The organism is Scandinavium sp. M-37 (genome assembly GCF_043558715.1).
Taxonomy (GTDB): Bacteria; Pseudomonadota; Gammaproteobacteria; order Enterobacterales; family Enterobacteriaceae; genus Scandinavium; species Scandinavium vulneris_A.
Window position 1 is genome coordinate 1 of record NZ_JBIGIN010000024.1, and the last position, 56,292, is coordinate 56,292.

The 56,292-nt window shown below is 53.6% G+C and carries 54 protein-coding genes and 2 tRNA genes (1 of these 56 only partly in view); 35 read left to right on the forward strand and 21 right to left on the reverse strand.

The window, feature by feature from the left end; genetic code table 11:
• Positions 1–141: 141 nt before the first annotated feature.
• Positions 142–1,560, reverse strand: a complete 1,419-nt coding sequence (locus ACG0Z5_RS16585) for a glutamate synthase small subunit (RefSeq protein ID WP_319627423.1) — start codon at positions 1,558–1,560, stop codon at positions 142–144.
• A 9-nt stretch (positions 1,561–1,569) separates the two neighbouring features.
• Positions 1,570–6,030 (reverse strand): glutamate synthase large subunit, encoded by a 4,461-nt coding sequence (gene gltB / locus ACG0Z5_RS16590; RefSeq protein ID WP_394449399.1) that lies wholly within the window; start codon positions 6,028–6,030, stop codon positions 1,570–1,572.
• A gap of 671 nt (positions 6,031–6,701) precedes the next feature.
• Between gltB and ACG0Z5_RS16595 the strand changes: the two genes are divergently transcribed.
• The 4 genes from ACG0Z5_RS16595 (at position 6,702) to mtgA (ending at position 11,667) form a co-directional block, all read left to right on the forward strand.
• Positions 6,702–7,631, forward strand: coding sequence for a TIGR01212 family radical SAM protein (locus tag ACG0Z5_RS16595; protein ID WP_394449401.1), 930 nt, complete (start codon positions 6,702–6,704; stop codon positions 7,629–7,631).
• 90 nt (positions 7,632–7,721) lie between these two features.
• Positions 7,722–10,052, forward strand: coding sequence for an aerobic respiration two-component sensor histidine kinase ArcB (gene arcB, locus ACG0Z5_RS16600; protein ID WP_394449404.1), 2,331 nt, complete (start codon positions 7,722–7,724; stop codon positions 10,050–10,052).
• Between the two features lie 239 nt (positions 10,053–10,291).
• Positions 10,292–10,945 carry an isoprenoid biosynthesis glyoxalase ElbB gene (elbB, locus tag ACG0Z5_RS16605; protein ID WP_394449406.1) on the forward strand — a complete coding sequence of 218 codons (654 nt, stop codon included), beginning with the start codon at positions 10,292–10,294 and terminating at the stop codon, positions 10,943–10,945.
• Positions 10,942–11,667 carry a monofunctional biosynthetic peptidoglycan transglycosylase gene (gene mtgA / locus ACG0Z5_RS16610; RefSeq protein WP_394449407.1) on the forward strand — a complete coding sequence of 242 codons (726 nt, stop codon included), beginning with the start codon at positions 10,942–10,944 and terminating at the stop codon, positions 11,665–11,667. The genes elbB and mtgA overlap by 4 nt, the downstream gene beginning before the upstream one ends.
• A 40-nt stretch (positions 11,668–11,707) precedes the next feature.
• Here the strand turns inward: mtgA and npr are convergent, their stop codons facing one another.
• Genes npr through ACG0Z5_RS16665 form a run of 11 tightly spaced genes read right to left on the reverse strand, consistent with a single transcriptional unit; the run spans position 11,708 to position 19,607 of the window.
• Positions 11,708–11,980 (reverse strand): PTS phosphocarrier protein NPr, encoded by a 273-nt coding sequence (gene npr, locus ACG0Z5_RS16615; RefSeq protein ID WP_319627417.1) that lies wholly within the window; start codon positions 11,978–11,980, stop codon positions 11,708–11,710.
• A complete protein-coding gene (gene rapZ, locus ACG0Z5_RS16620) occupies positions 11,977–12,831 on the reverse strand; it encodes an RNase adapter RapZ (RefSeq protein WP_312625375.1) in 855 nt (284 codons plus the stop codon). The genes npr and rapZ overlap by 4 nt, the downstream gene beginning before the upstream one ends.
• Positions 12,832–12,864: 33 nt before the next feature.
• Positions 12,865–13,356 (reverse strand): PTS IIA-like nitrogen regulatory protein PtsN, encoded by a 492-nt coding sequence (gene ptsN / locus ACG0Z5_RS16625; RefSeq protein WP_394449410.1) that lies wholly within the window; start codon positions 13,354–13,356, stop codon positions 12,865–12,867.
• Between the two features lie 57 nt (positions 13,357–13,413).
• Entirely contained in the window at positions 13,414–13,701 is a 288-nt protein-coding gene (hpf, locus tag ACG0Z5_RS16630; RefSeq protein ID WP_097164179.1) for a ribosome hibernation promoting factor, read from the reverse strand.
• 22 nt (positions 13,702–13,723) lie between these two features.
• A complete protein-coding gene (gene rpoN, locus ACG0Z5_RS16635; protein WP_394449413.1) occupies positions 13,724–15,166 on the reverse strand; it encodes an RNA polymerase factor sigma-54 in 1,443 nt (480 codons plus the stop codon).
• A gap of 48 nt (positions 15,167–15,214) precedes the next feature.
• Positions 15,215–15,940 carry an LPS export ABC transporter ATP-binding protein gene (gene lptB / locus ACG0Z5_RS16640; RefSeq protein WP_319627413.1) on the reverse strand — a complete coding sequence of 242 codons (726 nt, stop codon included), beginning with the start codon at positions 15,938–15,940 and terminating at the stop codon, positions 15,215–15,217.
• A 6-nt stretch (positions 15,941–15,946) separates the two neighbouring features.
• On the reverse strand, positions 15,947–16,507 hold the full coding sequence (lptA, locus tag ACG0Z5_RS16645) for a lipopolysaccharide ABC transporter substrate-binding protein LptA (RefSeq protein ID WP_319627412.1): 561 nt from the start codon (positions 16,505–16,507) through the stop codon (positions 15,947–15,949).
• Positions 16,488–17,051 carry an LPS export ABC transporter periplasmic protein LptC gene (lptC, locus tag ACG0Z5_RS16650; RefSeq protein WP_319627411.1) on the reverse strand — a complete coding sequence of 188 codons (564 nt, stop codon included), beginning with the start codon at positions 17,049–17,051 and terminating at the stop codon, positions 16,488–16,490. The genes lptA and lptC overlap by 20 nt, the downstream gene beginning before the upstream one ends.
• Positions 17,048–17,614, reverse strand: a complete 567-nt coding sequence (kdsC, locus tag ACG0Z5_RS16655; RefSeq protein WP_394449418.1) for a 3-deoxy-manno-octulosonate-8-phosphatase KdsC — start codon at positions 17,612–17,614, stop codon at positions 17,048–17,050. The genes lptC and kdsC overlap by 4 nt, the downstream gene beginning before the upstream one ends.
• A 14-nt stretch (positions 17,615–17,628) precedes the next feature.
• On the reverse strand, positions 17,629–18,615 hold the full coding sequence (gene kdsD, locus ACG0Z5_RS16660; protein WP_319627409.1) for an arabinose-5-phosphate isomerase KdsD: 987 nt from the start codon (positions 18,613–18,615) through the stop codon (positions 17,629–17,631).
• A gap of 14 nt (positions 18,616–18,629) precedes the next feature.
• The gene (locus ACG0Z5_RS16665) at positions 18,630–19,607 is read right to left on the reverse strand and encodes a calcium/sodium antiporter (RefSeq protein WP_394449423.1); all 978 of its coding nucleotides are present in this window, start codon (positions 19,605–19,607) and stop codon (positions 18,630–18,632) included.
• Positions 19,608–19,817: 210 nt separating this feature from the next.
• On the opposite strand from ACG0Z5_RS16665, the gene mlaF reads away from it, so the two are divergent.
• The 7 genes from mlaF to murA all read left to right on the forward strand — a co-directional run bounded on the left by mlaF (position 19,818) and on the right by murA (position 24,610).
• The gene (gene mlaF, locus ACG0Z5_RS16670; RefSeq protein WP_394449426.1) at positions 19,818–20,630 is read left to right on the forward strand and encodes a phospholipid ABC transporter ATP-binding protein MlaF; all 813 of its coding nucleotides are present in this window, start codon (positions 19,818–19,820) and stop codon (positions 20,628–20,630) included.
• A 7-nt stretch (positions 20,631–20,637) separates the two neighbouring features.
• Positions 20,638–21,420: a lipid asymmetry maintenance ABC transporter permease subunit MlaE gene (gene mlaE / locus ACG0Z5_RS16675; RefSeq protein ID WP_394449429.1), complete on the forward strand. Its 783-nt coding sequence runs from the start codon at positions 20,638–20,640 to the stop codon at positions 21,418–21,420.
• A 4-nt stretch (positions 21,421–21,424) separates the two neighbouring features.
• Positions 21,425–21,976, forward strand: a complete 552-nt coding sequence (mlaD, locus tag ACG0Z5_RS16680; protein WP_394449432.1) for an outer membrane lipid asymmetry maintenance protein MlaD — start codon at positions 21,425–21,427, stop codon at positions 21,974–21,976.
• 18 nt (positions 21,977–21,994) lie between these two features.
• The gene (gene mlaC, locus ACG0Z5_RS16685; protein WP_394449435.1) at positions 21,995–22,630 is read left to right on the forward strand and encodes a phospholipid-binding protein MlaC; all 636 of its coding nucleotides are present in this window, start codon (positions 21,995–21,997) and stop codon (positions 22,628–22,630) included.
• Positions 22,630–22,920 carry a lipid asymmetry maintenance protein MlaB gene (gene mlaB / locus ACG0Z5_RS16690; RefSeq protein WP_394449438.1) on the forward strand — a complete coding sequence of 97 codons (291 nt, stop codon included), beginning with the start codon at positions 22,630–22,632 and terminating at the stop codon, positions 22,918–22,920. Before mlaC ends, mlaB begins: the two co-directional genes overlap by 1 nt.
• A gap of 124 nt (positions 22,921–23,044) precedes the next feature.
• The gene (gene ibaG, locus ACG0Z5_RS16695; RefSeq protein WP_319627402.1) at positions 23,045–23,299 is read left to right on the forward strand and encodes a BolA family iron metabolism protein IbaG; all 255 of its coding nucleotides are present in this window, start codon (positions 23,045–23,047) and stop codon (positions 23,297–23,299) included.
• Between the two features lie 51 nt (positions 23,300–23,350).
• Positions 23,351–24,610, forward strand: coding sequence for a UDP-N-acetylglucosamine 1-carboxyvinyltransferase (gene murA, locus ACG0Z5_RS16700; RefSeq protein ID WP_394449442.1), 1,260 nt, complete (start codon positions 23,351–23,353; stop codon positions 24,608–24,610).
• Between the two features lie 57 nt (positions 24,611–24,667).
• Here murA and sfsB read toward each other — a convergent pair whose 3' ends face one another.
• Positions 24,668–24,937: a DNA-binding transcriptional regulator SfsB gene (gene sfsB / locus ACG0Z5_RS16705; protein ID WP_319627400.1), complete on the reverse strand. Its 270-nt coding sequence runs from the start codon at positions 24,935–24,937 to the stop codon at positions 24,668–24,670.
• 186 nt (positions 24,938–25,123) lie between these two features.
• The gene (ispB, locus tag ACG0Z5_RS16710; RefSeq protein ID WP_319627399.1) at positions 25,124–26,095 is read right to left on the reverse strand and encodes an octaprenyl diphosphate synthase; all 972 of its coding nucleotides are present in this window, start codon (positions 26,093–26,095) and stop codon (positions 25,124–25,126) included.
• Positions 26,096–26,352: 257 nt separating this feature from the next.
• Here ispB and rplU point away from each other — a divergent pair, with 257 nt between their 5' ends.
• The 4 genes from rplU to cgtA all read left to right on the forward strand — a co-directional run bounded on the left by rplU (position 26,353) and on the right by cgtA (position 29,190).
• Entirely contained in the window at positions 26,353–26,664 is a 312-nt protein-coding gene (rplU, locus tag ACG0Z5_RS16715) for a 50S ribosomal protein L21 (RefSeq protein WP_106994824.1), read from the forward strand.
• Positions 26,665–26,683: 19 nt separating this feature from the next.
• Positions 26,684–26,941 carry a 50S ribosomal protein L27 gene (gene rpmA, locus ACG0Z5_RS16720; RefSeq protein WP_007673187.1) on the forward strand — a complete coding sequence of 86 codons (258 nt, stop codon included), beginning with the start codon at positions 26,684–26,686 and terminating at the stop codon, positions 26,939–26,941.
• 94 nt (positions 26,942–27,035) lie between these two features.
• Positions 27,036–28,001, forward strand: a complete 966-nt coding sequence (locus ACG0Z5_RS16725; RefSeq protein ID WP_394449449.1) for a DMT family transporter — start codon at positions 27,036–27,038, stop codon at positions 27,999–28,001.
• 16 nt (positions 28,002–28,017) lie between these two features.
• Positions 28,018–29,190: an Obg family GTPase CgtA gene (cgtA, locus tag ACG0Z5_RS16730; RefSeq protein ID WP_319627397.1), complete on the forward strand. Its 1,173-nt coding sequence runs from the start codon at positions 28,018–28,020 to the stop codon at positions 29,188–29,190.
• A gap of 49 nt (positions 29,191–29,239) precedes the next feature.
• On the opposite strand, the gene dacB is transcribed toward cgtA, so the two are convergent.
• The gene (gene dacB, locus ACG0Z5_RS16735) at positions 29,240–30,673 is read right to left on the reverse strand and encodes a serine-type D-Ala-D-Ala carboxypeptidase (RefSeq protein WP_394449454.1); all 1,434 of its coding nucleotides are present in this window, start codon (positions 30,671–30,673) and stop codon (positions 29,240–29,242) included.
• 248 nt (positions 30,674–30,921) lie between these two features.
• Here dacB and greA point away from each other — a divergent pair, with 248 nt between their 5' ends.
• Positions 30,922–31,398, forward strand: coding sequence for a transcription elongation factor GreA (gene greA, locus ACG0Z5_RS16740; RefSeq protein ID WP_394449457.1), 477 nt, complete (start codon positions 30,922–30,924; stop codon positions 31,396–31,398).
• 139 nt (positions 31,399–31,537) lie between these two features.
• Here greA and yhbY read toward each other — a convergent pair whose 3' ends face one another.
• Positions 31,538–31,831 (reverse strand): ribosome assembly RNA-binding protein YhbY, encoded by a 294-nt coding sequence (gene yhbY / locus ACG0Z5_RS16745; RefSeq protein WP_330983971.1) that lies wholly within the window; start codon positions 31,829–31,831, stop codon positions 31,538–31,540.
• A gap of 125 nt (positions 31,832–31,956) precedes the next feature.
• Between yhbY and rlmE the strand changes: the two genes are divergently transcribed.
• From rlmE to ACG0Z5_RS16780, 7 genes are all read left to right on the forward strand, one after another.
• The gene (gene rlmE / locus ACG0Z5_RS16750) at positions 31,957–32,586 is read left to right on the forward strand and encodes a 23S rRNA (uridine(2552)-2'-O)-methyltransferase RlmE (RefSeq protein WP_319627394.1); all 630 of its coding nucleotides are present in this window, start codon (positions 31,957–31,959) and stop codon (positions 32,584–32,586) included.
• A gap of 114 nt (positions 32,587–32,700) precedes the next feature.
• The gene (gene ftsH / locus ACG0Z5_RS16755; RefSeq protein ID WP_319627393.1) at positions 32,701–34,635 is read left to right on the forward strand and encodes an ATP-dependent zinc metalloprotease FtsH; all 1,935 of its coding nucleotides are present in this window, start codon (positions 32,701–32,703) and stop codon (positions 34,633–34,635) included.
• A gap of 101 nt (positions 34,636–34,736) precedes the next feature.
• Positions 34,737–35,585, forward strand: a complete 849-nt coding sequence (folP, locus tag ACG0Z5_RS16760; RefSeq protein ID WP_394449462.1) for a dihydropteroate synthase — start codon at positions 34,737–34,739, stop codon at positions 35,583–35,585.
• A complete protein-coding gene (glmM, locus tag ACG0Z5_RS16765; RefSeq protein WP_319627391.1) occupies positions 35,578–36,915 on the forward strand; it encodes a phosphoglucosamine mutase in 1,338 nt (445 codons plus the stop codon). Before folP ends, glmM begins: the two co-directional genes overlap by 8 nt.
• Before the next feature lie 228 nt (positions 36,916–37,143).
• Positions 37,144–37,473: a preprotein translocase subunit SecG gene (gene secG, locus ACG0Z5_RS16770; protein ID WP_394449466.1), complete on the forward strand. Its 330-nt coding sequence runs from the start codon at positions 37,144–37,146 to the stop codon at positions 37,471–37,473.
• Positions 37,474–37,482: 9 nt separating this feature from the next.
• Positions 37,483–37,569 (forward strand) — tRNA-Leu (locus ACG0Z5_RS16775).
• A 162-nt stretch (positions 37,570–37,731) separates the two neighbouring features.
• Positions 37,732–38,130 (forward strand): hypothetical protein, encoded by a 399-nt coding sequence (locus ACG0Z5_RS16780; RefSeq protein WP_394449469.1) that lies wholly within the window; start codon positions 37,732–37,734, stop codon positions 38,128–38,130.
• Between the two features lie 49 nt (positions 38,131–38,179).
• Here ACG0Z5_RS16780 and ACG0Z5_RS16785 read toward each other — a convergent pair whose 3' ends face one another.
• The 4 genes from ACG0Z5_RS16785 to argG all read right to left on the reverse strand — a co-directional run bounded on the left by ACG0Z5_RS16785 (position 38,180) and on the right by argG (position 42,234).
• Positions 38,180–38,725 carry a YfaZ family outer membrane protein gene (locus ACG0Z5_RS16785; RefSeq protein WP_394449526.1) on the reverse strand — a complete coding sequence of 182 codons (546 nt, stop codon included), beginning with the start codon at positions 38,723–38,725 and terminating at the stop codon, positions 38,180–38,182.
• 86 nt (positions 38,726–38,811) lie between these two features.
• Complete coding sequence (gene ompA / locus ACG0Z5_RS16790; protein ID WP_394449472.1) at positions 38,812–39,849, reverse strand: porin OmpA; 1,038 nt, start codon at positions 39,847–39,849, stop codon at positions 38,812–38,814.
• 218 nt (positions 39,850–40,067) lie between these two features.
• Complete coding sequence (locus ACG0Z5_RS16795) at positions 40,068–40,697, reverse strand: winged helix-turn-helix transcriptional regulator (protein ID WP_394449475.1); 630 nt, start codon at positions 40,695–40,697, stop codon at positions 40,068–40,070.
• 190 nt (positions 40,698–40,887) lie between these two features.
• Positions 40,888–42,234 carry an argininosuccinate synthase gene (gene argG, locus ACG0Z5_RS16800; RefSeq protein ID WP_394449478.1) on the reverse strand — a complete coding sequence of 449 codons (1,347 nt, stop codon included), beginning with the start codon at positions 42,232–42,234 and terminating at the stop codon, positions 40,888–40,890.
• Between the two features lie 333 nt (positions 42,235–42,567).
• Here argG and ACG0Z5_RS16805 point away from each other — a divergent pair.
• The 12 genes from ACG0Z5_RS16805 to mtr all read left to right on the forward strand — a co-directional run.
• A tRNA-Met gene (locus ACG0Z5_RS16805) sits at positions 42,568–42,644 on the forward strand.
• A 198-nt stretch (positions 42,645–42,842) separates the two neighbouring features.
• Complete coding sequence (gene rimP / locus ACG0Z5_RS16810; protein WP_319627384.1) at positions 42,843–43,295, forward strand: ribosome maturation factor RimP; 453 nt, start codon at positions 42,843–42,845, stop codon at positions 43,293–43,295.
• Positions 43,296–43,322: 27 nt separating this feature from the next.
• Positions 43,323–44,810 (forward strand): transcription termination factor NusA, encoded by a 1,488-nt coding sequence (gene nusA, locus ACG0Z5_RS16815; protein ID WP_319627383.1) that lies wholly within the window; start codon positions 43,323–43,325, stop codon positions 44,808–44,810.
• 24 nt (positions 44,811–44,834) lie between these two features.
• The gene (infB, locus tag ACG0Z5_RS16820; RefSeq protein WP_394449483.1) at positions 44,835–47,522 is read left to right on the forward strand and encodes a translation initiation factor IF-2; all 2,688 of its coding nucleotides are present in this window, start codon (positions 44,835–44,837) and stop codon (positions 47,520–47,522) included.
• Positions 47,523–47,648: 126 nt separating this feature from the next.
• Positions 47,649–48,050 carry a 30S ribosome-binding factor RbfA gene (gene rbfA, locus ACG0Z5_RS16825; RefSeq protein ID WP_319627381.1) on the forward strand — a complete coding sequence of 134 codons (402 nt, stop codon included), beginning with the start codon at positions 47,649–47,651 and terminating at the stop codon, positions 48,048–48,050.
• The gene (gene truB, locus ACG0Z5_RS16830) at positions 48,050–48,994 is read left to right on the forward strand and encodes a tRNA pseudouridine(55) synthase TruB (RefSeq protein WP_394449486.1); all 945 of its coding nucleotides are present in this window, start codon (positions 48,050–48,052) and stop codon (positions 48,992–48,994) included. The genes rbfA and truB overlap by 1 nt, the downstream gene beginning before the upstream one ends.
• A gap of 146 nt (positions 48,995–49,140) precedes the next feature.
• Positions 49,141–49,410, forward strand: a complete 270-nt coding sequence (gene rpsO / locus ACG0Z5_RS16835; RefSeq protein ID WP_394449489.1) for a 30S ribosomal protein S15 — start codon at positions 49,141–49,143, stop codon at positions 49,408–49,410.
• A 247-nt stretch (positions 49,411–49,657) separates the two neighbouring features.
• On the forward strand, positions 49,658–51,793 hold the full coding sequence (gene pnp, locus ACG0Z5_RS16840) for a polyribonucleotide nucleotidyltransferase (protein WP_319627379.1): 2,136 nt from the start codon (positions 49,658–49,660) through the stop codon (positions 51,791–51,793).
• 107 nt (positions 51,794–51,900) lie between these two features.
• Complete coding sequence (gene nlpI, locus ACG0Z5_RS16845) at positions 51,901–52,785, forward strand: lipoprotein NlpI (protein ID WP_394449494.1); 885 nt, start codon at positions 51,901–51,903, stop codon at positions 52,783–52,785.
• 106 nt (positions 52,786–52,891) lie between these two features.
• Positions 52,892–52,969 carry a protein YrbN gene (yrbN, locus tag ACG0Z5_RS16850; protein WP_110510645.1) on the forward strand — a complete coding sequence of 26 codons (78 nt, stop codon included), beginning with the start codon at positions 52,892–52,894 and terminating at the stop codon, positions 52,967–52,969.
• On the forward strand, positions 52,962–54,917 hold the full coding sequence (locus ACG0Z5_RS16855; protein ID WP_394449496.1) for a DEAD/DEAH family ATP-dependent RNA helicase: 1,956 nt from the start codon (positions 52,962–52,964) through the stop codon (positions 54,915–54,917). The genes yrbN and ACG0Z5_RS16855 overlap by 8 nt, the downstream gene beginning before the upstream one ends.
• A gap of 154 nt (positions 54,918–55,071) precedes the next feature.
• Positions 55,072–56,292 carry the 5' portion of a tryptophan permease gene (gene mtr / locus ACG0Z5_RS16860; protein WP_394449498.1) on the forward strand. 24 nt of this gene lie beyond the right edge of the window, so the window shows 1,221 of its 1,245 coding nt (coding positions 1–1,221); its start codon is at positions 55,072–55,074; the stop codon falls past the right edge of the window.

Here is a 56,292-nt window from a genome sequence, read left to right on the forward strand (position 1 = left end):
AATGGCATACGGATACCGGGATAACGACTACTTTTTTATGAAGATAAAAGCAGCGTTCCCCGGTAAGGCGCGATGAACCATAAAAAAGCCCGGATGATTGATCACTCCGGGCTTTTTCTCATCTGCCATTCACACGGCGGATTACACTTCCAGGTAGTTCATAATGCCGTCTGCCGCTTTACGACCTTCGGCAATCGCGGTGACCACCAGATCGGAGCCACGCACGATGTCGCCCCCGGCGAAGATTTTCGGGTTACTGGTCTGGAAGGCGTTTTCGCTGCCTTCCGGAGCGATAACGCGGCCCTGAGAATCCAGCTCAACGCTGTGCTTAGCCAGCCATTCCATGCTGTGTGGACGGAAACCGAACGCCATCACCACCGCATCGGCAGGCACCACATGCTCGGAACCGGCCACGATTTCTGCCCGACGACGGCCTTTGGCATCCGGCGCCCCCATTTCGGTGCGTGCCATTTTCACGCCGCAGACTTTACCGTTGGCATTCACTTCCACGCCCAGTGGCTGCACGTTGAACTGAAATTCCACGCCTTCTTCACGCGCATTTTTCACTTCGCGGCGTGAACCCGGCATGTTCTCTTCGTCACGACGATAGGCACAGGTGACGTGTGTCGCGCCCTGACGAATCGAGGTCCGCACGCAGTCCATCGCGGTATCACCCCCGCCGAGAACCACCACGCGTTTACCTTCCATATTCACATACGGTTCTTCGGTCGTTTCGCCGTAGCCCATCATCTGTTTGGTATTGGCAATCAGGAACGGTAGCGCGTCAAACACGCCATTCGCATCCTCATTTTCCAGGCCACCACGCATCGACTGATAGGTGCCGACGCCGAGGAATACCGCATCGTACTCGCTCAGCAGGTCATCAATTTGCACATCGCGACCCACTTCGACGTTGAGTTTGAACTCAATGCCCATGTCGGTGAAGATTTCACGACGGCGGGTCATGACTTCTTTTTCAAGCTTGAATGCCGGGATCCCGAAGGTCAGCAGGCCGCCGATTTCAGGATGACGGTCAAAGACCACCGCTTTCACGCCGTTACGGGTCAGCACATCGGCACAGGCGAGGCCCGCCGGGCCCGCGCCGATAATCGCCACGCGCTTACCGGTTTGCTTCACGCCGGTCATGTCCGGACGCCAGCCCATTTCGAAGGCTTTATCGTTGATATAGCGCTCGATATTGCCGATGGTCACCGCGCCAAACTCGTCGTTCAGCGTACAGGAACCTTCGCACAGACGGTCCTGAGGGCAGACGCGGCCGCACACTTCCGGCAGGGTGTTGGTCTGGTGCGACAGTTCAGCCGCTTCAAAAATCCGCCCTTCATTGGCAAGCTTCAGCCAGTTCGGAATGTAGTTGTGTACCGGACACTTCCACTCACAGTACGGGTTGCCGCAGGACAGGCAGCGATCTGCCTGTGCTTTGGCCTGGCCTTCAGAGAAGGTCTCGTAGATCTCAACAAACTCAATTTTACGGATCTTCAGCGGTTTCTTCGGCGGATCAACGCGCTGCAGGTCGATAAACTGGTAAACATTCTGACTCATCGATTTTCCTTACTGCGCCTGCACGCGCAATTCAGCGGCGCTACGACTACGGTGACCCAACAGTGCTTTGACATCGCTGGACTTCGGTTTAACCAGGGCAAATTTCGCCGAGAACGCTGGCCAGTTGGCGAGGATTTCTTCGCCGCGCTGGGAGCCGGTCAACTGAACGTGTTCGGTGATAAGGCCACGCAGATGCTCTTCGTGGATAGCCAAAGAATCGACCTCCAGTACTTCCACCAGTTCTGGGTTCACGCGTTTGCGGAAATCACCGTCTTCATCCAGCACGTAGGCGAAGCCGCCGGTCATGCCTGCGCCAAAGTTAACCCCGGTTTTACCGAGCACACAAACGATGCCGCCGGTCATGTATTCACAGCCGTTATCGCCAATGCCTTCCACCACGGTGATTGCCCCGGAGTTACGCACGCCGAAACGTTCACCCGCGCGACCTGCGGCGTACAGACGACCCCCGGTCGCGCCGTACAGGCAGGTGTTGCCGATGATGCTGGCTTCGTGACTGCGGAACGCAGAACCGACCGGAGGACGGATGGCCAGCAAACCGCCAGCCATGCCTTTGCCGACGTAGTCGTTGGCATCGCCGGTCAGGTGCAGCTCCACGCCGCCCGCGTTCCATACACCAAAGCTCTGACCTGCGGTGCCGCTGAAGTGCGCTTTAATCGGGTCTGAAGCCAGGCCCTGATCGCCGTGCGTCTGGGCGATGTAGCCCGACAGCGACGCGCCCACGGAACGGTCAGTGTTGCGAATATCAAACCAGAACGTTTTGCTCTGCTTGTCATCGACATAGGCTTTCGCCTGCTGTAACAGCTGTGCGTTCAGCACCCCGTTATCAAACGGCGGGTTGGTCTCGGTGCAGTACAGCGCTTTGCCCGGATGCGGCTCAGCGGTTTCCAGCAGTTTCGACAGGTTCAACTTCTGCTGCTTGGCGGTGAAGCCGTCCAGCTCTTTGAGCAGGTCGGTGCGGCCAATCAGGTCGACCAGACGTTTCACGCCCAGCTCCGCCATCAGCTCGCGCACTTCACGGGCGATAAACTCAAAGTAGTTGGTTACTTTGAACGGCAGGCCGTGGTAGTGATTCTTACGCAGCTTTTCGTCCTGCGTCGCCACGCCCGTTGCGCAGTTGTTCAGGTGGCAAATACGCAGGTATTTACAGCCCAGTGCCACCATCGGACCGGTGCCGAAGCCAAAGCTTTCCGCACCCAGAATTGCGGCCTTGATGATGTCGAGTCCGGTTTTCAGACCGCCATCAACCTGCAGACGAATTTTGTGACGCAGACCGTTGGCAACCAGCGCCTGCTGGGTTTCCACCAGGCCAAGTTCCCAAGGACAACCCGCATACTTCACCGAGGAGAGTGGGCTTGCGCCAGTGCCGCCGTCATAACCGGCAATCGTAATCAGGTCTGCATAGGCTTTTGCGACGCCGGTTGCGATGGTGCCCACACCCGGTTCGGAAACCAGCTTCACGGAGATCATCGCTTTCGGGTTGACCTGTTTCAGGTCGAAAATCAGCTGCGCCAAATCCTCGATAGAGTAAATATCGTGGTGCGGCGGCGGCGAAATCAGGGTCACACCCGGTACGGAATAACGCAGTTTGGCGATGTACGGCGTGACTTTATCACCTGGTAACTGACCGCCTTCACCCGGCTTCGCGCCCTGAGCTACTTTAATCTGAATCACATCGGCGTTAACCAGATACGCAGGCGTGACGCCAAAACGACCGGAAGCAACCTGCTTGATGCGTGACACTTTATTGGTGCCGTAGCGCGCAGGATCTTCCCCGCCTTCGCCGGAGTTCGAGTTCCCGCCGATGCTGTTCATCGCTTCGGCCAGCGCCTCGTGGGCTTCCGGACTTAGCGCGCCGATAGACATCGCGGCGGTATCAAAGCGTTTGAACAGTTCGGTGGCCGGTTCAACCTCGTTGATGCTGATGGCGTCAGTGCCAGGATTTACCGCCAGCAGGTCACGCAGGGTGGCTGCCGGGCGTTCGTTGACCAACTTCGCATACTGCTGATAATCGCTGTATTCGCCGCTCTGTACCGCCTGTTGTAGGGTGCGAACCACGTCCGGGTTGTAGGCGTGGTATTCGCCGCCGTGAACGTATTTCAGCAGACCACCCTGATCGAGAGGCTTACGCGCCAGCCAGGCTCGTTTGGAGAGGTTGAGCAGATCCTGCTGGAAATCATCAAACCCGGCCCCGCCGATACGGCTGACCACGCCCTGGAAGCACAGGCCGGACACGTCATCGTGCAGGCCGACGGCTTCAAACAGCTTCGAGCAGCGGTAAGAGGCAATGGTTGAGATGCCCATTTTGGACATGATTTTGTACAAGCCTTTGTTGATGCCGTTTCGGTAGTTCAGCATCACGTGGCGATAATCTTTTTCGATAGCCTTGCTGTCGACCAGTTTTGCCAGGGTTTCATAGGCGAGGTACGGGTAAATGGCCGTCGCGCCGAAGCCGAGCAGCACCGCAAAGTGATGCGGGTCGCGGGCGCTGGCGGTCTCAACGATGATGTTGGCATCGCAGCGCAGGCTCTTATCGACCAGACGCGTCTGGATAGCACCCACCGCCATCGGGGCCGGAACGGGCAGACGATTTTTGGCGATGTTACGGTCAGACAGCACCAGCAGCACCGTGCCGTTACGCACCATTTGCTCTGCTTTATCGCACAGCGCGTTAACGGTCTCTTCAAGCGTCGTTTCGGTCACGTCGAAGGTGATGTCGAGTGTGTCCGCGCGGTAGTGATCTTCTTTTAGCGTGGTCAGCTGTTTGAAATCGGAGTACAGCAGAATCGGTGATTTGAAGCTCAGGCGGTGCGCCTGGCCTTCTGCTTCACAGAAGACGTTCATTTCACGCCCGATGCTGGTGGCGAGCGACATCACGTGCGCTTCGCGCAGCGGATCGATTGGCGGGTTGGTCACCTGCGCAAACTGCTGGCGGAAATAGTCATAAATGATGCGCGGCTGGCTGGAGAGCACGGCAAACGGGGTATCGTCACCCATTGAGCCAACGGCTTCCTGGCCGTTTTCGCCCAGCACGCGGATCACGGAATCCAGCTCTTCTGCGCTGTAGTTAAACTGTTTCTGATAGCTGGCGAGCATATCGTCGTCCAGCTCGCGGCTGCCCACTTCTTCGTCCGGTAAATCTTCAAACGGCACCAGGCGGCGAACGTTTTTCTCCATCCACTCTTTGTACGGATGACGGATTTTCAGGTCGTGGTCGGTTTCTGCTGAGTGAAGAATACGGCCCGCGCGGGTGTCGATAACCATCAGCTCGCCAGGGCCGACGCGGCCTTTTTCGACCACTTCGTCCGGCTGGTAATCCCAGATCCCGACTTCAGAGGCGCAGGTGATCAGCTTGTCTTTGGTGATAACGTAGCGCGCCGGGCGCAGACCGTTACGGTCGAGGTTACAGGCGGCGTAGCGTCCATCGGACATCACGATGCCTGCCGGACCGTCCCACGGCTCCATGTGCATGGAGTTAAAGTCGAAGAATGCGCGCAGGTCCGGGTCCATATCCGGGTTGTTCTGCCAGGCTGGCGGCACCAGCAAGCGCATAGCACGCACGATATCCATCCCGCCTGCCAGCAGCAGTTCGAGCATGTTATCCATCGAGCTTGAGTCAGAGCCAGTTTCGTTCACGAACGGGGCGGCATCATGCAGGTCGGGGATCAGCGGAGTCTGGAACTTATAGGTACGCGCCCGTGCCCATTGGCGGTTACCGGTGATGGTGTTGATCTCGCCGTTGTGCGCCAGATAGCGGAACGGCTGGGCCAGCGGCCAACGCGGCACGGTGTTGGTGGAAAAGCGCTGGTGGAACAGACAAATGGCCGATTCCAGGCGCAGGTCCGCGAGGTCCAGGTAGAAGCGCGGCAAATCCGCCGGCATACACAGACCTTTATAGATATTGATTAGATTCGACAGGCTACAAACGTAGAAATCTTTGTCTTCCTGCAAACGCTTTTCGATACGGCGACGGGCGATAAACAGGCGACGTTCCATATCACGCGGACGCCAGCCAGCCGGGGCGTTAACAAAAATTTGTTCGATACGTGGCAGCGAGGAGAGGGCGATTTCACCGAGGACCCCTTCGTTGGTTGGCACATCGCGCCAGCCGACAATCGACAGGGTTTCACGCTGAAGTTCTTCTTCAACGACACGACGCGAAGCCGCAGCGAGCTCCGCGTCTTTATTCAGGAACAGCATTCCGACGGCGTAGTTTTTGGCTAAACGCCAGCCGCGCTCTTCGGCCACCAGGCGGAAGAAACGATCCGGTTTTTGCAGCAACAGGCCGCAGCCGTCGCCAGTTTTACCGTCAGCAAGGATCGCACCACGGTGCTGCATGCGGGCCAGTGCGTGAATAGCAGTACGCACTACCTTGTGGCTAGGTTCGCCTTCTATGTGGGCGATCAGGCCGAAACCACAGTTATCTCTCTCAAGAGATTTATCGTACAACATATCAGTGAACCTCCCCAGGCTCTACGGAGACCCCTATCTGACCGTTGCGCGCAGGCGCAGAAAGAGCAAGGCGGCGGGGCACAGGCCTCGCATTCGCCCTCTCAAAATCCTTTCGCATCGGTAAACAAGTATTGCGGACTTGCTTCAGAGGGAATCTCAATTACTGCATAAATATGATGAGCAGAAGGCTCATCGAGAAAGCTTCCAGCGGATCCTCAAGTTATCGGGAATCCTTACACAGGTCAAATGGCAATCTTATTTATACAAAAATGTGCTATAGGTGAGTTAATTTACTGATATATAACAGTTTGTGCCTGTTTTTATCCTGCATTTCGACCCACCGATACGGCTACTGAATGTGATCTCTCTCACTATATGAAAGCGTTATAATGGCGGATCTGTGCTGAATGGCTTTTTTATCGCAGAATTATATTCTGCCGTACAGCGCTAATCCCCATGATGACACTGTTTTTCATCTGCTACGGCAATAGTGAAAAATCAGGGGTCAACATAAGGAAAAGTAATCACCATTAGGGTGAATGAAATTGCAGTTATCTTGATTGGTTATGCAATAGGTGTGAGGCCGCTGAGGCGTTTGATCCAGGTCATCGCCGACGGAGGCTAAAAATGGCAGGCTTTGCACCTCTTCGTAAGGCGCGGTCTCTCAGATTATGCAGTTACAGAAATTAGTCAATATGTTTGGTGGGGATCTTAGCCGTCGTTATGGCGAAAAGGTTCATAAACTGACGCTGCACGGCGGCTTTAGCTGCCCTAACCGCGACGGGACGATAGGGCGCGGAGGCTGCACCTTTTGTAACGTGGCGTCGTTTGCCGACGAGGCGCAGCAGCACCGTTCCATTGCCGAACAGCTGGCACATCAAAAGCACCTGGTTAACCGGGCTAAACGGTATCTGGCATATTTTCAGGCCTATACCAGCACCTTTGCTGAAGTGCAGGTGCTGCGTTCGATGTATCGACAGGCCGTGAGTCAGGCGAATATCGTCGGCCTTTGCGTGGGCACCCGCCCGGATTGCGTGCCGGAAGCGGTGTTGGATTTGCTCAGTGAATATCACGCGCAGGGCTATGAGGTGTGGCTGGAGCTGGGCCTGCAAAGCGCACAGGATAAAACCCTGCATCGCATTAATCGCGGCCACGATTTTGCCTGTTATCAGGCCACCACTCGTCTGGCGCGTGAGCGCGGGCTTAAAGTCTGCACTCATCTGATCGTCGGGTTGCCTGGGGAAGGGCAGGCAGAGTGTCTGCAAACGCTGGATAAAGTGGTCGAGACCGGGGTGGACGGCATCAAGCTGCATCCACTGCATATCGTCACCGGCAGCATTATGGCGAAAGCCTGGGAAGCAGGCAGACTGAACGGCATTGAACTGAATGAGTATACCGTCACCGCCGGGGAGATGATTCGCCACACCCCCCCGGAAGTGGTTTATCACCGGATTTCCGCCAGCGCGCGCCGCCCGACGCTGTTAGCCCCACTGTGGTGTGAAAACCGCTGGACCGGGATGGTGGAACTGGACCGTTATCTTAACGAGCATGGCGTACAAGGCTCCGCGATTGGCCAAAATTGGCGTCCTTCAGAGCGCTAATCCCAACGATTGCCGCATTTTTTGCACAACCTTCAACGCGTTGCTCAGAATTGGGTATTATTGAGCGATATTGTGGTGAAGGAAATCCCTATGAAGCAAATCCGAATGCTTGCGCAGTACTATGTCGACCTGATGATGAAGCTCGGCCTGGTGCGGTTCTCAATGCTGTTGGCGTTGGCGCTGGTGGTACTGGCCATTGTGGTCCAGATGGCGGTGACGATGGTGCTGCACGGCCAGGTCGAAAGTATTGATGTTATTCGCTCGATCTTCTTTGGCCTGTTGATCACCCCATGGGCGGTCTATTTTCTCTCGGTGGTCGTTGAGCAACTGGAAGAGTCGCGTCAGCGCCTTTCACGTCTGGTCGAAAAGCTGGAGGAGATGCGTGACCGCGATTTAAAGCTAAACGTGCAGTTGAAAGACAACATCGCGCAGCTCAACCAGGAAATCAGCGATCGTGAAAAAGCGGAAGCCGAGCGCCAGAGCACCCTGGAACAGCTGAAAATCGAGATGAAGGAGCGCGAGCAGACGCAAATTCAGCTCGAGCAACAATCTTCTTTCCTGCGCTCATTCCTCGATGCCTCGCCGGACCTGGTTTTTTACCGCAACGAAGATAAAGAGTTCTCCGGCTGTAATCGGGCGATGGAGTTGCTGACCGGGAAGAGCGAAAAGCAGCTGATTCACCTCAAGCCGCTGGATGTTTATTCCCCGGAAGCGGCGGCAAAAGTTCTCGAAACCGACGAGAAGGTGTTCCGTCATAACGTCTCTCTGACCTACGAACAGTGGCTTGATTACCCGGATGGCCGTAAAGCCTGCTTCGAAATACGTAAGGTGCCGTACTACGACCGCGTGGGTAAACGCCACGGCCTGATGGGCTTTGGCCGTGATATCACCGAGCGTAAGCGCTATCAGGATGCCCTTGAGCGCGCCAGCCGCGACAAGACCACCTTTATTTCTACCATTAGCCACGAGCTGCGCACCCCGCTGAACGGCATCGTTGGCCTGAGTCGCATTTTGCTGGATACCGAACTGACCGGAGAGCAGGAAAAATACCTGAAAACCATCCATGTCTCCGCGGTGACGCTGGGGAATATCTTCAACGATATTATCGACATGGATAAGATGGAACGCCGTAAGGTTCAGCTGGATAACCAGCCTGTCGATTTCACCGGTTTCCTTGCCGATCTGGAGAACCTTTCGGGCCTGCAGGCGCAGCAGAAAGGGCTGCGCTTCGTCATGGAGCCGACGCTGCCGCTGCCGCATAAAGTGATCACTGACGGCACCCGTTTACGGCAGATCCTGTGGAACCTGATCAGCAACGCCGTCAAGTTTACCCAGCAAGGTAACGTCACGGTCCGTGTGCGTTTCGACGCAGGTGACATGCTGCACTTCGAGGTACAGGATTCCGGAATCGGCATCCCGCAGGAAGAGCAGGACAAGATTTTTGCCATGTACTATCAGGTGAAGGACAGCCAGGGTGGAAAACCGGCTACCGGGACCGGCATTGGTCTGGCGGTGTCGCGCCGTCTGGCGAAGAGCATGGGTGGCGACATTACCGTCTCAAGCCAGCCGGGAAGCGGATCAACCTTTACGCTGACGGTTCATGCGCCTGCGGTAGCTGAAGAAGTGGAAGACACGCTGGCCGATGACGATATGCCGCTACCCGCCCTGCACGTGCTGCTGGTGGAAGACATCGAGCTGAACGTGATTGTCGCCCGCTCGGTGCTGGAGAAACTCGGTAACAGCGTCGACGTCGCAATGACCGGTAAAGCCGCGCTGGAAATGTTCTCACCTTCTGAATACGACCTGGTGCTACTGGATATTCAGCTGCCGGACATGACCGGGCTGGATATTTCCCGCGAGCTAAAACAGCGCTATCACGCTGACGAGTTACCGCCGCTGGTGGCGCTGACCGCCAACGTGCTGAAAGACAAAAAAGAGTATCTGGATGCGGGAATGGACGATGTGCTGAGCAAGCCGCTCGCCGTTCCGGCATTGACCGCCATGATCCAAAAATTCTGGGACACCCCTGATGATGACGAGGAGAGCAGCGTGACGACGACCGACAGCAGTAAATCCAGCGCCGTGCTGGATACCGACATGCTTCAGCAGTATATCGAACTGGTAGGCCCGAAGCTGATTACCGACGGGCTGGCGGTGTTTGAAAAAATGATGCCGGGCTATCTGGCGGTGCTGGAATCGAACCTGACCGCACGCGACCAAAAAGGCATTGTTGAAGAAGGGCATAAAATCAAAGGAGCCGCAGGCTCGATTGGTTTACGGCACATCCAGCAACTGGGGCAACAGATCCAGTCTCCCGATCTTCCAGCGTGGTGGGATAACGTAGGTGAATGGATCGAAGAGATGAAAGCCGAATGGCAACAGGACGTAGCGACCCTGAAAGCGTGGGTGGTGAGCCGATAAAAAATGACCCCGGTCAAGCCGGGGTGCGCGAATACTGCGCCAACACCAGGGAAAACGTGGCTGCGCCTTAATTGTTTTAACTGTGTTGAACAGACGCTGCCTGAGAATTCGGGCCGCACGCTCATTAAGATAGCAAAACTTAAATAATTTGTTACATGAATCAGTGAAATGTGTGAAGCACCGCGATTAAATCAAAATAATTGATGGGCTTCAGGCAGTTGCAACAAAGGAAACGCGGTATGAAAAAAATTGGCGTAGTGCTCAGCGGCTGTGGCGTCTATGACGGCAGCGAAATTCATGAGGCGGTGATTACCCTGCTGGCGATTGCGCGTAGCGGTGCGCAGGCGGTCTGTTTTGCGCCGGATAAAAGCCAGTCTGATGTGATTAATCATCTGGCCGGAGAGCCGCAGGGCGGCGAGCGTAACGTGCTGATGGAAGCGGCGCGTATTACGCGGGGTGAGATTCAGCCGCTGTCCAGCGCGCGGGCGGCCGACCTTGATGCGTTGATTGTGCCTGGCGGTTTCGGCGCGGCGAAAAACCTGAGCAATTTTGCCTCGCAGGGCAGCACCTGCACGGTCGATGCTGATTTAACCGCGCTGACGCAGGCAATGCATCAGGCGGGTAAACCGCTGGGGTTTATGTGCATCGCGCCCGCTATGCTGCCGAAGATTTTCGACTTCCCGCTGCGAATCACCATCGGGACTGACATCGATACCGCCGAAGTGTTGGAAGAGATGGGGGCCGAGCATGTGCCCTGCCCGGTGGATGACATCGTGGTCGATGAAGAAAACAAAGTGGTGACCACGCCTGCGTATATGCTGGCGCAAAATATTGCTGAAGCGGCGACCGGCATTGAGAAACTGGTGGCACGCGTGCTGGTGCTTTGCGCATGAGTCAGCGTCGTTCGCCAGTCGCCTGGCTAAAATGGATTTTGCTGCGGATTGGGCTGGTGCTTGCCGTGTTTTGGGGCGGCGGCATTGCGCTATTCAGCGTGCTGCCGGTGCCTTTCTCTGCGGTGATGGTGGAGCGTCAGCTTAGCGCCATCTTCAGCGGCGATTTCCATTATCTGGCGCATTCTGACTGGGTGAGCATGGACGAAATGACGCCATGGATGGGGCTGGCGGTGATTGCCGCAGAGGATCAGAAATTCCCTGAACACTGGGGCTTTGACGTATCGGCGATAGAAAAAGCGCTGGCCCATAACGAACGCAACGAAAGCCGGATCCGTGGGGCGTCTACGCTGTCGCAGCAAACGGCGAAAAACCTGTTTCTGTGGGACGGTCGTAGCTGGCTGCGTAAAGGGCTGGAAGCGGGGTTGACGGTGGGAATTGAAACCGTCTGGAGTAAGAAACGCATTCTGACCGTGTACCTGAACATCGCTGAGTTTGGCGACGGTATTTTTGGCGTGGAAGCGGCGGCACAGCACTATTTCCACAAACCGGCCAGCAAGCTGACAATGTCCGAAGCCGCGCTTTTGGCCGCGGTGTTGCCGAACCCGATTCGGTATCGCGCCGATGCGCCGTCCGGATATGTCCGCAGTCGTCAGGCGTGGATCTTACGCCAAATGCGTCAGTTAGGCGGGGAAGGGTTTATGACGGGGAATCACTTGTATTAAAGGGATCAGGCGGGTGCGCGTAGCGCTACCCGCTTAAAGACTAATCTTCATCAAACCCGGCGTTAAACAGCGCGATCACTGCCGCCAGGGCTTCTTCTTCCTGTGGGCCGCTGGCTTCGATTTCAATCTGTCGGCCTTTGGCGGAATCCAGCATCAGTAGCGCAATCACGCTGCTGGCCTCCGCTTCGGTGCCTTCGTCATTGCGCAGCCACACTTCAGCATCGTAATTTTGAACCAGTTCAAACAGCTTCATCGCTGGGCGGGCGTGCATCCCCAGCTTATTGGTGATTTCAACGGTGTGCTTTACGCTCATGTTTTACGTTTTTCCAGCGTCCGGTGACGAGACTGAACGTTTTTCCCGCGGGAGCGGAAATAGTCAGCCAGCTGTTCGGCAATATACACCGAACGATGTTTACCGCCGGTACAACCAATCGCGACCGTCAGATAGCTGCGGTTGTTGGTTTCCAGCATAGGTAACCATAGCTCAAGATAGCTACGCGTCTGGTAGATAAAATTGTGAACTTCTGTATGACGGTCGAGGAATGCAGCAACCGGTTTATCGAGGCCAGTCATCGGACGCAGCTTCGGGTCCCAGTGCGGGTTCGGCAGGAAACGGACGTCAAACACGTAATCGGCATCAATCGGTATCCCATGCTTAAAGCCGAAGGATTCGAACACCATCGTCAGCTCACGTTCACGCTTGCCGAGCAGGCGCGTACGCAGCATTTCAGCCAGTTCATGCACCGACATTTCAGAGGTATCAACAATCAAGTCCGCACGCGAACGCAGCGGCTCAAGCAGATCGCTTTCCTGATCGATAGCGCTTTCCAGCGACAGATTCTTGCTGGAAAGAGGGTGTAGACGACGCGTATCGCTGTAACGACGGATCAACGTGTTGCGATCGGCATCGAGGAACAACAGTTGCGGGGAGAAGCAGTCAGGCAGATTTTCCATCGCCTGCTCAAAAATCTCCGGCGATTCCGGCATGTTACGCACATCAATGCTGACCGCAGCAGAGATCTGCCGGTCAGCCAGGCTTTTCGCCAGTTCCGGCAGCAACACCACCGGCAGGTTATCGACGCAGTAAAAGCCCATATCTTCCAGCGCACGCAGAGCCACAGACTTCCCTGAACCCGAGCGCCCGCTGACGATCATCAGTACCATCAGTCGTTTCTCCTTACGACAACCGACTTACCGTTAGGCATCGTCATCACCGCTATCGTCGCCGGTGATAATTTCATACAGCTCCTCATCGCTCTGCGCACCGCGCAGACGGCGGCAGATGGTTTTATCCGCCAGGCGTTTGGCGACCAGCGACAGCGTATGCAAATGCGTTTTGGTCTGGTCGGCAGGCACCAGTAGGGCAAACAGCAGGTCAACCGGCTGATTGTCTATCGCATCAAAGGCAATCGGGGTTTCGAGCTGCACGAACACGCCAACGGCGCGCGTGGTGTCCTCTTCCAGCTTGCCGTGTGGAATGGCAATGCCGTTACCGATGCCGGTACTGCCCATCTTTTCACGGGTCAGGATCGCCTCAAATACCACCTGTGGCGGGATGCTCAGCTGTTTAGCTGCCAGTTCGCTGATAATTTCCAGCGCACGTTTTTTACTCTGGCAGTGAACAGCACTGCGGGTACATTCCTGGTTAAGGACATTGCTCAGTTGCAGAGCGGAATCGTTGTTCATCATAATTTCACCTGCGTGCCGCCTGACCCGAAGAGCCGGATCAGGCGCACGGCCGGACAATTAGTGTTGTTTCAGTTTATCTTTATGTTTGGTCAGCTGTCTTGCAAGCTTGTCGATAAGACCGTCTATTGCGGCATACATATCCTGCCCTTCCGCACTGGCATGAATTTCGCCCCCGTTAACATGCAGGGTGGCATCCGAGATATGAGTCACCTTTTCCACTTTTAACACAATATAGACCTGATTAATCCGTTCGAAAAACTGCTCAAGCTTGGCAAATTTGGTATTCACAAATTCACGCAGAGCGTCAGTGATTTCGACGTTGTGTCCTGTGATATTGAGCTGCATAGTGTCTTCCTTATCGGTTGTGTCAGACCAGCTGTTTACGCTGGTTGGACGGCGGAATGGATAAAGACTCTCGGTACTTTGCAACGGTGCGGCGTGCCACCATGATACCCTGTTCGGACAGCATGGTGGTTAGCTTACTGTCACTCAGTGGTTTCGCGGGATTTTCCGCGGCAATTAACTTCTTCACCAGGGCACGAATCGCTGTCGACGAGGCTTCGCCACCGCCTTCAGTGTTCACGTGGCTGGAGAAGAAATACTTAAGCTCAAAAATGCCTCTTGGGCTGTGAAGATACTTTTGCGTTGTCACGCGCGAGATAGTCGATTCATGCATCTCGACGGCCTGAGCGATATCCGCCAGCACCATCGGCTTCATGAATTCTTCACCCTTTTCGAAAAACGCCTGCTGCTGTTCGACGATACAACGACTCACCCGGAGCAGCGTGTCATTGCGGCTTTCCAGGCTTTTGATCAGCCATTTCGCTTCCTGAAGATTACTGCGAATAAACTGGCTATCGGCATCGTTACGGGCGTTATTACACATCCCGGCGTAGTGCTGGTTGATTTGCAAACGCGGAATGCTGTCGGAATTGAGTTCGACCATCCAGCGGCCGCTTACCTTGCGTACCAGCACGTCAGGAATGACGTATTCCGGTTCGCCGGTCTGGATAGACTGACCCGGACGCGGGTCCAGTGATTGAATCAGCGTCACCGCTTCTTTCAACACGTCTTCTTTCAGACGCGTGACGCGCATCAGGCTGCGGAAATCGTGATTGGCCAGCAGAGAGAGATGATCGCTGATAATCGTTTTGGCTTCCGCCAGCCACGGTGTCTCTTTGCCAAACTGAGAAAGCTGGATCAGCAGGCAGTCGCGCAGATCTTTTGCCGCAACGCCAACAGGATCAAAGCGCTGTATGCGTTTCAGAACCGCTTCAACCTCATCGAGATCGAGCTCGTCGTCGCCAATGCTTTCGAGGATCTCTTCCACTGAGGCGGTGAGATAGCCGGTGTCATCGACGGCGTTAACGATAGAGGTGGCAATGGCGCGATCGGTGTCGGAGAACGGCGTCAGGCCAACCTGCCACATCAGATAGTCCTGAAGCGACTGGGTGGTTTCACCCTGATAGATTGGCAGCTCGTCGTCCTGATAGTCAGTGCCTGTCCCCGACGGTGTACCAGCGGTGTAAATTTCATCCCAGCTGGCGTCGAGGGGCAGCTCATCGGGCATCTCTTTCTGCTCGAGGGCATCGACGGTATCAAACGTATCGTTGGCTTCGTTGTCGGTTTCTTCTTGTGAATCCACTTCCTCGTGAAGATCGGTTTGCTCAAGCAGGGGATTACTCTCCAGCGCTTGCTGAAGTTCCTGTTGCAGCTCGAGCGTTGAAAGCTGCAACAGGCGAATGGCCTGTTGCAGTTGCGGCGTCATGGCGAGCTGTTGACTGAGCCTTAATTGCAAACCTTGCTTCATAATCAGGGCAAATTTCTCCGGCCAGAAATGGTAATTATCTCTACCCTATCAGAGTCTGAAGTCTTCCCCAAGATACACACGCTTAACATGCTCGTCCTGAAGGATTTGTTCTGGCGTACCGTGTGCAATCAAATGCCCCTGGCTGACGATATAAGCACGCTCACAGACCGCTAACGTTTCACGCACGTTATGGTCGGTAATCAGCACGCCGAGGCCGCTGTCGCGCAGATGCTCGATAATACGTTTGATGTCGATAACCGAAATGGGGTCAACGCCGGCAAAGGGTTCATCCAGCAGGATAAATTTAGGATTTGCTGCAAGCGCACGGGCGATTTCCACACGGCGACGTTCACCGCCGGAAAGTGCCTGGCCGAGGCTGTCGCGCAGGTGCTCAATGTGGAACTCTTCCATCAGCTCGTTGGCGCGGTCGACACGCTGCTCGTTGCTGAGATCGTCCCGGATTTGCAGCACGGCCATCAGGTTATCAAACACGCTCAGGCGGCGGAAAATAGAGGCTTCCTGCGGCAGGTAGCCTATTCCGCGACGGGCGCGAGCATGCAGCGGCAGCAGGCTGATATCGTCATCATCAATGATGATGTTACCCGCATCACGCGACACAATGCCGACGACCATATAGAAGGTGGTGGTTTTACCGGCCCCGTTCGGGCCCAGCAGACCGACGATTTCGCCGGAATTGACCGTCAGGCTAACGTCTTCTACGACCCGACGGCCCTTGTAGGCTTTCGCAAGATTCTTTGCAGTTAAAGTTGCCATAACGTCTTAGTTACTCTTTTTAGGCTGAGCCGGTGTGGTGGTTTTGCCGCTCTTATCCTGCAGCTGCGATGGCACCAGAACCGTGGTCACGCGCTTACCTTTTTCGCTAAACGCCTGCATTTTCTGCTCTTTCACCAGATAGGTGATTTTGTCACCCTTGATGTTGCTATCGACCTGTTCCAGATAGGCATTACCGGTCAGAACCACCAGGTCGTTGGCGACTTCATAGTGCATCTTCGATGCATGGCCGTTTACCGGTTTACCGTTGTCCTGCATTTGGTAGAAGGTGGCTGGATTACCGTAGCCGTCCATCGTCTCTTTACCTTTAACGCCAGCCGGGCGGGTGACCACCACTTTGTCAGCATTAATTTTGATGGTGCCCTGGGTGACGATAACGTTGCCGGTGAACGTCGCGACGTTCCCCTGCATGTCGAGGGATTGCTGATCGGATTCAATGTGAATCGGCTGATCGGTATCGCCCGTCAACGCCAGCGCCGGGAGGCTGGCGGCCAGCAATGCGCTGGCAAGGGCAAGCTTAAAGCTGAATTTATTTGTTTTGAATTTCATAAGAGGTTCTCACCTTTTCAATCAGCTGAGCGTTTTTGCTGCGTAAGTTGCCGCGCATTTTGAGGCCGCTGGAATTAAATGTTGTACCGTACAACGTCACCAGATCGTCTGAACTTACGTCCTGAGTCACCAAATTGACAATGGCGTTATCCGTCGTGACTTTGCGAAGCTGAGAGTCTTCCGTCAGGGCGTTGATCTCAACGTGTCCGTAAAGATACAGCATACGGTCATTCGTCAGTTTGGCCTTATCGGCCTTGATAGACCACGTCGGGACTTTATTGACGTCGAAAGTGGTCAGGACAGGTCGGGTAAACCAGGTAATCGCCTGGTCAGAAAAATACTCGACGTGTTCAGCAATCAAATGATAGCTCAGCGCCCCTTCAGGGCTGTAGACCACGCTATCAGTATGTTCGCTTTTGTAAGTGGGTTCGTTATTGTTCGCCACCACCGGCGCAGGCGCGTCTTTATCTACTAAATTGAAGCCGATAAGCACCAGCGCCAGTAGCGAAAGCAGAATGATAACCCAACGTCTGGTTTTACTCATATCGATTGCCCTTTGGCTTCATCCAGCTTGCCCTGAGCCAGCAGCAATAAATCGCACACTTCACGAACCGCACCGCGCCCACCGTTAATCCGGGTGACATAATCCGCGCGTGGGGGCAGCAGAGGATGGGCATCTGCTACGGCGACGCTCAGTCCGACTTCTGCCATGACTGGCCAGTCGATGAGGTCGTCACCAACATAAGCGACCTCTTCTGGCTTCACGCCCAATTTTGTCTGTAGTTCGCGCCAGGCGATAAGCTTGTCGGACTGTCCCTGCCACAGATGGGTAATGCCCAATGTTTTGCAGCGGTCTTCTACCAGTTTAGCTTTTCGCCCGGTGATGATTGCAACTTCTATGCCTGAGGTCAGCGCACAGCGAATACCGTAGCCATCGCGCACGTTGAAGGCTTTCAGCTCTTCGCCGTTATTGCCCATGTAAATCAGCCCGTCGGACAACACGCCGTCGACGTCAAGAATGAGCAGGCGGATTTTCGCTGCCTTCTCCATCACCTGAGAGCTAACCGGTCCATAGCAGGTCGTTACCGACGCGCCAGCATTACTCATTGTTTTTTCCTTACTTACACTACGCCAGCGCGCAGCAGATCATGCATATGTATCACACCCAGCAGATGGTCGCCATCGGCAACCATTACGCAGGTGATATGACGGGACTGCATCAGGTTCAGCGCATCAACGGCCAGAATGCCTGGACGGACACGAATGCCGCCGCGGGTCATCACGTCGGCGATACTGAGGTCACGCACGTCAACGCCCATATCAAACACCCGACGTAAGTCGCCATCGGTGAAAATCCCTTCGATTTTCATCTGGTCATCACAGATAACGGTCATACCCAGGTTTTTACGGGTGATTTCGAGGAGCGCATCGCGCAGGGAGGCGTCTTTACTGACGTGCGGAATTTCATCCCCGGTGTGCATGATATCGTTCACCCGCAGTAACAGCTTACGCCCCAGCGCGCCACCCGGGTGGGACAGGGCAAAGTCCTGCGCGGTAAATCCACGCGCCTTCAGCAAGGCCACGGCGAGCGCATCGCCCATCACTAATGCGGCGGTGGTGCTCGACGTCGGTGCCAGGCCGAGCGGACAGGCTTCTTTCGGGACGCTGACGCAAAGATGAATATCCGCCGCTTTCGCCATGTTACTTTCCGGGCGGCTGGTCATGCAGATGAGCGGCACCTGCAGACGTTTCAACACCGGGATAAGCGCCATAATTTCATTGGATTCGCCGGAGTTTGACAGCGCAATCACCACGTCCTGCGGGGTGACCATGCCGAGGTCGCCGTGTGCGGCTTCACCAGGATGGACAAAGAATGAGGGGGTGCCGGTACTGGCAAAGGTTGCCGCCATCTTCCGGCCTATATGTCCGGATTTCCCCATTCCCATCACGACAACTTTACCGCCGCAGTAAGCCATTTTTTCGCAGGCAAGCGCGAAATCCTGGTTAATGTACTGATCGAGCTGGGCCAGACCTTCACGTTCAATCTCCAGCACCTCAAGGCCTGCCTGTTGAAAGTCAAAATCCGGCTGCAAATCTATTTGCGACATAATGTTATCCCGATTCACTCTGCGAAAAACGGCGTGCCCCACCAGAGGAACGCCAGCCAAACAAGAAAGCATCCGATCAATAATGCCCCTGCGCTTTTGCCAATTTGCGGCTTACGACGCCAGCACAACACGGCAAAAATCACGCTGACCAGCACCATCACACCGTAATCACGGCTAAATGCCAGCGGGTTGAACGGCCCCGGCGCGACCAGCGCAGGGATGCCCATCACGATGGCAATATTGAAAATGTTAGAGCCAATGATATTGCCAATGGCGATATCATCCTCTCCTTTACGTGCGCCAGCGATGGCTGTTGCCAGTTCTGGCAGGCTGGTGCCAATGGCAATCACCGTCAGGCCGATGGTCAATTCACTCATCGCGAAGTAGTTGGCCAGCACCGTGGCGTTATCCACCACCATGCGCGTCGCCATCGGCATAATAATCAGCGCGACCCCGAGCCACAAACAGGCTACGGGCAGCGAACCTTCGCGCGGAAGCTCTGCTAATTGCTCGCGCGTTAGGCTGTCATTTCCTTGCCGTTCGGCCAGGCGAGCGATTTTAACAATATAAAACAGCCACAGGACAGCCAGAGCGAACAGAAAGAGGCCATCCATTCGGGTTAGCTGCCCATCATACAGCACAAAGCCCGCTAACAGGCTGACGACTAACATTAGCGGCAATTCTCGACGCAGGATATCGGAATGGGCGGTAAATGAATGCAGCAGTGCGCCGAGGCCGAGGATCAGCAAAATATTGACGATGTTTGATCCGATGGCGGTGCCGATAGCCAGATCGATTTGCCCATGAAAAGAAGCCGTTACGGAAACAATAATCTCCGGGAGCGATGTCCCTACGCTGACCACCGTCATGCCAATGATGAGCGGCGGAATGTTCATACTGCGGCAAAGAATCGATGCGGCAAAGACCAGACGATCGGCACTGTAGACCACCAGAAGTAAACCAATTATTAACAGAGCCGTCGCTAAAAGCATCTAAAGTCCTTTCTTCAGGTATAATCGCCAGCCCCTTTGCACCCTTCGCAAGGTGAGGACGAATTCCTAATTTTGACTTTATGCGTTGAAAAAGTAAAACAAATGCCTGCTTTCGCTAACCGTGGCGGGTAAGATTCTGTAAAAATGATGGGTTAGGGGCGCAAGAACACGCCATGCTTAACCTGAAGAGGTTTTTCCAGGGATAAACCTATGAACCAGACACTGGATAATTTAGTCGATGTGCGCGGTGTGAGTTTTACGCGTGGCAACCGAAGTATCTTCGACAACATCTCGCTGTCGGTTCCGCGCGGTAAAATTACCGCCATCATGGGACCGTCAGGGATTGGCAAAACCACGCTGCTGCGTTTGATCGGCGGGCAAATTCCGCCCGACAGCGGCGAGATCCTGTTCGACGGTGAAGATGTACCCACCATGACGCGCTCCCGTCTGTATGCCGTGCGCAAGCGCATGAGTATGCTGTTCCAGTCCGGTGCGCTGTTTACCGATATGAACGTTTTCGACAACGTTGCGTATCCGCTGCGTGAACATACGCGCTTGCCCCCGGCGTTGCTGAAAAGCACGGTAATGATGAAGCTGGAAGCGGTAGGTTTGCGCGGGGCTGCTAAACTGATGCCTTCTGAACTCTCCGGCGGGATGGCGCGTCGTGCTGCACTGGCGCGCGCAATTGCCCTCGAACCGGATTTAATCATGTTCGATGAGCCGTTTGTAGGGCAGGACCCGATTACCATGGGCGTGCTGGTGAAGCTGATTTCTGAGCTCAATAGCGCCCTGGGTGTCACCTGCGTCGTGGTCTCACACGACGTGCCGGAAGTACTGAGTATTGCCGATTACGCCTATATCGTGGCCGACAGGAAAATTGTCGCTCACGGTAGCGCGCAGTCGTTGCAGGAAAACGGCGATCCGCGCGTACGTCAGTTCCTGGATGGAATTGCCGATGGCCCGGTGCCGTTCCGTTATCCTGCGGGCGATTATCATCACGATCTACTCGGAACAGGGAGTTAAGTTACTCATGCTGCTAAAAGCACTGGCTGCGCTCGGACATCGGGGGATTAAGACTCTCACGACCTTCGGGCGTGCTGGGTTAATGTTGTTTAATGCTGTCGTTGGCAAGCCAGAGTTTCGTAAACATGCGCCTTTATTAATCCGCCAGCTGTATAACGTCGGCGTCCTGTCGATGGTGATTATTCTGGTGTCGGGCGTGTTTATCGGGATGGTGCTGGGGCTGCAAGGCTATCTGGTTCTCACCACGTACAGTGCTGAAACCAGTCTCGGTATGCTGGTGGCACTGTCGCTGCTGCGTGAACTCGGTCCGGTGGTCGCAGCTCTGCTGTTTGCCGGACGCGCGGGTTCTGCACTGACCGCCGAAATCGGTCTGATGCGTGCGACAGAGCAGCTGTCGAGCATGGAAATGATGGCCGTCGATCCGCTGCGTCGGGTGATTGCTCCACGCTTCTGGGCGGGCGTTATTTCACTGCCACTGCTGACCATCATTTTTGTTGCCGTCGGTATTTGGGGCGGATCGCTGGTTGGCGTGAGCTGGAAAGGTATTGATGCCGGCTTCTTCTGGTCAGCGATGCAAAACGCCGTCGACTGGCGAATGGACCTGGTGAACTGCGTGCTCAAAAGCGTGGTGTTTGCCATCACGGTGACCTGGATTGCATTGTTCAACGGTTATGATGCGATCCCCACTTCCGCAGGGATCAGCCGCGCAACGACCCGCACCGTGGTGCATTCGTCGCTGGCGGTACTGGGGCTGGATTTTGTGCTGACTGCACTGATGTTTGGGAATTGAGTTCATGCAAACGAAAAAAAGTGAAATTTGGGTAGGCGTGTTCTTGTTGGTGGCATTTTTGGCCGCGCTGTTTGTTTGCCTGAAAGCGGCAGACGTCACCTCTTTACGAACGGAGCCAACCTATCAGGTGTATGCCACCTTCGATAATATCGGCGGCCTGAAAGCACGATCTCCGGTCCGTATCGGCGGCGTCGTGGTAGGCCGTGTGGCTGACATTACGTTAGATCCGAAAACCTATCTGCCACGCGTGACGCTGGACATCGAAGAACAGTACAACCAAATTCCGGATACCAGTTCGCTGGCTATCCGTACTTCTGGTCTGCTGGGCGAGCAATATCTGGCGCTGAACGTCGGTTTTGACGACCCAGAAATGGGCACCGCCATGCTGAAAGAGGGCAGTACTATCCAGGATACGAAGTCCGCGATGGTACTGGAAGACCTGATTGGTCAGTTCCTCTATAACAGCAAAGGCAGTGACAATCAGAATTCCGGCGATGCGCAAAACCCGGCGGCAGACCATACTGACGCTACGGCCCCTGCGGCAACGACGCATTAATTTCAGGAGAATTAACCCATGTTTAAACGCTTACTTATGGTTGCCATGCTGGTGATTGCCCCGTTGACGGCGGCCACCGCAGCCGATCAGTCGAACCCTTATAAACTGATGAATGAAGCGGCACAGAAAACCTTTGACCGTCTGAAAAATGAGCAGTCGCAGATCCGGGCGAACCCGGATTATCTGCGCCAGATTGTGGATCAGGAGTTGATGCCGTACGTGCAGATTAAATATGCCGGTGCGCTGGTTTTAGGCCGCTATTACCGTGACGCCACCCCGGCTCAGCGCGAGGCGTATTTTGCCGCTTTCCATGAATACCTGAAACAGGCTTACGGTCAGGCGCTGGCGATGTACCACGGTCAGACCTACCAGATTGCCCCGGAAAAACCGCTCGGCGATGCCACCATTCTGCCGATTCGTGTGACTATCGTTGACCCTAATGGCCGCCCGCCGGTACGTCTCGATTTCCAGTGGCGTAAAAATACCCAGACCGGTAACTGGCAGGCATTTGACATGATTGCCGAAGGCGTCAGCATGATCACCACTAAACAGAACGAGTGGAGTGACCTGCTGCGTACCAAAGGGATCGATGGCCTGACGACGCAGTTACAGAGTATTGCTAAGCAGCCGATTACGCTGGATCAGAAAAAATAATGGCAGACTCATTACGCTGGACGCGTGAAGGCGGACGACTGTCATTACAGGGGGAGCTGGATCAGGATTTCCTTGTTCCCCTTTGGGAAGCGCGTGAAGAGGCGACTCAGGGCGTCGACACTATCGATCTCACCGCGATCACGCGTGTGGATACTGCGGGTGTGGCGTTACTGATGCATCTGGTGGCACATATTCGCCAGCAAGGTCGGACGGTGAAGATTGAGGGTAAAAGTGAAAAGATGAATACCCTGGTGCAACTTTATAATCTCACGCCCGATCTGATCCCCTAACGTATTCAATGTATTACTCTTAAAAGCCTCAACGTTTTGTGCGTCGGGGCTTTTTGCTTGTTTAAGACCGCCTCACTTTCCTCTAAGATGTTGGGCTGTTTTCACTATCAGATGAAATTACCCCATGGAAAATCATGAAATTCAGACAGTGCTTATGAACGCACTCTCCCTTCAGGAAGTCCACGTCTCTGGCGATGGCAGTCACTTTCAGGTTATTGCCGTGGGCGAACTGTTTGAAGGAATGAGTCGAGTTAAGAAACAGCAGACCGTCTATGCCCCGCTGATGGAATACATTGCTGACAACCGCATTCATGCCCTGTCGATCAAGGCGCATACCCCGCAAGAGTGGGCACGCGATCGCAAACTCAACGGTTTTTAAGTAACGGGCTCCGCCCGTTGCACAGGTGAATTTTAAAAGAGATTTGAACGAATGGATAAATTTCGTGTACAGGGGCCTTCACGTCTCCAGGGCGAAGTGAGCATCTCCGGCGCCAAAAATGCGGCACTGCCGATCCTTTTCGCTGCACTGCTGGCTGAAGAGCCGGTTGAAATTCAGAACGTACCGAAGCTGAAAGATATCGATACCACCATGAAGCTGCTGGGCCAGCTGGGAACCAAAGTTGAACGTAACGGTTCCGTGTGGATTGATGCCAGTGAGGTTAACGTCTTCTGTGCGCCGTACGAGTTGGTGAAAACCATGCGTGCGTCTATCTGGGCGCTCGGCCCGCTGGTGGCGCGTTTTGGTCAGGGTCAGGTTTCTCTGCCGGGCGGCTGTGCTATCGGCGCACGTCCGGTCGATCTGCATATTACCGGCCTTGAGCAGCTGGGTGCTGAGATCAAACTGGAAGAAGGCTACGTTAAAGCTTCTGTGAATGGCCGCCTGAAAGGCGCGCACATCGTAATGGACAAAGTGAGCGTTGGTGCCACTGTGACCATTATGAGTGCTGCTACGCTGGCAGAAGGTACCACCATTATCGAGAACGCTGCGCGCGAGCCAGAGATTGTCGATACTGCCAATTTCCTGAACACGCTGGGTGCGAAAATCAGCGGGCAGGGTAGCGATCGCATCACTATCGAAGGCGTTAAGCGTCTCGGTGGCGGCGTATACAGCGTTCTGCCTGACCGTATCGAAACCGGTACCTTCCTCGTCGCAGCCGCTATCTCCGGGGGCAAAATTGTTTGTCGTGACGCGCAGCCTGATACGCTGGACGCGGTGCTGGCAAAACTGCGTGAAGCCGGGGCCGACATCGAAGTCGGTGAAGACTGGATTAGCCTTGATATGCACGGCAAACGCCCGAAAGCGGTAAACGTGCGTACGGCACCACACCCAGGTTTCCCGACCGATATGCAGGCCCAGTTCACGCTGCTGAACCTGGTGGCAGAAGGCACCGGTGTGGTAACTGAGACGATTTTTGAAAACCGTTTCATGCACTTGCCTGAACTGATTCGTATGGGTGCGCATGCTGAAATCGAAAGCAATACCGCGATTTGTCACGGCGTTGAGAAACTGTCCGGGGCGCAGGTGATGGCGACCGATCTGCGCGCGTCTGCAAGTCTGGTGCTGGCGGGTTGTATTGCGGAAGGTACGACGATTGTGGAGCGTATCTACCACATCGATCGCGGCTACGAGCGCATCGAAGATAAACTTCGTGCGCTGGGCGCAAGCATCGAGCGTATCAAAGGCGAGTAATATCGCCTCCTGCTAAGGCATCCCCTCGTCAGCGCGACGTGGGGGTGCTTCTCGGTTTTACTTCTCTTTCGGCTGTCTAATTTGCTGGGTTCTGTCGATGAACTCATGGGTGACGGGGTCATGGTAGCGTGACGGCCAGATAACCCACGGTTCGGTGCCTAATGCCGTCGCAATAATCAACTCTCCCTTCGGCCAGTCACGGTTAAGCGCATTCGCTAGCGTCGATGAGCTAAGTCCATTTCTGCGGGATTCAGCCGCCAATGACGTTCCTTTTTTACGCAATCCGGCAATGATATCTGCAGGATGCCAGTCGATAAGCTTATCCATACTTTCTCCCTGATGATAACCAAACCACCTTGACCAGTGGCCGGGTTACTATAGCGCTGAAAGTAAGTAAGTTCTAAAAAGTTCAAGTAAAGCCAAGCGATATTCGGATTAAATCAAGATCGCATACGGGGTGGGAAGCGGTGGGGTTTTTTATTGGAACTTTCCCGCGCAGAACGCGGGAAGAGATTAATGATCGCGCTGAACGGCAATATGGGCCAGCGCAATAAGCGCTTCACGCCATGGCGTATCAGGCAGGCATTGAAGAGCCTGAATGGCTTTGTCCGCTTCTTCTTCGGCGCGCTGACGAGTCCACTCCAGCGATCCGCAATCTGCCATCGCTTGCAGAACGGGTTCCAATAAATGGCGACCGTTGCCTTCTTCGATAGCCTGACGAATCATGGCGTTCTGTTCAGGCGTACCGTTGCGCATTGCGTGCAGCAGAGGCAGTGTCGGTTTGCCCTCGTTCAGATCATCACCCACATTTTTACCGAGGGTTTCACCGTCCGCGCTGTAGTCGAGCAGGTCGTCAATCAGCTGGAAAGCGGTGCCAAGATAGCGACCGTAGTCCTGCAGACCTTTTTCCTGTTCTTCCGTACAGCCAGCCAGCAGGCCAGAGCACTGTGATGCCGCTTCAAACAGACGCGCCGTTTTGCTGTAGATAACGCGCATGTAGTTTTCTTCGGTGATGTTAGGGTCGTTCACGTTCATTAGCTGCAGGACTTCACCTTCAGCAATCACGTTTACGGCCTCGGACATCACCTCAAGAATTTTCAGCGATCCCAGGCTGGTCATCATCTGGAATGCGCGAGTATAGATAAAGTCCCCAACCAGCACGCTGGCAGCGTTTCCAAACGCGGCGTTGGCCGTTGCTTTGCCTCGGCGCATATCAGATTCATCCACGACGTCGTCGTGCAGCAGTGTCGCTGTGTGGATAAACTCAATTAGCGCTGCGATAGTGACGTGAGCGTTCCCCTGGTAGCCAACAGCGCGTGCTGCCAGTACCGCGATCATTGGACGAATGCGTTTCCCGCCTCCGCTGACGATGTAATAGCCAAGCTGATTGATCAACTGGACGTCAGAGTTGAGTTGTTCAAGGATTGCCGCATTGACACCCGCCATATCTTGCGCGGTTAACTCATTGATTTTTTCTAAATTCATCGCAAAAGCCGGGCTTAATGTCCTGTTTACCGCTTATCCATAAGGGATAACGAAGAGTCTGGGTTACAATTGTAGCCCTGATTGTACTGAAAAAACGGCGCAGATAAACGTTACCGTGTGCGTTGTGGTTTTTTTCTGCATGTAGTGATGATCGCACTTGTCAAAGGCTCACCTTTTGCGTAATATTCGCGCCCTATTGTGAATATTTATAGCGCACTCTGAATCACACGAAGATGTGCGCGGAAGCGGAGTTTTATATGTACGCGGTTTTCCAAAGTGGTGGTAAACAACACCGAGTAAGCGAAGGTCAGACCGTTCGCCTGGAAAAGCTGGACATCGCAACTGGCGAAGCTGTTGAGTTCGCTGAAGTTCTGATGATCGCAAACGGTGAAGAAGTCAAAATCGGCGTTCCTTTCGTTGATGGCGGCGTAATCAAAGCTGAAGTTGTTGCTCACGGTCGTGGCGAGAAAATTAAAATCGTTAAGTTTCGTCGTCGTAAACACTATCGTAAGCAGCAGGGCCATCGTCAGTGGTTTACTGATGTGAAAATCACTGGCATCAGCGCCTAAGACCTGAGGAGTAGATTAAATGGCACATAAAAAGGCTGGCGGCTCAACTCGTAACGGTCGCGACTCAGAAGCTAAACGTCTGGGTGTAAAACGTTTCGGTGGCGAAACAGTTCTGGCAGGTAGCATCATCGTTCGTCAACGTGGCACCAAATTCCACGCTGGCAACAACGTTGGTTGTGGCCGTGACCACACTCTGTTTGCTAAAGCAGACGGTAAAGTGAAATTCGAAGTTAAAGGTCCGAACAACCGTAAGTACATCAGCATCGTTGCTGAGTAAGTTTTTCGGTCCGGTGACGGATGAAAGCCCCGCAACGTGTTGCGGGGCTTTTTACATTAGAAGTCCGGAAAATTTCGTACAGGGATAAACGGGCATGAAACAGCAGGCGGGCATTGGTATTCTTTTGGCGCTCACCACCGCAGTATGTTGGGGTGCATTGCCAATTGCAATGAAGCAGGTGCTGGAGGTGATGGAGCCTCCGACTATCGTGTTTTACCGCTTTCTGATGGCAAGTATTGGCCTTGGGTCGATTCTCGCTATCAAAGGCAAGCTACCGCCGCTGCATCTATTCCGTAAACCACGCTGGCTGGTGCTACTCGCCATTGCCACCGGGGGCTTGTTCGGAAACTTTATTCTGTTCAGTTCGTCGCTCCAGTATTTGAGTCCTACCGCCTCACAGGTGATAGGACAACTGTCGCCCGTGGGTATGATGGTTGCCAGCGTCTTCATCCTGAAAGAGAAGATGCGTGGGACGCAGGTGATTGGCGCGATTATGCTGCTCTGCGGTCTGGTGATGTTTTTCAACACCAGTCTGATAGAGATTTTCACCCGCCTGACGGATTACACCTGGGGCGTCATTTTTGGCGTCGGAGCGGCAACCGTCTGGGTGAGTTATGGCGTCGCGCAAAAGGTATTATTGCGCCGTCTGGCCTCACCGCAGATCCTGTTTTTACTGTACACTTTATGTACAATAGCATTGCTGCCGTTGGCAAAGCCGGGTGTCATTACCCAGCTGAGCGACTGGCAATTGGCCTGCCTGATTTTCTGTGGACTAAACACCCTGGTGGGTTACGGTGCGTTGGCGGAAGCCATGGCGCGCTGGCAGGCGGCACAGGTGAGCGCGTTAATTACGCTGACTCCTCTGTTTACACTGTTATTTTCAGATTTATTATCAATGGCCTGGCCCGATTTCTTCGCCAGACCGATGTTGAACCTTTTAGGTTATCTCGGTGCGTTTGTCGTGGTTGCGGGCGCGATGTATTCCGCCATTGGTCATCGTCTATGGGGACGGTGGCGTAAGCGTGAAGCGGTTGTACCGCTACCCCGCTCAGGCGAATGATTTACGGAGAAGTAAAATGAAGTTTGTTGATGAAGCAACGATCCTGGTTGTGGCAGGGGATGGCGGCAATGGCTGCGTCAGCTTCCGTCGTGAAAAATATATTCCTCGTGGCGGCCCGGACGGCGGCGACGGCGGCGACGGCGGTGATGTCTGGCTGGAAGCCGACGAAAACCTTAACACCCTGATCGACTATCGCTTTGAAAAATCTTTCCGCGCTGAGCGTGGGCAGAATGGCCAGAGCCGTGACTGTACCGGTAAACGTGGTAAAGATGTGACGGTAAAAGTACCGGTCGGCACGCGTGTTATCGATCAGGGCACCGGCGAAACCATGGGCGACATGACTCAACACGGTCAGCGCCTGATGGTGGCGAAGGGTGGCTGGCACGGTCTGGGTAACACCCGTTTTAAATCTTCCGTAAACCGTACTCCGCGTCAGAAGACGATGGGCACGCCGGGCGATAAGCGCGACCTGCAGCTGGAGCTGATGCTGTTGGCCGACGTCGGGATGCTGGGTATGCCGAATGCGGGTAAATCTACCTTCATCCGTGCTGTCTCCGCCGCTAAGCCGAAAGTGGCCGATTATCCGTTTACCACTCTGGTGCCAAGCCTCGGCGTGGTGCGTATGGATAACGAGAAAAGCTTTGTTGTGGCCGATATCCCTGGGCTGATTGAAGGCGCTGCGGAAGGGGCTGGTCTGGGGATCCGTTTCCTTAAACACCTTGAGCGTTGCCGCGTTCTGCTGCATCTCATCGATATCGATCCGATCGACGGTTCTGATCCGGTTGAAAATGCCCGCATCATTATTGGCGAACTGGAAAAATACAGCGAGAAGCTGGCTGAAAAACCACGCTGGTTGGTCTTCAACAAGATTGACCTGATGGACAAGGCCGCTGCGGAAGAAAAAGCCAAAGCGATTGCTGAAGCCTTGGGTTGGGAAGATAAATTCTACCTGATCTCTGCCGCCAGCCAGCAGGGTGTGAAAGATCTTTGCTGGGACGTGATGACCTTCATCATTGAAAACCCGGTGGTGAAAGCCGAAGAAGAGAAGCAGCCTGAGAAAGTCGAGTTCATGTGGGATGACTACCATCGCCAGCAGCTTGAAGAAGCAGAAGTTGAGGACGATGAAGAGTGGGATGACGATTGGGATGAAGACGACGAAGAAGGTGTCGAGTTCATCTATAAGCACTAAGTCGCTGTTCTGCAGTTAAGAAAGGCTCCCATCGGGAGCCTTTTTCGTATCAGTTGTTCTGGTAAATATCTTTGTAGAACCGGCTTTCGAAACGTACCAACGGAATGCGGCGGTTGCGCTGATCGGCAGGCTCCACGGCATAGCCCGACAGATATTGCACGAAGGCCATACGCTGCCCGCTGGCCGTGGTGATAAAGCCTGCGAGGTTATACACACCCTGTAAAGAGCCGGTCTTCGCCGACACCTTCCCGTCAACACCAGCCTGATGCAGGCCTGCACGGTACTGCAGAGAGCCGTCATAGCCCGCCAGCGGTAACATTGAGATGAAGTTAAGTTCGGTTTCGTGCTGCGCGATGTACTGCAACACCTGCATCATGGTGGCCGGTGCCAACAAATTGTGACGCGACAGGCCAGAGCCATCGGCAATAATAGTGTTACCCAAATCGACCCCCGCCTGCTGACGTAAAATCTGGCGCACGGCATCTGAACCCGCACGCCAGGTGCCGGGTACGCCAAAGCGTGCATGGCCAATGGTGCGGAACACCGTATCGGCAATCATGTTGTCCGATTTTTTCAACATAATCTTTAGCAGATCGTGCAGGGGAGCTGACTGCTTGCTGGCGATCACTGTGCCCGGATCGTTGGTCAGCGTCTGGCGCAGCAACGTACCGGAATAGGTGATCCCGGCCTGTTTCAGCTCGCTCTTAATGATCGCTCCGGCGTAGCTGGCCCCATCCTGAATCGCAAACGCCAGCGGGAGGGGTTCCGAGCGCTGCGGCAGGCATCCAGTCAGGGTGTAGCGATTTAAATCGCCTGGCACCACGTCCAGCTCACAATACTGTGCTTCACCGGAGCCCTTGGGCAGGGTACGGACCTGACTAAACATGGTCACCGGGTAATATGATGCGACGCGAATAAACGCCAGATCGCCAGGTTTTGGCGCGCTGTAGAGTGAAATCGAGAAGCAGTTACGATCGATAATGGCAGCAGAAGGCGGTGCACTAAAACATTGCGTCAAATCATTCCACGGCCAGCCGGGCGCTTTGTCATGGCTCGCGAAAACCGAGGTATCAATCAGCACATTACCGTCGATTTGCTGCACGCCCGACTTCTTCAGTACGGCTACCATATTGCGAATATCCTGACGTTTTAGCGTCGGATCGCCGCCAAATCGTGCAATTAGGTCACCTTTTAGAATGCCATTATCAACGCTACCTTTACTTTCCAGTGTTGTGGTAAAGCGAAAATCGGGGCCCAGCTGCAGTAACGCGGCGAGGGCGGTAATGACCTTTTGGGTACTGGCCGGTAAAGCCATCTGCTGGCTGTGATAATCAATTTCTGGCGCCTTCGCGCCGATTTTCTGAACCATGAGGGCTAGATTCGCGCCAGCCGGGAGCTGAGTGACATACTCATCTACGTTTGCTGCCTGGACGCTAAAAGCTAAACTGCTGGTCAATCCGATGATAAATCTGGAAAATCGCATAATCTCGCGCTAACAACCTGGAATCAAACAGCCATACTACGGCGCATCGCCCTGTAAAGTAAACGGTGACCCATAGTGAACTTTCAGGGTAAAATACGCATCAAACAGAAAAATTGCCGCTGGCCTGGAAATTTTGTTCCGGGTCAGTTTTCTTTTTGCTTAACTTCTGGCTCTCTCATGGAGAACAGAGGGAAGTGCAGGTCTGCAGCGCTTGCTGTGCCTGAAGGAATGATGAAGAGGTATAACTCATGCAAGCTATTCCGATGACCTTACGTGGTGCTGAAAAACTGCGCGAAGAACTGGAGTACCTGAAATCCGTTCGTCGCCCTGAAATCATTGCGGCGATTGCTGATGCTCGTGAGCATGGCGATCTGAAAGAGAACGCGGAATATCATGCCGCCCGCGAGCAGCAGGGCTTCTGCGAAGGGCGTATCAAGGATATCGAAGCGAAGCTGTCCAATGCTCAGGTTATCGATATCAGCAAAATGCCGAAGACGGGTCGGGTCATTTTTGGTTCCACCGTACAGGTGCTGAATCTGGATAACGACGAAGAGACAAGCTGGCGAATCGTGGGCGATGACGAGGCTGATTTTAAGCAGAATCTCATTTCTGTGAATTCACCTATCGCCCGTGGCCTGATTGGCAAAGAACAAGACGATGTGGTGACTATCCAAACGCCTGGCGGCGAAGTGGAATATGAAATCATCAAAGTGGATTATCTCTAATCCTGCTTGTTGAAAGAATGTAAAGATAAGAAAAAGGCCGCATAGCGGCCTTTTATCAACGTTAAGAGCGTGGCATTTTGCTCACCTGCCCGCGAAACCCCTCGTTTTACACATCAAATGTGTTCAATTCAGGTTACTCTTAACGTGGCAGCGAGATTTTACGCTCTGCTGTTGGGCGGTACAGAACCAGCGTTTTACCGATGACCTGTACATTACAGGCGCCGGTTTCGCGAACGATAGCTTCCACGATAAGGACTTTAGTCTCGCGATCTTCCGAGGCGATTTTCACCTTGATGAGTTCGTGGTGCTGCAACGCTTGTTCAATCTCGGCCAGTACCCCTTCGGTCAAACCATTGTTGCCAAGCATAACTACCGGCTTGAGCGGATGTGCCAGACCTTTCAGGTGCTGTTTTTGTTTAGTACTCAGATTCATCGTATATTTTTGCTTACGTTGGGATTGAAAACGGTTCATTCTACCGCCATCTCTCAACTATCGCCAAATCGGCCGTTAAAATTTACGTAGCCGACTATGATGGTCTGCCCCGATGGGAATGTTAAATGACAGGTAAAAAGCGTTCTGCCAGCTCAAGCCGCTGGCTCCAGGAACACTTTAGCGATAAATATGTTCTCCAGGCACAGAAAAAGGGGTTACGTTCCCGTGCCTGGTTTAAACTTGATGAAATACAGCAAAGTGACAAACTTTTTAAGCCGGGAATGACGGTAGTCGATCTCGGTGCAGCACCCGGCGGATGGTCACAGTATGCGGTGACACAGATCGGGGGCGCAGGCCGCATCATCGCTTGCGATCTTTTACCGATGGATCCAATCGTTGGTGTGGACTTCCTTCAAGGCGATTTTCGTGATGAATTAGTCCTGAAAGCGTTACTTGAACGTGTGGGTGACAGTAAAGTCCAGGTTGTCATGTCCGATATGGCTCCAAACATGTGCGGAACACCAGCGGTGGATATTCCCCGTGCCATGTATCTGGTGGAGCTGGCGCTTGAGATGTGCCGAGATGTGTTGGCACCGGGCGGCAGTTTTTTAGTGAAGGTGTTTCAGGGCGAAGGTTTCGAGGAGTACCTTAAGGAAATTCGCTCCCTGTTTACGACAGTTAGAGTTCGTAAGCCGGACTCTTCACGCGCACGTTCGCGTGAAGTGTACATTGTAGCGACCGGGCGAAAACCATAACCCGACCGTTTTAAGCCTATGCCGGTACGGCGGCGGTATGAAATGTGTCGGATGTATAGTAACCTGACGCTGTTATTAACACAGTTGTAATAAGAGGTTAATCCCTTGAGTGACATGGCGAAAAACCTAATACTCTGGCTGGTCATCGCAGTCGTATTGATGTCAGTGTTCCAGAGCTTTGGGCCCAGCGAGTCAAATGGCCGTAAGGTGGATTACTCTACCTTCCTGCAAGAGGTCAATCAGGACCAGGTTCGCGAAGCGCGTATCAACGGACGTGAGATCAACGTTACCAAGAAAGATAGTAACCGTTACACGACTTATATTCCGGTTAACGATCCTAAACTGCTTGATAACCTGCTGACCAAAAACGTGAAAGTCGTTGGCGAACCACCTGAAGAACCAAGCCTGCTGGCTTCTATCTTCATTTCCTGGTTCCCGATGCTTCTGCTGATTGGGGTCTGGATCTTCTTCATGCGTCAGATGCAGGGCGGCGGCGGTAAAGGCGCCATGTCGTTCGGTAAGAGCAAAGCGCGCATGTTGACCGAAGACCAGATTAAAACCACTTTTGCTGACGTTGCAGGCTGCGACGAAGCCAAAGAAGAAGTGGCGGAACTGGTTGAATACCTGCGTGAACCGAGCCGTTTCCAGAAGCTGGGTGGTAAAATTCCTAAAGGCGTTCTGATGGTGGGCCCGCCGGGTACCGGTAAAACGCTGCTGGCGAAAGCTATCGCCGGTGAAGCGAAGGTGCCTTTCTTCACTATCTCCGGTTCTGACTTCGTGGAAATGTTCGTGGGTGTCGGTGCATCTCGTGTGCGTGACATGTTCGAGCAGGCCAAGAAAGCCGCACCGTGCATTATCTTCATCGATGAAATCGACGCCGTAGGCCGCCAACGTGGTGCAGGTCTGGGCGGCGGTCACGATGAACGTGAGCAAACGCTGAACCAGATGCTGGTTGAGATGGATGGCTTCGAAGGCAATGAAGGCATCATCGTGATTGCGGCAACTAACCGTCCAGACGTTCTTGACCCCGCGCTGCTGCGTCCAGGCCGTTTCGACCGTCAGGTTGTGGTCGGTCTGCCAGATGTCCGTGGTCGTGAGCAGATCCTTAAAGTGCACATGCGTCGCGTACCGCTGGCGCCCGATATCGACGCGGCAATCATCGCGCGTGGTACGCCTGGCTTCTCCGGTGCAGACCTGGCGAACCTCGTCAACGAAGCTGCTCTGTTCGCCGCTCGCGGTAACAAGCGTGTGGTGTCGATGGTTGAGTTCGAGAAAGCGAAAGATAAAATCATGATGGGTGCGGAACGTCGCTCCATGGTGATGACCGAAGCGCAGAAAGAGTCGACGGCTTACCATGAAGCCGGCCACGCGATTATCGGCCGCCTGGTACCGGAACACGATCCGGTGCATAAAGTGACGATTATTCCACGCGGTCGTGCATTGGGTGTGACCTTCTTCCTGCCTGAAGGCGATGCAATCAGCGCCAGCCGTCAGAAGCTGGAGAGCCAAATCTCTACGCTGTACGGCGGTCGTCTGGCTGAAGAAATCATCTACGGTGTGGAACATGTTTCTACCGGTGCGTCCAACGATATTAAAGTTGCGACTAACCTGGCGCGTAACATGGTCACCCAGTGGGGCTTCTCCGACAAACTCGGTCCGCTGCTGTATGCGGAAGAAGAGGGCGAAGTATTCCTCGGTCGTTCAGTGGCTAAAGCCAAGCATATGTCCGATGAAACGGCTCGTATCATCGACCAGGAAGTGAAGGCGCTTATCGAACGTAACTACGCTCGTGCCCGTCAAATCCTGAACGACAACCTGGACATCCTGCACTCGATGAAAGATGCGCTCATGAAATATGAGACCATCGATGCGCCGCAGATTGATGACCTGATGGCTCGCCGTGATGTTCGTCCGCCAGCAGGCTGGGAAGATCCAGGCGCGTCCAATAACTCTGATAGCAATGGTACCCCACGTGCTCCGCGTCCGGTCGATGAGCCGCGTACGCCGAACCCGGGCAACACCATGTCAGAGCAGTTGGGCGACAAATAAGTTATCCGTTGTTGATGACGCTGCTTTAACTGAAAACCCTGGGGCTGTCGCTCCGGGGTTTTTTTATTTTGTTAACGTTTTAACCATACCAGGGATTCGTCATGAAACTCTTCGCCCAGGGCACTACACTCGATCTCGCTTATCCGCACGTGATGGGCATCCTGAACGTCACCCCAGATTCTTTTTCGGACGGCGGGACACACAACACGCTGGTTGAGGCGGTAAAACATGCCAATCTGATGATCAATGCCGGGGCCACTATTGTGGATGTTGGCGGTGAGTCGACGCGCCCGGGGGCGGCTGAAGTGAGCGTGGACGAAGAGCTTTCCCGCGTTATCCCGGTGATTGAAGCTATCGCCCAGCGCTTTGAGGTATGGATTTCGGTTGATACCTCTAAGCCTGACGTTATTCGTGAGTCGGCGCGGGTCGGGGCACATATCATTAATGATATTCGTTCTCTGACCGAGCCGGGCGCACTGGAAGCGGCAGCAGAAACGGGCCTGCCGGTCTGTCTGATGCACATGCAGGGTGAACCACGAAACATGCAGGACGCGCCTAAGTATGACGACGTCTTTGCGGATGTGAATCGCTATTTTTATGAGCAAATCGCGCGCTGTGAAGCTGCGGGTATCACAAAAGACAAATTGTTGCTCGACCCGGGATTCGGTTTCGGTAAAAATCTCTCCCACAATTACGCACTCCTTGCACGTTTGTCAGAGTTTCATCATTTCGACCTGCCGTTGTTGGTGGGAATGTCGAGAAAAACGATGATTGGGCAATTGCTGAATGTCGGGCCATCAGAACGCCTTAGCGGCAGTCTGGCCTGCGCAGTCATTGCAGCGATGCAGGGGGCACATATTATTCGCGTTCACGACGTGAAAGAGACAGTTGAGGCGATGCGTGTGGTCGAAGCCACCCTTGCTGCAAAGGAAAATAAACGCTATGAGTAACCGTAAATATTTTGGCACCGACGGCATTCGCGGTCGCGTGGGCGATAGCCCAATCACCCCTGATTTTGTGCTCAAGCTCGGTTTTGCAGCCGGTAAAGTGCTGGCTCGTCACGGCTCACGCAAAGTCATCATCGGCAAAGACACGCGTATTTCCGGGTACATGCTGGAATCCGCGCTTGAAGCGGGTCTGGCGGCGGCTGGACTTTCTGCATCTTTCACTGGGCCAATGCCAACCCCGGCGGTGGCTTATCTGACCCGCACTTTCCGTGCTGAAGCTGGGATCGTGATTTCCGCATCCCATAATCCGTTCTACGACAACGGCATTAAATTCTTCTCCATCGAAGGTACCAAGCTGCCGGATGCGGTCGAAGAAGCCATCGAAGCGGAACTGGAAAAAGAGATAACCTGCGTAGATTCAGCACAGCTCGGTAAAGCCAGCCGCATTGTTGATGCCGCAGGTCGGTATATCGAATTCTGTAAAGCGACGTTCCCGAATGAGTTAAACCTCAACGAGCTGAAAATTGTGGTCGACTGTGCGAACGGGGCGACTTACCACATTGCGCCGAACGTGTTCCGCGAACTCGGTGCAAAAGTGATTGCCATCGGCTGTGAGCCGAACGGTCTGAACATCAATGAAGAAGTTGGTGCTACTGATGTTCGCGCTCTCCAGGCACGTGTGCTGGCGGAAAAAGCGCATCTGGGTATCGCGTTTGACGGTGACGGTGACCGCGTCATCATGGTTGACCATGAAGGCAATAAAGTTGACGGCGATCAGATCCTCTACATCATTGCGCGTGAAGGTCTGCGTCAGGGCCAGCTTCGCGGGGGAGCCGTTGGCACCCTGATGAGCAACATGGGTCTGGAAGTGGCGCTCAAACAACTGGGCATTCCGTTCACCCGCGCGAAAGTGGGCGACCGCTACGTGCTGGAAGCGATGCAGGAAAAAGGCTGGCGTATTGGGGCTGAAAATTCCGGCCACGTTATCCTGCTCGACAAAACCACCACCGGGGACGGCATTGTGGCGGCATTGCAGGTTGTCGCGGCGATGGCACGTAATCATATGACGCTGCAGGACTTGTGCAGCGGCATGAAGATGTTCCCGCAGGTGTTAGTGAACGTTCGCTATACCGATGGCGCAGAAAATCCACTGGAAAACGAAACGGTGAAAAGCATCACCGCCGAAGTGGAAGCGGCATTAGGCAATCGTGGTCGCGTGCTGTTGCGTAAATCAGGCACCGAGCCGCTGATTCGTGTCATGGTTGAAGGCGAAGATGATGCTCAGGTGACGGCGTTTGCGAACCGTATTGCCGATGCGGTGAAAGCGGTTTAATCGCCGCGTTAACTGTTTAAAAAGGCAGCTTTTGCTGCCTTTTTGCTGAACAGAATTTCCGTTTTTGCTGTTTTTTTCCGCACTTGATACAATGCATCAAAATTGCCCTTGCGAACCCCATTCGCTTTGGTTAGTATTCACACCCGCTTCAGTGGGAAACATTAAAAAGTCCCGCTTTATTGGTTGAAGCAATTGGTATGCGGTAGTACCGCAAGGAACAGGTTGATTATGTACGAAGCTCTTCTGGTCGTTTTCCTTCTTGTTGCGATTGGCCTCGTTGGTCTGATCATGCTGCAGCAAGGTAAAGGCGCTGATATGGGAGCCTCCTTCGGAGCAGGCGCATCCGCTACACTGTTTGGATCAGGTGGTTCTGGTAACTTCATGACCCGCATGACCGCAGTTCTGGCGACGTTGTTCTTCATCATCAGTCTGGTTCTGGGTAACATCAATACCAACAAGACCAGCAAAGGAAGCGAGTGGGATAACCTGACTGCACCGAAATCGGAGCAGACTCAGCCAGCAGCACCGGCCCAGCCGAGCAGCGACATCCCGCACTAAGTTTTCAGTACCGAGGTGGTGGAATTGGTAGACACGCTACCTTGAGGTGGTAGTGCCCTAACGGGCTTGTGGGTTCGAGTCCCATCCTCGGTACCAATATTCCAGAAAAGAGACGTCGAAAGACGTCTTTTTTTGTTTTTGTCCTTCCTGCTTTTACATAGTTTTTTATTAAACAAAACTCTCCTGTTGGTTCCTGTTATTAATGGATAAAGTCGGCTTCGCCTATTTTTCCATCATCATTGCAGGAATGAAGTCGCCGTGAAAATATCCAAAGTTGTGACCCTGACGGGAATATTCATGCTGACCGCATGCAGCAGTTCCTCATCCTTAACAACCGTCAATGAAATACGGGACATGCCGGTGCCTGTGGTCCATGCGCAAAATAATCCCGCTGCTGATACCACTGCTGTGAATAATTGCTATAAAGAAAACGCTACTCGGTTGAGTGAACTGCAACACACACTGAAAACGAATATGGGTGATGATGTTAAAACGTCTGAAGTTTTCGATACTACGAGTGATGCTCACCGCGTCTTTACCGCATTATCAAAACTCGAGCAGATCTCCGCGATGAATGAAACCTATCGCAAAGAGGGGAATATTGCCGGATTGAAGGCCATTAATGAAATGCTCAAACCGTTGAAGGCCACGGCCTGAAGAAGGGCAGAAGAAGAGATTGCCGGTGCCCGGCAATCTCAGGAATGATTTAGAAGCTAAAGTTGAATCCTGCATACGGCCCATCGGCCAGCGTGTTGTCACGGTGACCGTTTTTACCTGCCATATTAATATAGCGATAGCCCGCCTCTATGTTCATTGATTTCAGGACGCGCAGACGGACACCCGCGTTTCCTTCGACGTAATCTTCCACACCGCTCGACATTGAATCGGGTGAATAGTAGTAGTCACCAAATACAGTGATAAAGTCGCCGATTGGCACCTGCGCGCCGCCGCCAACCGCGACTGCATACCCCTCATCACCGTCGTTCGGGCTCAGATATAACGCCTTTCCGCCCAGGGTAAACAGGAACGGTCCTAATGGCATATTCCAGCCCAAACCGAGGCCGGCAATATCACCATCATCATCGCTGTGACCCCAGTTACCATTAAACGTCAGGCCTGGTTCATTTGCCCCGAAACTGGCAGACAGGTTGGTAAATTCTTCACCGGCCTCAGCGTGGAGATTAACAGACGCGTTGGTTGCCGCGGCGGTACCGAGTGTTGCAATCAGAAGAGCTGCTTTTAGCTTAAACATACGCATGGGTTGATCCTTCAGACAAAAAAAAGCCCGATGCGTGTGATCGGGCAAATGAATCAAGTGTTTGCTATCGCGAGTAAGGCTTACTGACCGGAAATCTGCACAACGACACGGCGATCAGGAGACAGGCAGCTAATCAGCGCATTGCCGGTCTGGTTGTCACAGGTATTACCGGTTACAGATTCGCTGGCACCACGGCCTTCGGTCTGAATGTTCGCGGCTGGCATACCGTCGGCTACCAGCTGGTCAGCAACGGCCTGGGCACGGCGCGCAGACAGTTCCTGGTTGTATTCTGCTTTACCGGTACGGTCGCTGTAGCCGATAACGGTAGTGCTGTTATTTTTTGCAGACTGCATTTCCGGAGAGTTATACAGCTGGTTGATGGCGGCTTTGCCTTCTTCGGTCAGCGTGGCGGAATCGTAACCGAACATCACGTCAGACTTCAGGTTGAAGGTTTTTACTTCTGGAGCAACAACAGGGGCAGCTACCACGGCAGGTGCAACATCGTCGTGCTGGCCGAAGCGATACACGATGCCCGCAGAAACGGAATGAATGTCGGAGCTCAGACCAATCTGGTTAGAGTTACCCACGTTGGAAACCCACTGGTATTCCAGACGACCGGCCCAGTTTTTGTTAAACGCGTATTCGGTACCCGCGGCAACCACTGGACGGACGCCTGTTTCGAAGTTGTTTTTACCAGCAACGTCGGTTTCAGCGCGGTAGCCCATCGCACCGAAGCGGCCATACAGGTCCCAGTCACTGGTCAGCGCATAGCTGGTTTTCAGAGACAGTTGCAAGCCCTGGCTCTTCATTTTTGCACCGTTAACGCCGTGGTTACCGTTGAACTGTGCATTGCCGAGGTAATCGTAACCCCCTTCAACGGCCAGCCAGTCATTGATCTGGTAGCCGCCGAATACGCCGCCGCCCACGTTGTCGTGATCAACGTTGAAATCGTTGGAAGCATTCAGGCTTTCGTTGAAGTTTTTGTTTCCGCTGACATCAGCGTAATGAGACCAACCGAATTTAGCACCGCCGTACCAGGTACCAGCATCACCAGCAGCAAATGCGGTGGACACAGCGCACGCGTTTAAAACCATCAGAGCGACAAGCGTCTTTTTCATTTTGAACTTTGATCCTATATTGAAGTCGAAAACTCATTGAGTTCGCTGAGTAGCGTAGATCGCTAAGATATAGATGAATTTAAATATTGGTTAATTCTAAAAAGTTTAAATTTAAATCTGGAGCGAAATTTAGGCGGGAGTTTGTCAGAGGGTTTGAATGTGTTTTTAAATGTAAAAACCTTCTGCAAATATTTCACTCGCAGAAGGTGGGTTCAAAATTAGAATTTTTCTGGCAATGTTTCAATGCTTTGTAAATAGCCGCCGCGGATAAACTGAATGTATTTCCCTTTCTTTAACGCTGATAACACATTGAGAATACTGCTACGCGACAGATGCGTTCTGTCCTGAATATAATCGAGGATAGAAGTCCGCATGCGCATTTCTTCTGACAGCAGGATCATTTCCATCAGATGATTGCGAATAACCGCATAGGTTCGCTGCTGTAAAACCAGGGCATCACGATAAGCCAGATACGCCGTGTGGTATGCCAGTAATGAGGTTGCATCTTCCCAAAGCCCTTGTTCCCGCAAAATACGCATGGCGTCGTCAGCATCGATCCGTGACATGACGGATTCGGCCTCAGTGCGTAATACATGTCCACGCACGGGTTGTAACATCTCGGCGATGCCAAACACATGTCCCTCATAGACGGTGATCATCAGCAAACCATCGGAAGCACGGAGCATGGAAATCTCGCCCTCCCTGAAAAGCCAGAGTTGCTGCTTGCCTTTGTAATGCCAGTTAATCTTTTTTCTGGCGATGGCATTGATGGGCGTGGCGTGGGGTTCGAGTGCGTCCAAAAGTCGATTAATTGCCTGCTGTGGACGAATCGGGGGAGAAATGTGCATAGAGATCCTCATGATAAATGACGATTTCTGCCGTCAGAAATTATAGATGATATGTTAATGCACAAGAGGGAAGAGCGACAGGTAAAATAGACTTAAAGATCGGCTATGGTTGAGAAAATGATGCGTGTTGGCAACCTTTTTCAGATGCAAAAATAATAAAGGCCGGAGATCCGGCCTTTAGCGGGCAAAATTATTTCTTGCTCAGGCTTTCCTGATTTTCGACCTGCGGCAAGCCGTTTCCGCTTGAAGCAGACAGCAGTCCCGTTTTTGCGTAACCAATGAGTTTCTCACGGGTGTCGGTGATATCCAGGTTACGCATAGTCAACTGACCGATACGATCGTCTGGTGAGAATACCGAATCGCCTTTCTCCATCGTCAGACGTTCTGCTTTGTAGGTCAGGTTGTCAGACACGGTATTGAGGATTGAGTAGTCATTACCGCGACGCAGTTCCAGGGTGACTTCCCCAGTAATGGCGCTGGCGACCCAACGTTGCAGGGCATCACGCAGCATCAGTGCCTGAGAATCAAACCAGCGACCCTGATACAACAGGCGACCCAACTGACGACCGTGCGCATGATACTGTTCGATGGTGTCTTCGTTGTGGATCCCGGTTAGCAGGCGCTCATAGGCAATATGCAGCAGGGCCATACCCGGTGCTTCATAGATCCCGCGGCTTTTCGCTTCGATAATACGGTTTTCAATCTGATCGCTCATACCCAGACCGTGACGGCCACCGATACGGTTGGCTTCCAGCATCATCTCGACATCGTCGCTGAAGGTTTTGCCGTTCAGCGCCACCGGATGGCCTTGCTCGAAACGGATGGTCACTTCTTCCGCCGGGATCTTGACGCTCTCATCCCAGAATTTGACGCCCATAATCGGGTTAACGATTTTGACGCTGGAGTTCAGGAATTCCAGATCCTTGGCTTCATGGGTTGCGCCAAGCATGTTGGAATCGGTGGAGTAGGCTTTTTCGACCGACATCTTGTAGTCGAAACCGCAGGCAATCATAAACTCAGACATTTCCAGACGGCCACCAAGCTCGTCGATGAAGTCGGTATCCAGCCACGGTTTGTAAATTCTCAGCTCGGCGTTGGTCAGCAGGCCATAACGATAGAAACGTTCGATATCGTTGCCTTTATATGTACTGCCGTCACCCCAGATGTTGACGCCGTCTTCTTTCATGGCGGCAACCAGCATGGTGCCAGTTACGGCGCGACCGAGTGGGGTGGTGTTGAAATAGGTCAGGCCGCCGGTGGTGTTGTGGAATGCACCGCACTGGATTGCGGCGATGCCCTCAGCAACCAGTTGCTTACGGCAATCAATAAGACGTGCATTTTCAGCGCCGTACTCCATTGCGCGGCGTGGGATAGCATCGTAGTCCTCTTCATCCGGCTGACCGAGGTTCGCGGTGTAGGCATAGGGTACCGCGCCTTTTTTTCGCATCCACAGCAGTGCGGCGCTGGTGTCCAGACCACCGGAGAAAGCGATACCAATACGTTGACCAGATGGAAGATGCTTGAGAATCGTCGTCATAAAGTAAAACCCTGCTTGCCAGACTGTGGTGAGGTAAGTGCTTTAGCGCTTACTGCATGTTTATGCAAAATAAGTGAGTTTTCATTTAATCATCTTTTTCACGGAACAGGAAGTGATTCATGCGTTTTAGCGTAAAAATTCCCTGTTCAGGAAAGTAGCAATATGCATAACAACAGGTTTTTTATGCCCTGGCAATTATCAAGATGAATGGGTTGACATAACCGATGAAATTTCAATATACTACAGGCCGGTTTTACGTCCCGTCCTCGGTACCAAATCCCAGCAGTATTTGCGTTTTTTACTCAGTTTGAGTAAAATATGCCACGTTTCAGGCGCGGGGTGGAGCAGCCTGGTAGCTCGTCGGGCTCATAACCCGAAGGTCGTCGGTTCAAATCCGGCCCCCGCAACCACTTTCCCTTTGAGTTTTTTTTCAAATATACTCTTCGTAATCGTCGCTGGATTTGAAAGAATTCTCACGGAAAGTACTCCAGACCGCGTTTGCGGTTATAGGGTTCAGTTATCTAAAGCCCCGATTTATCGGGGTTTTTTGTTATCTGACTAAAGAATAACTGGGCTTTACGCCCTTTTTTTATGTCTTGGGGGTGGGCTTGTCCACATTAGAACAGAAATTAACAGAGATGCTTACGGCGCCGGTTGAGGCACTAGGCTTCGAGCTGGTCGGCATCGAATTCGTTCGCGGTCGCACATCTACGCTGCGCATCTATATTGATAGTGAGAATGGCATCAATGTTGATGATTGTGCTGATGTGAGCCACCAGGTCAGTGCCGTCATGGATGTCGAAGACCCCATTACCGTCGCTTACAACCTGGAAGTTTCCTCACCAGGACTCGACCGTCCTATGTTCACCGCTGAACATTACACGCGTTTCCTCGGTGAAGAGGTCACGCTGGTCCTGCGCATGGCGGTTCAGAACCGTCGTAAATGGCAGGGCGTTATCAAAGCGGTAGACGGTGAGATGATCACTGTTACAGTCGAAGGCAAAGATGAAGTGTTCGCGCTGAGTAACATCCAGAAGGCGAACCTGGTTCCCCACTTTTAACAGTCTGGATTGAGGTGAAAGGCCCCGATGAACAAAGAAATTTTGGCTGTCGTTGAAGCCGTTTCCAATGAAAAATCGCTGCCGCGCGAGAAGATTTTCGAAGCGCTGGAAAGTGCTCTGGCAACGGCTACAAAGAAAAAATACGAACAAGAAATCGACGTTCGCGTTAGCATCGACCGTAAAAGCGGTGACTTTGACACTTTCCGTCGTTGGGTAGTGGTCGAAGAAGTGACAATGCCGACCCGTGAAATCACGCTGGAAGCAGCTCGCTACGAAGATGAAAGCATGAACGTGGGCGATTTCGTTGAAGACCAGATTGAATCTGTGACCTTCGACCGTATCACCACTCAAACCGCGAAGCAGGTTATCGTACAGAAAGTCCGCGAAGCGGAACGTGCGATGGTTGTTGATCAGTTCCGTGAACACGAAGGTGAAATCATCACCGGCGTGGTGAAGAAAGTGAACCGCGACAACATCTCTCTGGATCTGGGCAGCAATGCTGAAGCCGTGATCCTGCGTGAAGATATGCTGCCGCGCGAAAATTTCCGTCCGGGCGACCGTATTCGTGGCGTACTCTATTCTGTACGTCCGGAAGCGCGTGGCGCGCAGCTGTTCGTCACCCGTTCTAAGCCTGAGATGCTGATCGAACTGTTCCGCATCGAAGTGCCGGAAATCGGTGAAGAAGTTATCGAAATTAAAGCCGCAGCCCGCGATCCGGGTTCCCGTGCGAAAATCGCGGTGAAAACCAACGACAAACGTATCGACCCGGTCGGTGCTTGTGTCGGTATGCGTGGCGCGCGCGTTCAGGCTGTCTCGACAGAACTGGGCGGTGAGCGTATTGATATCGTACTGTGGGATGACAACCCGGCACAGTTCGTGATTAACGCGATGGCTCCGGCCGATGTGGCGTCTATCGTTGTTGACGAAGACAAACATACGATGGATATCGCAGTAGAAGCGGGCAACCTGGCGCAGGCCATTGGTCGTAATGGACAGAACGTGCGTCTGGCTTCTCAGCTGAGCGGCTGGGATCTCAACGTGATGACCGTTGACGACCTGCAGGCTAAGCATCAGGCTGAAGCACACGCGGCTATCGATACCTTCACCAAATATCTCGATATTGATGAAGACTTCGCGACCGTGCTGGTAGAAGAAGGTTTCTCCAGCCTGGAAGAACTGGCCTACGTGCCAATGAAAGAACTGCTGGAAATTGACGGCCTGGATGAACAGACCGTTGAAGCACTTCGTGAACGTGCGAAAAACGCACTGACTACGCTGGCGCTGGCTCAGGAAGAAAGCCTCGGTGATAAAAAACCGGCTGACGATCTGCTGAACCTTGAAGGTCTCGATCGTGCAATGGCATTTAAGCTGGCTGCCCGCGGTGTTTGTACGCTGGAAGATCTCGCCGATCAGGGCATTGATGACCTGTCTGATATCGAAGGTTTAACCGACGAGAAAGCGGGTGAGCTCATCATGGCCGCACGCAATATTTGCTGGTTCGGCGACGAAGCGTAATAAACTGTAGCAGGAAGGAACAGCATGACAACAGATGTAACCGTAAAAACGCTGGCCGCAGAGATTCAGACTTCCGTGGACCGCCTGGTACAGCAATTCGCTGATGCAGGTATCCCGAAGCAAGCTGATGACTCTGTAACCGCACAAGAAAAACAGACTTTGTTAGCGCACCTGAACCGTGAACACGGTTCGGCGCCAGACAAGCTGACGCTGCAGCGCAAAACTCGCAGTACTCTGAGCGTTCAGGGTACCGGCGGTAAAAGTAAATCGGTGCAGATTGAAGTCCGCAAAACGCGTACCTTTGTAAAACGTGACCCGCAGGAAGCTGAACGTCTGGCGGAAGAAGAAGCGAAGCGTGAAGCGGAAGAACAAGCCCGCCGTGAGGCTGAAGAAACAGCCAAGCGTGAGGCACAGGCAAAAGCTGAACGTGAGGCCGCAGAAAAAGCTAAACGTGAATCCGCTGATAAAGCGAAACGTGAAGTTGCGGAAAAAGACAAAGTGAGCAATCAACAGACAGACGATATGACAAAAACCGCCCAGGCTGAGAAAGCCCGCCGTGAAGCAGAAGCCGCAGAGCTGAAGCGTAAAGCGGAAGAAGAAGCGCGCCGCAAGCTCGAAGAAGAAGCCCGTCGCGTTGCGGAAGAAGCCCGCCGCATGGCCGAAGAAAACGAGAAAAACGGTGTGAATACCGCCGCTGAGCCGACTGAAGACACCAGCGACTATCACGTGACCACATCTCAGCATGCTCGTCAGGCTGAAGACGAAAACGATCGTGAAAGCGAAGGTGGCCGTAGCCGTGGTCGCAACACCAAAGCTGCGCGTCCTAAGAAAGCCAACAAACATGCTGAATCTAAAGCCGACCGCGAAGAAGCCCGTGCTTCCATTCGTGGCGGTAAAGGTGGCAAGCGTAAAGGTTCTTCCCTGCAGCAGGGCTTCCAGAAGCCAGCTCAGGCTGTTAACCGTGACGTTATCATCGGTGAGACCATCACCGTTGGCGATCTGGCAAACAAAATGGCCGTTAAAGGTTCTCAGGTCATCAAAGCAATGATGAAACTGGGCGCAATGGCGACCATCAACCAGGTCATCGACCAGGAAACCGCACAGCTGGTTGCCGAAGAGATGGGCCACAAAGTTATCCTGCGTCGTGAAAACGAGCTGGAAGAAGCAGTAATGAGCGACCGTGACACTGGCGCAGCGGCTGAACCGCGTGCACCGGTTGTGACCATCATGGGTCACGTTGACCACGGTAAAACCTCTCTGCTCGACTACATTCGTTCTACTAAAGTGGCATCCGGCGAAGCGGGTGGTATTACCCAGCATATCGGTGCTTACCACGTAGAAACTGACAACGGCATGATCACCTTCCTGGATACCCCGGGCCACGCCGCGTTTACCTCCATGCGTGCTCGTGGTGCGCAGGCGACGGATATCGTGGTACTGGTTGTTGCCGCAGACGATGGCGTGATGCCGCAGACTATCGAAGCTATCCAGCACGCGAAAGCGGCGCAGGTGCCAGTGGTCGTTGCAGTGAACAAAATCGATAAGATGGAAGCCGATCCGGATCGCGTGAAGCAGGAACTGTCCCAGTACGGCATCATGCCGGAAGAGTGGGGCGGCGAAAGCCAGTTCATCCACGTATCTGCGAAAGCCGGTACCGGTATTGATGACCTGCTCGACGCTATTCTGCTGCAGGCTGAAGTTCTGGAGCTGAAAGCCGTCCGTAACGGTATGGCGAGCGGTGCAGTTATCGAATCCTTCCTGGATAAAGGTCGTGGTCCGGTTGCAACCGTGCTGGTTCGTGAAGGTACCCTGAACAAGGGCGACATCGTCCTGTGTGGCTTCGAATACGGTCGCGTTCGTGCGATGCGTAACGAACTCGGTCAGGAAGTGATGGAAGCAGGTCCGTCCATTCCGGTTGAGATCCTCGGCCTGTCTGGTGTACCGGCTGCCGGTGACGAAGTTACGGTTGTTCGTGACGAGAAGAAAGCGCGTGAAGTTGCGCTGTATCGTCAGGGCAAATTCCGTGAAGTTAAGCTGGCTCGTCAGCAGAAATCTAAGCTGGAAAACATGTTCGCCAACATGACCGAAGGCGAAGTTCACGAAGTGAACGTCGTTCTGAAGGCCGACGTACAGGGTTCTGTAGAAGCAATCTCCGATTCTCTGCTGAAACTCTCTACCGACGAAGTGAAGGTGAAGATCATCGGTTCTGGCGTAGGTGGTATCACCGAAACCGACGCGACCCTGGCTGCTGCATCCAACGCGATTCTGGTTGGCTTCAACGTACGTGCTGACGCATCTGCGCGCCGTGTCATCGAAGCTGAAAGCCTGGATCTGCGTTACTACTCCGTCATCTATAACCTGATCGACGAAGTGAAAGCAGCGATGAGCGGCAAGCTGTCACCAGAACTGAAACAGCAGATCATCGGTCTGGCTGAAGTTCGTGACGTGTTCAAATCACCTAAATTTGGTGCCATCGCAGGTTGTATGGTTACCGAGGGTGTGGTCAAACGTCACAACCCAATCCGCGTTCTGCGCGACAACGTGGTTATCTATGAAGGTGAGCTGGAATCTCTGCGCCGCTTCAAAGATGATGCCAACGAAGTCCGTAACGGCATGGAATGTGGTATCGGCGTTAAGAACTACAACGACGTCCGCGTCGGCGATATGATCGAAGTGTTCGAGATTATCGAGATTCAGCGTAGCATTGACTAATCGTTGAAATGTCCGGGTTTGTAGGCCTGATAAGCGCGAGCGCCATCAGGCTTAGAAGCGCCACCCGGCAATCGTTCTAAAAAGGGGCTTATGGCCCCTTTTTTGTCTTTATCTGGAGAATTTATTATGGCGAAAGAATTTGGTCGCCCACAGCGCGTATCCCAGGAGATGCAGAAAGAGATTGCTATCATCCTGCAGCGCGAAATTAAAGATCCGCGTTTGGGTCTGATGACTACCGTTTCCGGGGTTGAAGTCTCCCGTGACCTGGCCTACGCCAAAGTATTCGTCACCTTCCTGAACGACAAAGATGAAGCTGCTGTGAAAGCGGGCATCCGTGCGTTGCAGGATGCTTCCGGCTTTATCCGTACGCTGCTGGGCAAAGCCATGCGTCTGCGTATCGTGCCGGAACTCACCTTCTTCTACGATAACTCGCTGGTTGAGGGCATGCGTATGTCCAACCTCGTGACCAACGTGGTGAAGCATGACGAAGAACGTCGTGTGAACCCGGACGACAGCAAGGAGGACTGATGAGTCGTCCTCGTCGTCGTGGTCGCGATATTCACGGTGTGCTGCTGCTGGATAAGCCACAGGGCGCATCCAGTAATGACGTACTGCAAAAGGTAAAGCGTCTCTATAACGCGAACCGCGCAGGGCATACCGGCGCGCTGGATCCGTTGGCGACAGGCATGTTGCCCGTCTGTCTCGGTGAAGCCACCAAATTTTCGCAGTATCTGCTCGATTCCGATAAACGCTATCGGGTGATTGCGAAGCTCGGCCAGCGTACCGATACGTCTGATGCCGATGGTCAGGTGGTGGAAGAGCGTCCAATGGCGTTTACCGCTACTGAACTGGCCGCCGCGCTGGAGAGTTTCCGCGGTGACACCCTGCAGGTGCCGTCGATGTACTCGGCGTTGAAATACCAGGGTAAGAAGCTGTACGAATACGCTCGCCAGGGCATTGAAGTACCGCGCGAAGCGCGTCCGATTACCGTCTACGAGCTGTTGTTCATTCGTCATGAAGGCGATGAGCTTGAGCTGGAAATCCACTGTTCGAAAGGCACCTACATCCGGACAATCATTGATGACCTGGGTGAGAAGTTGGGCTGTGGGGCGCATGTCATCATGCTACGCCGCCTGGCGGTAAGCCGCTATCCGGTCGAAAAAATGGTCACGCTGGAGCACTTACAGGCGTTGGTTGCTCAGGCTGAAGCACAGGATATTCCGGCGGCACAACTGCTGGATCCGCTGCTGATGCCGATGGACAGCCCGGCGGCAGATTTCCCGCTGGTAAACCTGCCACTGACCTCGTCGGTGTACTTCAAAAACGGTAATCCGGTGCGTTCAGCAGGTGTTCAGGTCACGGGCCTGGTGCGTGTGACCGAAGGCGATGATGGCAAATTCATCGGTATGGGCGAGATTGATGACGAAGGCCGCGTTGCGCCGCGTCGTCTGGTTGTCGAGTATCCGCAATAATCGCCTGTCTTGCGATAACAGGTCGCTACAGGTAGAATATTGCCGCTTAACGTCCGAATAAAGGTTCGCCTAGATGAGGCCGTTAATCCTGGGGTCGCTGAATTAGAGATCGGCACCCTTTTTACTTTTTAAATCTGGAGTTTAAAATGTCTCTAAGCGTTGAAGCTAAAGCAAAAATCGTTTCCGAGTTTGGTAGTGGTTCTAACGACAGCGGTTCTACCGAAGTTCAGGTTGCACTGCTGACTGCTCAGATCAACCACCTGCAGGGTCACTTCTCTGAGCACAAAAAAGATCACCACAGCCGTCGTGGTCTGCTGCGCATGGTTTCTCAGCGTCGTAAACTGCTCGACTACCTGAAACGTAAAGATGTAGCACGCTACACCGCGCTGATCGAGCGTCTGGGTCTGCGTCGCTAATTCTGGCGAGTTTCAGAAAGAGGGGCCTTTAGGGCCCCTTTTTTCAACCAGATGGCAGCAATTAACATGAAACTCATGTATTGTTTGTATTGCTGAAACAAATGATCTTCATTGCAGCGTTTCGCGCGGCTAATGAGAGACTTAACCGTAGGTTAGGATTGTCATTAGTCGCGAGGATGCAAGAGGATCGGTTCTCTAAACGGTACATCCAATGGTGTCCCGTTACTCATCAAGAAAGGATATTATTTTGCTGAATCCGATCGTTCGTAAATTCCAGTATGGCCAGCACACGGTCACTCTGGAAACCGGCATGATGGCACGTCAGGCGACGGCTGCTGTTATGGTTAGCATGGATGACACCGCGGTATTCGTTACCGTTGTAGGTCAGAAAAAAGCGAAACCAGGCCAGGACTTCTTCCCGCTGACCGTTAACTACCAGGAGCGTACTTACGCTGCCGGTAAAATCCCTGGTGGTTTCTTCCGTCGTGAAGGCCGTCCAAGCGAAGGCGAAACCCTGATCGCGCGTCTGATTGACCGCCCGGTTCGTCCGCTGTTCCCGGAAGGCTTCGTCAACGAAGTCCAGGTTATCGCGACCGTTGTGTCCGTAAACCCACAGGTTAACCCAGATATCGTGGCGATGATCGGTGCATCCGCAGCGCTGTCCCTGTCTGGTATTCCATTCAATGGCCCAATCGGTTCTGCTCGCGTCGGTTACATCAATGACCAGTACGTACTGAACCCAACCCAGGAAGAGCTGAAAACCAGCAAACTGGACCTGGTTGTTGCCGGTACCGAAGCTGCGGTCCTGATGGTTGAATCCGAAGCAGAACTGCTGAGTGAAGATCAGATGCTGGGCGCGGTGGTATTTGGCCACGAGCAGCAGCAGGTCGTCATCCAGAACATCAACGACCTGGTGAAAGAAGCGGGTAAACCACGTTGGGATTGGCAGCCAGAAGCCGTCAACGAAGCGCTGCACGCGCGCGTTGCTGAGCTGGCACAGTCTCGTCTGAGCGATGCTTACCGCATTACCGACAAGCAGGAACGTTACGCGCAGATTGATGCTATCAAATCTGACGTTATCGCGACCCTGATTGCCGAAGACGACACCCTGGACGCTAACGACTTGGGCGACATCCTGCACGGTATCGAGAAAACCGCTGTACGTAGCCGCGTACTGGCAGGCGAACCGCGTATCGATGGTCGTGAGAAAGACATGATCCGTGGTCTGGACGTGCGCACTGGCGTACTGCCACGTACTCACGGTTCCGCACTGTTCACCCGTGGTGAAACTCAGGCGCTGGTAACAGCGACTCTGGGTACCGCACGTGACGCACAGAACATTGACGAGCTGATGGGCGATCGCACCGACAGCTTCCTGTTCCACTACAACTTCCCTCCGTACTCTGTGGGCGAAACCGGTATGGTTGGCTCACCGAAGCGTCGTGAAATTGGTCACGGCCGTCTGGCGAAGCGTGGCGTGTTGGCAGTGATGCCTACCACCGACGAATTCCCATACACCGTACGCGTTGTGTCTGAAATCACCGAATCTAACGGTTCTTCTTCCATGGCTTCCGTATGTGGTGCTTCTCTGGCACTGATGGATGCAGGCGTACCGATTAAATCTGCAGTAGCAGGTATCGCGATGGGTCTGGTGAAAGAAGGCGAGAACTTCGTAGTTCTGTCCGACATCCTCGGCGACGAAGATCACCTGGGCGATATGGACTTCAAAGTAGCGGGTTCCCGCGAAGGTATCTCTGCACTGCAGATGGATATCAAAATTGAAGGTATCACCAAAGAGATCATGCAGGTTGCTCTGAACCAGGCCAAAGGTGCGCGTCTGCACATTCTGGGCGTAATGGAACAGGCTATCAACGCACCGCGTGGTGACATCTCTGAATTCGCACCGCGTATTCACACCATCAAGATCAGTCCAGACAAGATCAAAGACGTTATCGGTAAAGGTGGCTCTGTTATCCGTGCGCTGACCGAAGAAACCGGCACCACCATCGAAATCGAAGATGACGGTACCGTGAAAATCGCAGCGACCGACGGTGACAAAGCGCAGTACGCTATTCGCCGTATCGAAGAGATCACCGCTGAAATCGAAGTGGGCCGCATCTACAACGGTAAAGTTACTCGTATCGTAGACTTCGGTGCATTCGTTGCTATCGGTGGCGGTAAAGAAGGTCTGGTCCACATTTCTCAGATTGCCGACAAGCGTGTTGAGAAAGTGACTGACTATCTGCAGATGGGTCAGGAAGTACCGGTTAAAGTTCTGGAAGTTGATCGCCAGGGCCGCGTACGTCTGAGCATTAAAGAAGCGACTGAGCAGACTCAGCCAGCCGCCGCGCCAGAAGCGCCGGCAGCGGAACAGGGCGAGTAAGGTTGCCATTAGCCCTCCGCTTTTGCGGAGGGCGCATTCCGGGCAGGACGCTTGTTAGCAGCCGGGGAACAGGACGTTCATCCAATTGTTGTCTTCGGGAGTGGGAAATGAAGCCTTTTTTGCGCTGGTGTTTCGTTGCGACAGCACTCACGCTGGCAGGATGCAGTAATTCTGCCTGGCGCAAGAGTGAAGTCCTGGCGGTGCCATTGCAACCGACTTTACAGCAAGAAGTGATTCTGGCACGTATGGAACAAATTCTTGCCAGTCGGGCTTTAACCGATGATGAACGCGCACAGCTTTTATATGAGCGCGGAGTGTTGTATGATAGTCTCGGTTTGAGAGCATTAGCGCGGAACGATTTCTCGCAAGCGTTGGCAATCAGACCCGATATGCCTGAAGTATTCAATTACTTAGGCATTTATTTAACGCAGGCAGGCAATTTTGATGCTGCCTATGAAGCGTTTGATTCTGTACTTGAGCTTGATCCAACTTACAATTACGCATATCTGAACCGCGGCATCGCGCTTTATTACGGTGGTCGCGCAAAGTTAGCGCAAGATGATCTGCTGGCGTTTTATCAAGACGATCCCAATGATCCTTTCCGTAGTCTGTGGCTTTATATCGTTGAGCGGAAGCTCGATGAGAAGCAGGCTGTCGTAGCACTCAAGCAGCGCTATGAAAAATCGGACAAAGAGCAATGGGGATGGAACATTGTCGAGTTCTACCTCGGTAACATTAGCGAAGCAACGCTGATGGAAAGACTGAAGGCAGACGCAACGGATAACACCTCGCTCGCTGAGCATCTCAGTGAAACAAACTTCTATTTAGGTAAGTACTACCTAAGTCTGGGGGACAAGGACAGCGCTACGGCACTGTTCAAACTGGCGGTTGCTAACAACGTTCATAACTTTGTTGAGCACCGATACGCATTGTTGGAATTAGCGCTCTTGGGCCAGGAGCAAGACGACCTGGCAGAATCGGACCAGCAATAGCTGACGAACAACTCAGCCCATAATCTTTTTTGATTGCCATCATCTTTACGGGTGAGGGCTTTATTGTTCGTTAATTCACCAAATTTGAGCCGGTTCACACTTTTCAATGAAAATTGCAGGTCAATTTCACGATGAGTTATGTAGACTGGCCGCCATCTACGAGGCACGTGTACTACATGACTGATATCATCGAGACTACTACTATCGAAACTACTTTTTCCGATCTGGGGCTGAACGCCTCCATCCTCAAAGCCCTGAACGATCTGGGTTACGAAAAACCATCTCCAATCCAGGCAGAGTGTATCCCACATCTGCTCGGTGGCCGTGACGTACTGGGTATGGCCCAGACCGGTAGCGGCAAAACTGCAGCGTTCTCTTTACCGCTGCTGCACAACCTTGATCCAGAGCTGAAAGCACCACAGATTCTGGTGCTGGCGCCGACCCGCGAACTGGCGGTTCAGGTTGCTGAAGCCATGACGGATTTCTCTAAACATATGCACGGCGTAAACGTGGTAGCCCTTTACGGTGGCCAGCGTTATGACGTACAGCTGCGCGCCCTGCGTCAGGGTCCACAAATTGTCGTGGGTACCCCGGGCCGTCTGCTCGATCACTTAAAACGTGGCACGCTGAACCTGTCCAGCCTGAAAGGTCTGGTACTGGACGAAGCCGATGAAATGCTGCGTATGGGCTTCATCGAAGACGTTGAAACCATTATGGCGCAGATCCCAGAAGGTCATCAGACCGCGCTGTTCTCTGCGACCATGCCAGAAGCGATTCGTCGTATTACCCGTCGCTTCATGAAAGAACCACAGGAAGTCCGCATTCAGTCAAGCGTGACGACCCGTCCTGACATCAGCCAGAGCTACTGGACGGTGTGGGGCATGCGTAAAAACGAAGCACTGGTTCGTTTCCTGGAAGCGGAAGATTTTGATGCGGCGATTATCTTCGTGCGTACCAAAAACGCGACTCTGGAAGTGGCTGAAGCGCTGGAACAAAGCGGCTATAACAGCGCAGCGCTGAACGGCGACATGAACCAGTCCCTGCGTGAGCAGACTCTGGATCGTCTGAAAGATGGTCGTCTGGACATCCTGATTGCTACCGACGTTGCGGCCCGTGGCCTGGACGTTGAGCGTATCAGCCTGGTTGTTAACTACGACATTCCAATGGACTCAGAATCCTACGTTCACCGTATCGGCCGTACCGGTCGTGCGGGTCGTGCGGGTCGTGCGCTGCTGTTCGTTGAGAACCGCGAGCGTCGCCTGCTGCGCAACATCGAACGCACCATGAAGCTGACCATTCCAGAAGTTGAACTGCCGACCCGTGAACTGCTGAGCGAACGTCGTCTGGCTAAGTTCTCCGCTAAAATCCAGCAGCAGCTGGAAAGCAGCGACCTGGATATCTACCGCGGTCTGCTGGCAAAAATTCAGCCTTCTGCTGAAGAAGAGCTGGATATGGAAACCCTGGCTGCAGCACTGTTGAAAATGGCTCAGGGCGAACGTCCACTGATCCTGCCACCAGATGCGCCGATGCGTCCTAAGCGTGAGTTCCGCGATCGTGACGATCGTTTCGATCGCAATGACCGTGCTCCGCGCGGTGACCGTAACGACCGTGGCCCACGTGGCGATCGTCCAGAGCGCAGCGGTGAAGACCGTCCGCGTCGCGAACGTCGTGACGTTGGTGACATGCAGCTGTACCGCATTGAAGTGGGCCGTGATGACGGGGTTGAAGTTCGTCACATCGTTGGCGCCATCGCTAACGAAGGCGATATCAGCAGCCGTTACATCGGTAACATCAAGCTGTTCGGTACCCACTCGACTATCGAGCTGCCAAAAGGTATGCCGGGCGAAGTGCTTCAGCACTTTACTCGTACCCGCATCCTGAACAAGCCGATGAACATGCAACTGGTCGGTGATGCCGTGCCGCACACCGGTGGTGGCGAGCGTCGTGGCGGCCCTGCTGGCGGTCGTGGTGGTTTCGGCGAGCGTCGTGAAGGCGGTCGTAGCGAAGGTCGTCGTTTCAGCGGCGAACGTCGTGAAGGTGGTGCAGGCCGTTTCAGCGGTGAGCGTCGCGAAGGTGGCCGTGCGCCGCGTCGTGATGATGCACCAGTACGTCGTCGTCCTACCGAAGCGTAATAGCCGAGTTTAAAACTACGGTTACGTACGTAAAGTAAACGATACAGCCCCGGTATTGATTATCGGGGCTTTTTTTATTCCAATTGTACTCGTGTACTGGTACAGTGCTGCGCATTAACACGGATATGAATTCTTTTTCTGGAGAGCAGGCGCTATGGCGACATTGACCACCACAGCAACCCGGCCGTCATTGATTGGCGGGGTGGTGATTATCGGCGGAACGATTATCGGGGCGGGAATGTTCTCGCTGCCGGTGGTGATGTCCGGGGCGTGGTTCTTCTGGTCGCTCGCGGCGCTGGTGTTTACCTGGTTCTGTATGCTGCATTCCGGGCTGATGATCCTTGAGGCGAACCTCAATTACCGGATCGGTTCCAGCTTTGACACCATCACCAAAGATTTACTGGGCAAGCGCTGGAATATCATCAACGGACTGTCGATTGCCTTCGTGCTCTATATTCTGACCTATGCCTATATCTCGGCGAGCGGTTCTATTCTGCATCACACCTTCAGCGAAATGTCCCTGAACGTGCCACCGCGCCTGGCGGGGCTGGGCTTCGCGTTGCTGGTAGCGTTTGTGGTATGGCTCAGTACCAAAGCGGTCAGCCGCATGACGGCTATCGTGCTGGGGGCGAAGGTCATCACCTTCTTCCTGACGTTTGGCAGCCTGCTCGGGCATGTGGAATCCCCGACGTTGTTTAACGTGGCTGAACAGCATGCGACGTACCTGCCGTATTTGCTGATGACGCTGCCATTCTGTCTGGCGTCGTTTGGCTATCACGGCAACGTGCCGAGCCTGATGAAATACTACGGTAAAGATCCGCGTACCATTGTGAAATGCCTGGTCTACGGCACGTTGCTCGCGCTGGGTCTGTACGTTATCTGGTTGTTGGGCACGATGGGCAATATTCCACGTCCCGAATTTGTCGGCATCGCGCAGAAAGGCGGGAACATTGATGTACTGGTGCAGGCGTTAAGCGGGGTGTTGAACAGCCGTAGTCTGGATCTTCTGCTGGTGGTGTTCTCAAACTTTGCGGTGGCGAGCTCTTTCCTCGGCGTAACGCTGGGCCTGTTCGACTACCTGGCCGATCTGTTTAAGTTCGATGATGCGCCGCTTGGGCGTTTTAAAACTGCGCTGTTGACGTTTGTTCCGCCGGTGGTGGGAGGCTTACTGTGGCCGAACGGTTTCCTGTATGCGATTGGTTATGCTGGCCTGGCTGCCACTATCTGGGCGGCGATTGTTCCGGCGCTGCTGGCACGTAAGTCTCGCAAACGCTTTGGCAGCCCGCAGTTCCGCGTCTGGGGTGGCAAACCGATGATTGCCCTGATCCTGATATTCGGGGTGGGTAACGCGGTGGTGCATTTCCTGTCGAGCTTT

What these genes read in the sequence shown, in the direction of transcription:
- nusA (WP_319627383.1), top strand. Translation starts at nt 43,323, where the DNA reads ATGAACAAAGAAATTTTGGCTGTCGTTGAAGCCGTTTCCAATGAAAAA.
- npr (WP_319627417.1), bottom strand. Translation starts at nt 11,980, where the DNA reads ATGAGCGTAAAGCACACCGTTGAAATCACCAATAAGCTGGGGATGCAC.
- sfsB (WP_319627400.1), bottom strand. Translation starts at nt 24,937, where the DNA reads ATGGATAAGCTTATCGACTGGCATCCTGCAGATATCATTGCCGGATTG.
- cgtA (WP_319627397.1), top strand. Translation starts at nt 28,018, where the DNA reads ATGAAGTTTGTTGATGAAGCAACGATCCTGGTTGTGGCAGGGGATGGC.
- rbfA (WP_319627381.1), top strand. Translation starts at nt 47,649, where the DNA reads ATGGCGAAAGAATTTGGTCGCCCACAGCGCGTATCCCAGGAGATGCAG.
- rpmA (WP_007673187.1), top strand. Translation starts at nt 26,684, where the DNA reads ATGGCACATAAAAAGGCTGGCGGCTCAACTCGTAACGGTCGCGACTCA.
- ACG0Z5_RS16795 (WP_394449475.1), bottom strand. Translation starts at nt 40,697, where the DNA reads ATGCACATTTCTCCCCCGATTCGTCCACAGCAGGCAATTAATCGACTT.
- secG (WP_394449466.1), top strand. Translation starts at nt 37,144, where the DNA reads ATGTACGAAGCTCTTCTGGTCGTTTTCCTTCTTGTTGCGATTGGCCTC.
- rplU (WP_106994824.1), top strand. Translation starts at nt 26,353, where the DNA reads ATGTACGCGGTTTTCCAAAGTGGTGGTAAACAACACCGAGTAAGCGAA.
- ftsH (WP_319627393.1), top strand. Translation starts at nt 32,701, where the DNA reads ATGGCGAAAAACCTAATACTCTGGCTGGTCATCGCAGTCGTATTGATG.
- arcB (WP_394449404.1), top strand. Translation starts at nt 7,722, where the DNA reads ATGAAGCAAATCCGAATGCTTGCGCAGTACTATGTCGACCTGATGATG.
- yrbN (WP_110510645.1), top strand. Translation starts at nt 52,892, where the DNA reads ATGAAAATTGCAGGTCAATTTCACGATGAGTTATGTAGACTGGCCGCC.
- ibaG (WP_319627402.1), top strand. Translation starts at nt 23,045, where the DNA reads ATGGAAAATCATGAAATTCAGACAGTGCTTATGAACGCACTCTCCCTT.
- rpoN (WP_394449413.1), bottom strand. Translation starts at nt 15,166, where the DNA reads ATGAAGCAAGGTTTGCAATTAAGGCTCAGTCAACAGCTCGCCATGACG.
- mlaE (WP_394449429.1), top strand. Translation starts at nt 20,638, where the DNA reads ATGCTGCTAAAAGCACTGGCTGCGCTCGGACATCGGGGGATTAAGACT.
- kdsD (WP_319627409.1), bottom strand. Translation starts at nt 18,615, where the DNA reads ATGTCGCAAATAGATTTGCAGCCGGATTTTGACTTTCAACAGGCAGGC.
- mlaF (WP_394449426.1), top strand. Translation starts at nt 19,818, where the DNA reads ATGAACCAGACACTGGATAATTTAGTCGATGTGCGCGGTGTGAGTTTT.
- folP (WP_394449462.1), top strand. Translation starts at nt 34,737, where the DNA reads ATGAAACTCTTCGCCCAGGGCACTACACTCGATCTCGCTTATCCGCAC.
- ACG0Z5_RS16585 (WP_319627423.1), bottom strand. Translation starts at nt 1,560, where the DNA reads ATGAGTCAGAATGTTTACCAGTTTATCGACCTGCAGCGCGTTGATCCG.
- ptsN (WP_394449410.1), bottom strand. Translation starts at nt 13,356, where the DNA reads ATGATGAACAACGATTCCGCTCTGCAACTGAGCAATGTCCTTAACCAG.
- ACG0Z5_RS16855 (WP_394449496.1), top strand. Translation starts at nt 52,962, where the DNA reads ATGACTGATATCATCGAGACTACTACTATCGAAACTACTTTTTCCGAT.
- ACG0Z5_RS16725 (WP_394449449.1), top strand. Translation starts at nt 27,036, where the DNA reads ATGAAACAGCAGGCGGGCATTGGTATTCTTTTGGCGCTCACCACCGCA.
- lptC (WP_319627411.1), bottom strand. Translation starts at nt 17,051, where the DNA reads ATGAGTAAAACCAGACGTTGGGTTATCATTCTGCTTTCGCTACTGGCG.
- ACG0Z5_RS16785 (WP_394449526.1), bottom strand. Translation starts at nt 38,725, where the DNA reads ATGTTTAAGCTAAAAGCAGCTCTTCTGATTGCAACACTCGGTACCGCC.
- mlaC (WP_394449435.1), top strand. Translation starts at nt 21,995, where the DNA reads ATGTTTAAACGCTTACTTATGGTTGCCATGCTGGTGATTGCCCCGTTG.
- rapZ (WP_312625375.1), bottom strand. Translation starts at nt 12,831, where the DNA reads ATGGTACTGATGATCGTCAGCGGGCGCTCGGGTTCAGGGAAGTCTGTG.
- infB (WP_394449483.1), top strand. Translation starts at nt 44,835, where the DNA reads ATGACAACAGATGTAACCGTAAAAACGCTGGCCGCAGAGATTCAGACT.
- kdsC (WP_394449418.1), bottom strand. Translation starts at nt 17,614, where the DNA reads ATGAGTAATGCTGGCGCGTCGGTAACGACCTGCTATGGACCGGTTAGC.
- ACG0Z5_RS16595 (WP_394449401.1), top strand. Translation starts at nt 6,702, where the DNA reads ATGCAGTTACAGAAATTAGTCAATATGTTTGGTGGGGATCTTAGCCGT.
- lptB (WP_319627413.1), bottom strand. Translation starts at nt 15,940, where the DNA reads ATGGCAACTTTAACTGCAAAGAATCTTGCGAAAGCCTACAAGGGCCGT.
- yhbY (WP_330983971.1), bottom strand. Translation starts at nt 31,831, where the DNA reads ATGAATCTGAGTACTAAACAAAAACAGCACCTGAAAGGTCTGGCACAT.
- ispB (WP_319627399.1), bottom strand. Translation starts at nt 26,095, where the DNA reads ATGAATTTAGAAAAAATCAATGAGTTAACCGCGCAAGATATGGCGGGT.
- mlaB (WP_394449438.1), top strand. Translation starts at nt 22,630, where the DNA reads ATGGCAGACTCATTACGCTGGACGCGTGAAGGCGGACGACTGTCATTA.
- murA (WP_394449442.1), top strand. Translation starts at nt 23,351, where the DNA reads ATGGATAAATTTCGTGTACAGGGGCCTTCACGTCTCCAGGGCGAAGTG.
- ompA (WP_394449472.1), bottom strand. Translation starts at nt 39,849, where the DNA reads ATGAAAAAGACGCTTGTCGCTCTGATGGTTTTAAACGCGTGCGCTGTG.
- rlmE (WP_319627394.1), top strand. Translation starts at nt 31,957, where the DNA reads ATGACAGGTAAAAAGCGTTCTGCCAGCTCAAGCCGCTGGCTCCAGGAA.
- rpsO (WP_394449489.1), top strand. Translation starts at nt 49,141, where the DNA reads ATGTCTCTAAGCGTTGAAGCTAAAGCAAAAATCGTTTCCGAGTTTGGT.
- ACG0Z5_RS16665 (WP_394449423.1), bottom strand. Translation starts at nt 19,607, where the DNA reads ATGCTTTTAGCGACGGCTCTGTTAATAATTGGTTTACTTCTGGTGGTC.
- elbB (WP_394449406.1), top strand. Translation starts at nt 10,292, where the DNA reads ATGAAAAAAATTGGCGTAGTGCTCAGCGGCTGTGGCGTCTATGACGGC.
- mtgA (WP_394449407.1), top strand. Translation starts at nt 10,942, where the DNA reads ATGAGTCAGCGTCGTTCGCCAGTCGCCTGGCTAAAATGGATTTTGCTG.
- hpf (WP_097164179.1), bottom strand. Translation starts at nt 13,701, where the DNA reads ATGCAGCTCAATATCACAGGACACAACGTCGAAATCACTGACGCTCTG.
- gltB (WP_394449399.1), bottom strand. Translation starts at nt 6,030, where the DNA reads ATGTTGTACGATAAATCTCTTGAGAGAGATAACTGTGGTTTCGGCCTG.
- mlaD (WP_394449432.1), top strand. Translation starts at nt 21,425, where the DNA reads ATGCAAACGAAAAAAAGTGAAATTTGGGTAGGCGTGTTCTTGTTGGTG.
- greA (WP_394449457.1), top strand. Translation starts at nt 30,922, where the DNA reads ATGCAAGCTATTCCGATGACCTTACGTGGTGCTGAAAAACTGCGCGAA.
- truB (WP_394449486.1), top strand. Translation starts at nt 48,050, where the DNA reads ATGAGTCGTCCTCGTCGTCGTGGTCGCGATATTCACGGTGTGCTGCTG.
- dacB (WP_394449454.1), bottom strand. Translation starts at nt 30,673, where the DNA reads ATGCGATTTTCCAGATTTATCATCGGATTGACCAGCAGTTTAGCTTTT.
- argG (WP_394449478.1), bottom strand. Translation starts at nt 42,234, where the DNA reads ATGACGACGATTCTCAAGCATCTTCCATCTGGTCAACGTATTGGTATC.
- nlpI (WP_394449494.1), top strand. Translation starts at nt 51,901, where the DNA reads ATGAAGCCTTTTTTGCGCTGGTGTTTCGTTGCGACAGCACTCACGCTG.
- glmM (WP_319627391.1), top strand. Translation starts at nt 35,578, where the DNA reads ATGAGTAACCGTAAATATTTTGGCACCGACGGCATTCGCGGTCGCGTG.
- lptA (WP_319627412.1), bottom strand. Translation starts at nt 16,507, where the DNA reads ATGAAATTCAAAACAAATAAATTCAGCTTTAAGCTTGCCCTTGCCAGC.